Origin of the sequence: Lentzea kentuckyensis, from assembly GCF_002150765.1 — a bacterium.
Classification (GTDB): domain Bacteria; phylum Actinomycetota; class Actinomycetes; order Mycobacteriales; family Pseudonocardiaceae; genus Lentzea; species Lentzea kentuckyensis.
The window spans coordinates 56,294-111,251 of record NZ_MUYM01000004.1 but is presented as its reverse complement, the minus strand read 5'-3'; the positions used below and the strand labels follow the sequence as shown (position 1 = coordinate 111,251).

The following is a 54,958-nucleotide window of genomic DNA, read 5'->3' as shown; positions in this document are numbered from 1 at the left end:
TAGGTGACCGAGAAGCCGAGCATCTCGTAGAACGACGCGATCTCGTCGATGGAAGGACAGGGCAGGAGCGGAATGGTCAGTTCGTTCGCCACCGCTCGAAGCTAAGCCCGGTACCGCCGAAACGACACCGAGCTATTTGCTCAAGCGAACAGCAGGACAACCCCGCCCAGCAACAACAACGCCGACACAACGGCAATGGCGAGCACACGCCCACGCGACGCGCCAGCGTGCCTCAACGCCATGCCCAACGGACCAATCCCAGCCACGACAGCCCCTTTCGAAGGCATGGACACGACAGCGCGCACAGCACCGAACGCCACCCCTAACGGCGACATACCAAGCTCACGCGCCCCGGCAACATCCGCTTCCCACTGCTCGCGATAGCGGTCATCACCCACAACCGCAGCCGCGAACCGCACCAACAACAACGCGCCCCTCATTGCGCGGTCCTGGGCACGAACCGTGGCGCCGGAGCAGCCCGCGCCACGACCTTGCGAGCCTCAGCGGCCCCCTCGGCCGTCAGCCGGTACATCCGCCGCCGAGGCCCACGTCGTTCGGCGTCGTCATCCCACGTCGACGTGACCCAGCCGGCCCGCTCCAGCCGGTCCAGCAACGGATAGACGCTGCCCGACGGTCGCCCGGTGAGCTTGATGATCTCCAGCCCCCAGCGCGGCTCGTCGGCGCCGAGCAGTACCTCGAGCACGTCGACGGTGGCCTTGCCGATGCGTTGCAGTGGCTCCACGCCGCCAATACTACCTATGTAGATTAAGCCGTGGCAACGGCGACTTTCTCCGCCCCGATCCGCCGCATGCGTTCGGTACCCCACTCCCCCAGGGCGGCGAGCACGGCGTTGAGCGAGACACCGTGCTCCGTCAGCGAGTACTCGACCTTCGACGGCACCTCGGCGTACACCTCGCGGTGCACGAGGCCGTCCTCCTCCATCTCCCGCAGGTGCTGGATCAGCATCTTCTCGCTGACACCCGGCAGCCCGCGCCGGAGCTCGGCGAACCGGCGGGTGCCGTGGTGCCGCAACTCCCACAGGATCAACGACTTCCACTTGCCGGAGACGACGTCCATCGCGGCGTCGATGCCGCAGACGTAGGGACCACGTCGTGCTGTCATTCGAACCCCCAAGAGCTGCTTACCAAAAAGTGCGTACCCCACTAAATAGTCCGTACTGGTCAACGCTTTCAGCGCCGGAGAGGATTCCTCCGAACGACGAACACGAGGGGAAATCCGGAAAATGACAGCGAACGACAACGTCGGAGTGAGCGTCCTCGGACTGGGCGCGATGGGCAGCACCCTGGCCGCCGCCCTGATCAAGGCGGGACATCCGACGACGGTCTGGAACCGTTCACCGGGCAAGTCGGACGCCCTCGTCGCGTTGGGCGCCAACGCCGTCGACACGGCGGACAAAGCGATTCGCGCCGGCCAGGTGGTGATCGCCTGCCTGTTCGACGACGCTTCCGTGCACGCGGTGCTCGATCCACTCACCGACGAGCTCGCCGGACGAGCGTTGATCAACGTGACCACGACGACGCCAGCCCAGTCACGGGAGTCGGCCGTCTGGGCGGCAGAGGCCGGGATCGCCTATCTGGACGGCGGAATCATGGCCGTGCCGGACATGATCGGCCGGCCGGGGTCGTCGATCCTCTACAGCGGATCGGCCGAGGTGTTCCACGAGTACCAGCCGCTGCTCGACCTGTGGGGAACCAGCACCTACTTCGGTGAGGACGCCGGGCTGGCGTCCCTGTACGACCTCGCCCTGCTCTCGGGCATGTACGTCATGTTCGCCGGATTCATGCACGGCGCCGCCATGGTCGCGCCGGCCGGCATCACGGCTCGCGAGTTCGCCGCGGCGGCCGCACCCTGGCTGACCGCCATGACCGGCGGCTTCCACGGGTTCGCCGAGATCATCGACGGCGGGGACTACACCGTCGCGGGGCAGCAGAGCCTGGAGTTCTCCGACCTCACCGACATCCTGACCGCCAGCGCCGACCAGGGCATCGGCACCGAGATGGTCGCCGCGGTCCAGCGGCTCATCCAGCGTCAGATCGACGCGGGCCGCGGCGAGGAAGGCTTCGCGAGGATCATCGAGAGCATCAAGCAACCGGCCTAGTAACTGAGCCCGAGCCGTTCCAGCAGTTCATCGCGGAACTCCAGCGCCGACTCCCGCTCCTCCTCCGAGGCGTGCACCTCCCGCTCCAGCGCCCCTTCGAGGATCTTCAACGCCTGCCGCTCCGCCCCGTGCGACCCGGCCAGCGTCACCGCGCTGTCCAACGCGCGCGTCAGCCCGTTGCGAGAAGCGGTCTCCCGCTCGCGCACCGCCGGCACCACCCGGATCCAGTTCCCGCCGGGATCGACCATCAGGAACCCGTCACGGCGCGGCCGGGTCATCCGCGGAATCCCCGTGAGCAGCACCTGGCCGTACACCGCACGCATGCCGTGGGCGAAGGCGTCGTACAGCTCCCGCGGGTCGTCCACCTGCACCAGACACGAGCTGTACGACGCAGACGGGTCGTAGCCCGGTATGCCGAAGAAGTGGAGGTTGATCTCCTCGTGCCGCACCGACAGATAGGCGTTCGGCCGGTACTGCCGATACGTGACCGTGAACCCGAGCATCACGTAGAACTCGGCAACCTCGTCGATGGAGGCGCACGGCAACAGCGGGATGGTCACCTCGTTGGCCACGTCGCCAAACTAGCCCCAGAGATCAGCCGTCGACCAGCAATCCACGTAACGGTCCTTGCAACCTTCCGGACCGCCGTGACACTCCGGGCAACGACGTCACCCGTGAACGCCCCTCCACGGCGGGCCTCCACACGCCGTCCACCACCTCGTCGACAGGTCCCGACACATCGGCGCCGAGGTGCTCCGACCACAACCGCAGGCGGGTCGAACGAGCCACCGCCGGGTCGTCGGTCACCACGTTCACCTCGGTGTCGTTGAACAGCGAGTGCTCGTTGAGGTTCGCCGAGCCGACCGAAAGCCATTGATCGTCCACAATGGCCAGCTTGGCGTGTACGTAGACCGGAGCATCGCCGTGTGCGACAAGGGTTGCAGCGACCAGCCGCCGATCGTCGTCGGCGTCGAGCAACCGGCCGAGCTGGCCACGGGTGGTGTCGGCGCCGTTGCTGGGTTTCTGCGGCAGCACCAGGACCATCCGGAACTCCGGTGTCGGCGGCCGGCACAGCTTCTCGATCAGCACCTCGGTGATCTCCGGCGACCACAGGAACTGGTTCTCCAGGTAGATCAACGACTTGGCCGACCGCAGCGCCCGCAGGTACGAGTCGAGCAGGCTGAAGTCCCCGTGCGGCGCGAACCCGTAGGTGCGCTCCGGAATCGTGCGCACCACCTGCACGGACGACGGCCCGGCCTCTGGCGGCACCTCGGGCGCGGGCAGGGTCTCCCCCGCGATCTCCAGCCAGCGCGCGGCGAAGTGTCCCGCCACCTCGGCCACCACCGGCCCCTCCATCCGCGCCACGTGGTCGTGCCAGCCGAGGTCACGCGGCGGGTGCTCCGGCGAGTCGTGCCGGTCGCCCTCCACCGCGGTCATGTCGAGGCCGCCGACGAACGCCACGTCGTCGACGATCACGATCTTCTCGTGGTGGCAGTGCAGGGTTCGTTCCCGCGCGTCCAGCTCGCACCGGACGGCGCCGCAGTCCCAGAAAGCCTTCTGCGCCGCCAGAGCGCGCTTGCGGGTCGGCTCGAAGAACGGGATCGGCGGGCCCGCCCACAGCAGCACGCGCACCGGAACCCGTTCCGCGGCAGCCGAAAGCAGCTCGCGCAGCTGTGGTGCGCCGGGCTCGCGGGTCAGCCGGAAGTCCGGCGAAGCATGCCAGTTCGCGATGTGGACGTACTTCTTCGCGTTCTCGATCGCCTGCGCCACAACGGGAAACGCCGTGGCGCCGTCGACCAGGACCTCGATCTTGTTGCCGTGCTGGACGGTCCGGCGGGGCGTGAACCACCCCGTTGCCTCCCCGCCCAGCACCTCGCCCCACCCCAACCGCCGCAGCCGGCGGGTGTGGTGGGAGCACAGCACGTTCTCCAGCCCGTCACCGAGCCTCGCGTCGAGCACGTCGAGTAAGCCCACGAGCCGGAGATTTACCCGATTAGACCGATCTCAAACAGCAAGTACCGTCGTCGTGCCCGGCTCGACCTCGGTGAAACCCGCGTCCCGCACGGCCACGACGTCGCCGCGGTGGATCAGCGAGTCCCACTCGGCCACGGACGGTGTCCGCACGGCACACCGGTAGTCGAGCTCCTCCCACGCCTTCAGTTCGGACACCGACAGGTGCGGCGCCAGCAACATCGACGCGTGCCCCACCTGGGCCGCGAGCTTGCCAGCGGACATCTCGACCCGCGGGTTCACGTACAGCAGCCGCGCACCCTCAGGAACCGGCCCTGGTGCGTCCACCGGCAGGTCGGACCCGGAGATCTGCAACTTCGCGACCTCGCGGGGCGTCTCGGACACCAGCACGGGCAGCAACGACCGCACCGACGCGCCGTCCACGGTGATCGTCACGCCCGGCAGCTCCTGCACGGCGTCCCACTGCACACCACGGGCCCGCCGCGAGACCTTGCGGATCCGCCCGGCCACCCACGCGCGCACGGCCTCGTGCCACTCCCCGCCGACATCGGCGCGCGGGTCGAGGCACACCGCGACCGCCGAAGCGGCCGCGGCCTCCAGCAGCGCCGTCCGGGAAGGCGGATCCACACGTTCGATGCGCAACACCATCGGCATCGCGCGGACTTCGGACTCCTCGGCGTAGTTCCGCGAGGCGATCAGGTCGAGGATCATCACAGCCGGGTCAGCTCCAGGCCGTCCGCGGCGTCCGCGGCCTCCACCTCGGCCCGCGTGACGCCGAGGATGAACAGCACGGCGTCCAGGAACGGGTGCGACAACGCGGTGTCGGCCACCTCGCGCAACGCCGGCTTGGCGTTGAACGCGATGCCCAGACCGGCGGCGTTCAGCATGTCGATGTCGTTCGCGCCGTCACCGACCGCCACGCACTGCGCCAGCGACACGCCCGCCTCCTGCGCGAACCGGCGCAGCGCCACGGCCTTGCCCGGCCGGTCGACGATCTCGCCGACGACCTTTCCGGTCAGCTTGCCGTCGACGATCTCCAGCGTGTTCGCCGCGCAGAAGTCCAGCTCCAGCTCGTCGGCGAGACCCGTGATGACCGACGTGAACCCGCCGGAGACGACACCGCAGAAGAACCCGAGGCGCTTGAGCGTCCGGATCGTCGTGCGCGCGCCAGGCGTGAGTTCGAGCGTCGCGCCGACCTCGTCCAGCACCTTCGCATCGAGGCCCTCCAGCAACGCCACGCGGCGGCGCAGCGACTCGGCGAAGTCCAGCTCGCCCCTCATCGCGGCCTCGGTGATCTCGCGCACCTGCTCCTCGCACCCGACGTGCGCGGCCAGCATCTCGATCACCTCGCCCTGGATCAGCGTGGAGTCGACGTCGAACACCACCAGGCGCTTCGCCCGGCGGGTCAGGCCGGCCCGTTCGACCGCGATGTCCAGGCCCACCCGCACCGACACGTCGGCCAGCGCGGACCGCAGCTCCGCGTCGTTCTCCAAGGTGTCGTCCGCGACCGAAACCCGCAGCTCAAGGCCCGTGACAGGGTAGTCGGCGACACCGCGGATCGCGTCGATGTTCACGCCGAGCGACGCGAGCCGGCGCGCCACCTCGGTGAACGCCTTCGCCGTCACCGGGCGGCCCAGCACGATCAGCACGTGCGACGACTCCAGGCGCGCGGTGCGCTTCGAGTCGGCGCCGATCTCGATCTCCACGTGCATCGCGACGGTGGCCATCGCCTGCTCGACCGCCTCCTGCAGGCCCTCCGGGTCGTGGTCGGTCGAGACCAGCGCGCCGAGCACCAGCCGTCCCCTGATCACGACCTGCTCCACGTCGAGCACCTCGACACCGTGCCTCGTCAGCACGGCGAACAGCACCGAGGAGACGCCAGGCTTGTCGGGTCCGGTCACGGTGATGAGCACGGGCGTTTTCACGTCGTCGTCTCCTCGTAAGACGCAACGAGCCCCGACCGCGTGAAGCAGCCGGGGCTCGTCGTTGAACCTGTGAAGTGCAGGTTACTTGTCGTGGTCCGGGTCGTCCTTCTCGGACGCCGTACCGGACTTGATCGCGGCGGCCGCCAGCTCCGACGGAGCGGGCTTGGCGTCCTTGTGCGCGATCGTCTTGCCGGTGAAGGTCACGTGACCCTCGTTCCGGATGCGTTCGATCATGTGCGGGTAGTGCAGCTCGAACGCCGGGCGCTCCGAACGGATCCGGGGCAGCTCGGTGAAGTTGTGCCGCGGCGGCGGGGACGAGGTGGCCCACTCGAGCGAGTTGCCGTAGCCCCACGGGTCGTCCGCCGTCACGACCTCACCGAAGCGGTAGCTCCGGAAGACGTTCCAGATGAACGGCAGCGTCGACGCGCCCAGGATGTAGGCACCGATCGTCGAGATCATGTTGAGCGTCGTGAAGCCGTCGGACGCGAGGTAGTCGGCGTACCGGCGCGGCATGCCCTCGTTGCCCAGCCAGTGCTGGACGAGGAAGGTCGCGTGGAAGCCGAGGAACGTCGTCCAGAAGTGCAGCTTGCCGAGCGGCTCGTCCATGAAGCGACCGGTGATCTTCGGGAACCAGAAGTAGATACCCGCGAAGGTCGCGAACACGATCGTGCCGTAGAGCACGTAGTGGAAGTGCGCCACGACGAAGTACGTGTCGGACACGTGGAAGTCGATCGCGGGCGCGGCCAGCAGGATGCCGGACAGACCACCGAAGAGGAACGTGACGATGAAGCCGATCGAGAACAGCATCGGCGTCTCGAACGTCAGCTGGCCCTTCCACATCGTGCCGATCCAGTTGAAGAACTTCACACCGGTCGGGACCGCGATGAGGAACGTCATGAAGGCGAAGAACGGCAGCAGCACGGCGCCGGTCGCGTACATGTGGTGCGCCCACACGGCGACGGACAGGGCCGCGATGCCGAGCGTCGCGTAGACCAGGCCGTTGTAACCGAAGATCGGCTTGCGGCTGAACACCGGGAAGATCTCCGACACGATGCCGAAGAACGGCAAGGCGACGATGTAGACCTCGGGGTGTCCGAAGAACCAGAAGAGGTGCTGCCACAGGATCACGCCGCCGTTGGCGGGGTCGAACACGTGGGCACCGAGATGGCGGTCGGCCAGCAGGCCGAGCAGCGCCGCGGTGAGGATCGGGAACGCGAGCAGCACCAGCACCGACGTCACCAGGATGTTCCAGGTGAAGATCGGCATCCGGAACATCGTCATGCCGGGCGCGCGCAGGCAGACCACGGTGGTGATCATGTTCACCGCGCCGAGGATGGTGCCGAGACCACCGACCACCAGGCCGGAGATCCACAGGTCGGCACCCGCGCCGGGCGAGTGGATGGCGCTGGACAGCGGCGTGTAGGCGAACCAGCCGAAGTCGGCCGCGCCACCGGGGGTGACGAAGCCCGCCATCACGATCAGGCCACCGAAGAGGTAGAGCCAGTACGAGAAGGCGTTCAGCCGCGGGAACGCCACGTCGGGCGAGCCGATCTGCAGCGGGAGCACGAAGTTCGCGAAGCCGAAGACGATCGGGGTCGCGTACAGCAGCAGCATCACGGTGCCGTGCATCGTGAAGAGCTGGTTGAACTGCTCCTGGCTGAGGAACTGCATGCCGGGCCGGGCCAGCTCGGTCCGCATCAGCATGGCCATCGCTCCGCCGACCATGAAGAAGGCGAACGAGGTGACCAGGTACATGATGCCGATTTGCTTGTGGTCCGTGGTGCGGAACATCCGCAGCAGGAAGGACCCCTTGACCGCAGTGCGCGTCGGATAAGGACGCGTTGCGATCGGCTGCGGGGCTACGGCCGTCACGGTGCCTCCAGGCCTTGGTGGGACCAGTTCGTTCGGGAAACTCCCCGGGATATTAGACGGAGCCGATCAGCTCCATTCGGGTGGGCCATGGCCGGTGGCCAGCGGCGTAGCGCACGTCACACGTATCCTGCCGCCGTGCTCCGAATGTCCGCTGTCGCCGCAGTCCTGATGTTGGCCGCCTGTGGTTCGCCCGCCACGCACAACTCGGCGGACGTCGCGTTCGCCCAGGGCATGGTTCCGCACCACGAGCAGGCGCTGGAGATGAGCGACCTGGTCGCCTCGCGCACCGAGAACCCGCACGTGATCGACCTGGCCAAGCGCATCTCGGGCGCGCAGAAGCCGGAGATCGACCGCATGAACGGCTGGCTGCGCACGTGGAACGCCCCCGTGCAGGCCGCGTCGCACGCCTCGCACGACCACTCCGAGTCGCACGGCATGGTCGAACTGGGCAACCTCGCCGACCTCGACGGCACCGAGTTCGACCGCCAGTGGCTCTCGCTGATGATCCAGCACCACCGCGGCGCCGTGGAGATGGCGCAGAAGCACCTCTCCGCCGGCACGGACCCGGAGGCGCGCAAGCTCGCGCAGGACGTCGTCAGCCACCAGGAGAAGGAGATAACGGAAATGGAGTCGCTTCTCCCACAGGGCTGATGCCAGCCTTCTTGCCGTGAGCACCTCTGCAGCCGTACGCGTCGCAGTGTCGTTGGCCGCCTCACACGGCGTGGTCTGCACAGACCCGCTCGTGCTGAAGGACGGCAGCAACGTCATCGTGCACCTGCGCCCGGCCCCGGTAGTCGCCCGTATCGCGAGCCGCACGGCCCTGGTGCGCCCTCTCGTGGCCTCACACCTCGCCCGCGACCTCTCGGTGTCGGCGTTCCTTGCCTCACGCGGCGTGCCCGTCGTGACGCCCTCTACCGAGCTGCCCGCGGGCCCTCACACGGTGGACGGCTTCGTGCTCACGTTCAGCACGTACGTCCCACACGACCCGTCGGTGGAGCTCTCGCGTCCGGAGGTGTTGAAGCTCCTGCCCGACCTCCACGCCGAGCTGCGCCTCTACGACGGCGACCTGCCCGTGCGCGGCCCGTTGGACGACGTCGAGCACACGCTCGAATACCTGGACAGCCGCGGCGTGCCGAACCTGGAGCCGTTCCGCGAACGGCACGCCGAACTGCTGGCGGAGTGGGACGCGCACTACAACGACGTCCAACCGCTGCACGGCGACTCGCACTACGGCAACGTGCTGATGACCGCCACCGGCCCGGTCTGGAACGACTTCGAGGACACCTGGCGCGGCCCCGTGGCGTGGGATCTGGCCTGTCTCGCGGGTGCTCAAGGCAAAGAAGCCGCCCAGCGCGCCGTAGAAACCTACGGCGGCGGGGCGGCTCCTGAAGACGTGGAGTTCCACGTCGAAACCCGCGTCAACTTCGGCACGCTCTGGGGCGTGCTGATGGAGAACTCTTAAACGCGACGGCGGCGCAGCACCAGCAGCACGGCGGCACCAGCGGCCAGCAGCGCGGCACCGAGCCCGACCAGCCAGGCGGACCCGAAACCGGTCGAAGCCAGGTTCTCACCAGCGGCCGCAGCCGCGGCGGTGGTCGTCGTGGTAGCGGCGACCTGTGAGGACGTCGTCACCGTCTCGGTGGGGCTGGTCGTGGTCGTCGTCTCGGACGCCGACGTGGTGGTCGTAGTCGTGGTGGTGGTCGTGGTCGTCGTGTCCTTCTTGACGCCACAGCCGTACCAGTGGCTGATCTGCGCCTGCTGACCACCGTCGTTGAACGGGGCGCGCAGCTCGTTCCACGGCAGCGCGCCGAGGTCCTTGGCGAGGTAGACGTTGAAGTTGGGCCCACCCTTGACGACCACACCGGTGACCGTCAGGTCGGAGAGCACACCGGTGATGTTGAGGTGGATCTGGTTGTCCCCGCCGGTGTAGACGAACTGGCTCGGGTGAATCGTCTCCCCGGTCAGCCCGCCAACGGTGCAGGCGTCGGGGTGGTTGATGTCGACGTTCTTGGTGTACGGCGTCGCGCGCTTGTCGTCCGTGGTCGGCTCGTCGGCGAACGCGGTGCTCGACAGGGCGAGCGTGGCCACAGCGGCCACCGCGGCGGAAGCGAGCAGGCCGGCTCTTCTCAGGGGCGTCAGGCGCATCGTGTTACTCCGTTGGGTATCGGCGGGATGCCGAGATCTAAGACGATCGACGTCCCCCGAACGGGTTAGATGACGATCAACTGTGCCCTTGTGGCCTAGTTGTTATGCGTCCGTGAAGTCGCATCCCCAAACGACCAAACGCCGAAGGGGCCGGCCCGAAGGCCGACCCCCTCTTCACAAGCACGAACGAAGCTCAGTCGTTCTGCTCGACCTCAGCAGGCCTCAGGAACACGGTGCCACCACCGGTCGGCATGCGCCGGAACCAGTCGACGGAGTTGACCGGCTGACCGATCACCGGGCCGGCCCCGGTCGGAACATGAGGAAGCGAGACGCCTGCGCCCTGAGGCGTCTGCGGCCGGCGAAGTGGTTGGTTCGGGGTGGTCATCATTCCTTCTCGGACGTTAGTGCTCACAGAGCTGGCTCAATAAGGGAGCACGACTCCAGCGAACCAAGTGAGGTTCTCAGGCGCCGCAAGGCGAGATCCGAGGCAACCTGCCATTCTCCGGCCGCCCGCGATAGCAGGAAGTCCAACGATATTGGGTTCTTATCGTTGAGTTGGCCTACAACCCAGCTCGCATCGTCATCGAGCCAATAGATGACGACGGGGCTGGTCGCACGGCCCACAACCACGCGCCCAGTGCCCGCACGCCGGATGCGCACGTCTGAAGGCAAGCGGAAATGGCCGTCTTCGAGGATCTCAGTGCACAGGGTGACACAGTCCACATCGGCGCGCACACCCGGCTCACCAGTAGGTTCACCAGCGAGGTTGCGCAGTAGCCAGCGCGAATCAGCACGCAGGACATCTTCGTGCATGAGCAGCCAACCGCCGATCTCGTCCGCCCGTTCCCGCGCCTTCGGCAGCAGAGAAAAGGGCCCAAGTTGTTCGGCGCCAATTGACATGTTGAACTGCGCGAGGCAGCTGTAGGCATGCCATGCCGCGAAAGTCTGTTCCAGTGGCCATCGAGCGTGCGACCACGAGTTCTCGAAATAATCCGCGTGTTCGGCCCGTTCGTCAAGAAATTCTCGCGCGATAGCCAGGTCGAAGAACTTTTCATGCGCACCCTCGTGAACGAGCGCCTCTGCCACTTCAAGAGGCAGCGAGGGCTCGTCGATGAGCACGATGCCGGGCACATAGCGCGATGACGCCGACACGACGCCACCGGACGTCTCACCCTTGAGCACCGCCAGCATCGACACATGCGCAAGGAGATCCTCAGCCATGTCCGGTGCGATCTCACGGAACAGGCGAACGCCCTCGGCAACGATCGCGAGGACCGCTTCGAACCTCTCCCCGTCCGCTTCCGTCAGAGGCTGAGGACTCGTGCCAGGCGGAGCCACGATGCGCAGCGGCGCCTCGATCACACTGGCCGCAGCAGGGTCCGAGATCACGTCGATCCCGACGTCACGTACGCGAAGCGCGCCAGCTTCGGCCAGCCGCGCCAGATCCAAACCACCATGCCCCGCCAGCGCCCGGCCGATCTCATAGCGAACGATCGGGTGGTCGGCGAGGTTGTCGGACAACTCGGTGCCTGGCGCGAACAAGTCGACCGCGAGCCGATAGAGCGTGCGACGCTCGTCGACCAGCGCGGCCGCAGGAGCGATCGCAGCATGCAGTGCATGCGTGCTCACAACAGGCGAACCAACCACCGAAGACTCCGTACTCACGTCCCCCGACGCCAGGGAGTCACGGACTCCACCGGATCGGCAGCGCCCCTGATGGCGCGCTAGCGTACGGCACATCGTGACTTGCACAACACCAGGGATCCCCCACAATGCCGGGTGCCCCGGCCTGCGTCGTGCAACGCGGGCCGGGGCACCCGGATCTAGCTGGTTCTACTCATCAGCCGAGCATGATGCTGGTGACATTCACGAAGCCGACGACGGCAAGCGCGATGACTGAGACGGCGACCATCGTGAGCACGGTCCGCCATCCGATGGCGGTGACGGCAACTGCGACGGCTGCTGCGATTCCGAGTGCACTCCCTGCGGACATCTCGTTCCCTCCCGACTAGGCGAGTACGTGCTCCCAGGTGTGGGCGGTCCTGGGCGTCTCACCATGATGTAAGGGTCCCGTGTTGTAGGTTGTCTGTCAACGGTCGCCAGGTTGCCAGACAAGTTGCAACCAGACTGCGATAGGCCTAAGCTGAACCAATGCCTGTCGACGACTCCCATCTCGGCGAGAGCTGGTCGCTCTCGCCGGATTCGCGACGGCCTCTGCCGGAGCTCATCGAGCAGAAGCTGCGCGAGCAGATCATCGGCGGCACCCTCAAGGCCGGCGACCGCCTTCCCACGGAACCCGAACTGGCCCGCAAACTGGATGTCGCGAGGTCGTCGCTACGTACAGCTCTTCAGCGACTGCAGTTGCAGGGCATCGTCGAGGTGCGCCGCGGCCTGGGCTGGTACGTGCGCCGCACCGACCTGGCCGCCGTCGAGGAGCACCTGGAAGGCAGACTCGCCGCCCGCCAGTTCTCCGAGACCGACCTGCTGGAAGTGCGGATCGCGCTGGAGACCACGGCGACCAGCCTGGCCGCGGTCCGCGCCAACGACGGTGAGCTGGACGAACTGGCCAAGCTGAACCGCCGCTACCAGCGGGCACCGGTGGAGGACACGCAGGAGGTGATCGAGTCGGACGAGGAGTTCCACTCGGCGCTGATCCGCGCGTCGCACAATGCGTTGCTGGAGGAGATGTACCAGGCACTCGTGCCCGGTCTGCAGGACTGCAAGCGGCACGCGCACCCGTCCCGCGAGGTGCACAACCGCTCCGCGAACGAGCACGAACAGGTCATCTGGTTCCTGCGCAGGCACGACGAGGTGGGCGCCAAGAGCGCCATGACCACGCACCTACTTGGGCTCTACAACGACGTGGCCACTGACAACACGACTCCCAGAGCGACCCTCGGCACGTACGTGGGGGTGTCAGACAACCCGATCTGGGGCCAGTCGCGCTGATACGGCATGCACCGAAAGGGTCTGGCGCTGATCCGTCATCACTCCCACCATGTAGGGACGAGCGGCGGAGTGAGGGGGCGGGCGACGAGTGGTGGCGGCGCGCAGGCACAAACAAGCGCTCGCCATCGCGTTCGCGTTGCTCGCGCTCGCCGCTGCCGACCTGGCATTGGCGTTCCTCTGGCAACCCGGAACACGCAGTCTTCTGCACGACGTACTCGTCGTGTTCTGGCCGCTGCCCGCCCTGGCCGGCTTTCTGCTCGGCGCGTATGAGCTCTTCCTGCACCGCCGGCTGATCAGCGAGCTGAGCCAGATCTCCGGTCCGAGCATCGTCGAGCACCTGTTGCCGAGCGACGTGCTGAGGACCTTCCTGTCTTCGATCTACGGCTCGAACGAGGCGAACCAGGACGTCGTCTCCGGTGTTCTCGGGGGCAACGGGCTGCGCCCGCACGGCAAGGATCTGACGATCAGCACGAACACCACGGTGAAGCTGGAACTGCAGGGCATCAACGCCAAGACCTACCATCTGATCACGACGCAGAGCTACCACTTCCGGCACAACGTCCCCGTCGACCGGTTCGTCATCTTCGCCACCAGCAACGTGTTGCTGCGCGACACGATCAGCGCAGCCTGCCGCTACCCGCTGTTCGAGCTCTACTACATCACCGACCCGTCGTTGTTCCTCGATTCGGTCGACGACGTACTCCACTCGACGCAGATCGCGATCGACTACATCGACCACGATGGCAAGAGCCGTTCCGCCGCACCGAGCCAGATTCCTCCGCTGGAGGTCAAGTTCGACCAGTGGCCGAACTATCTGACCTTCTTCCGCGAAGCCATGGGCCCGTTGCCGAAACTGAGCCCCCACGACCATCTAGGTGATCTGCGCATCTTCGAATGCGATCTCAGCGGCATCGCCGAAGACCATCTCGTTCGCGCGATCCGCGGACTCACCGTCACGTCACGCATGTTGCAGCGCACCAACGAAGGCTTCTGCTACTGGCAGGCGCCTTATCCGTCCTATGTGGAACAGATCCGCTTCGACGCACGCCGCCTCTCGGTGGACGACCACTCCCCCGCGCACGAGTTCTCGATCATGCCGTTCCTGTTCCGCTCCAACACGGTGACCGGACAGTGGTTGAAGGCGGACGACCTGGACGACCTCACCGTTCGGTCGTGGTTGCTTCCGGGACATGGGGTGGCTCTGATGTGGCGGGAAGCGCGGCATTGACCGTGCCGCCGGTTGGCGCCCGTCGAAACCAGTCGACCTTGTGCACCGGCTCGCCCTGAGGACGGGGCCGTTCCGGAGATGCAGGAGCTCCAGGTACCGGCCATGTCCCCGTAGCTGAGACATCGCCTGACATCGGACGATCGGAGGTCATCGCATCTCCTCCCCTTTGCCAGTAGAGGTTACCCGGACACCGGGCCAACGGTCACGTCTCGCCTTCCGACGAACCTGATCTCGTAGCGGTAGCCAAGCTTGGTGTTCTTGGAGCGCCAATGAATTCCGTCTCGATGACGGCACGTGCTCGACTGCAGGATCGACTCCTGTGCGTCACCGTGTTCGCCCTTGTTCTGGCTCGCCTCCACCAGATGGGCAGCGCGGGGCGATGGGAAGATCTCAAGACCTTCACTGCCGGCCACGTACACGTCGATCTCATCGGTGATGTAGGAGATGTCGATCGAGTGCGACTCCTCGGTGAACAGTGCCGGCATGCTCCGGTGCAGATCGATCTCCAGCTTGATCTGGCGTTTCGACTTGCCCCTTTCCAGCGACACAGGGATGCGAACCACCCCTTCCTCTATCACCAGGTCCTTGAACAAGGTCCCCTCGACGAACGCCCGGCTCCGACGGATGTAGGACTGCTGCACGTCGTATTCTCTGCCATCGATCATCAACCGCCGCACACGCACGCTCTCCCACGGTGGCGCGTCGACCGGGGCGGAGGAGAAGATCGGAAACGCCAGCCACGCCACTGCGACATCTCGGTCAGCCTCGACCTCCAGTTCGACCATGTACACGCCACTGCCGTCCGAAGTGACCACCAACCTGTCGGTTCGCCTGCGCACGCGCAGTTGTCGCGACACGTGCACATCGACGTCACGCAGTGAACGCAACAAGTCGAGTCGCTGATGCAGCGTCGTGCTGACGATCCAAAGCAGCAGCAGAAATGTCGCCCCGCCGGTTGCATACATGACCCAGCTCAGAACGCCGAACAGTTGCTCCTTGGTCGCCTCGTTTCGCAAACTGACCAACGTGCCGGCAACCGTCAGCAGGACTGAGACGGCGCCCGAGACGAATGCCGCGACTCCGGGGGAGATTCCCTGCCTGGCCGGATCTGCCATCGTGCGTCCTCGGGCTCGATCAACAGGTCATCCAGACTAGGCAGGACGAGGTCGAGTTCGGCAGCGTCATCACCCGTTCGGCCTGGGCTACGCAAGCGAGCGCAAGAACTTGCGTACACTTGCGCCATGACGCAACGGAGGCTGGCCGAGGTCGCGGCCAAGGTCGGGGTCAGCGAGGCGACGGTCAGCCGGGTGCTGAACGGCAAGCCGGGCGTCTCGGACGCCACGCGTAGTGCCGTGCTCACCGCGCTTGACGTGCTCGGATACGAAAGGCCGACGCAGTTGCGGGGCGAACGGGCCAGGCTTGTCGGGCTGGTGCTGCCCGAGTTGCAGAACCCGATTTTCCCGGCGTTCGCGGATGTGGTCGGCAACGCGCTCGCGCAAAGGGGTTTCACGCCTGTCCTCTGCACGCGCACGGCCGGCGGAGTGACCGAGGCGGAGTACCTGGAACTCCTCCTTGAGCAGCATGTGTCAGGCATCGTGTTCGCCGGTGGGCTGTACGCGCAGAAGGACGCGAGCCACGGGCATTACCAGCAGATGATGTCCCGCAAACTTCCCGCCGTGCTGGTCAACGCCGCGATAGACGACCTGGCGTTCCCGCGCGTGTCGTGCGACGACGCGGTAGCGGTGGAGCAGGCGTACGGACACCTGACCTCGTTGGGGCACCGCAGGATCGGGGCCGTGCTTGGGCCGCCGGATCACGTGCCCAGCCAACGCAAACTCGAGGCGATCACGAAGTGTGGCGGGGCGGACGTCGAGCACGCCATGTTCAGCCTTGAGGGCGGGCAGGCCGCGGCTACCAAGCTCGTGCAGCGCGGCGTCACGGCGATCATCTGCGCCAGCGACCCGCTTGCACTTGGGGCGATCAGGGCCGTCAGAAGGGCTGGATTGGACGTGCCCAAGGACGTGTCGATCATCGGGTATGACGATTCGGCCTTCATGACCTGCACCGATCCGCCGCTGACCACGGTCAGGCAGCCCATTGAGGCGATGGGGCGGGCCGCTGTCGAACTGCTGGCCAACCAGATCTCCGGCAACGCGGTCGCGCCGGACGAGTTGCTGTTCGAGCCGGAGTTGGTGGTGCGGGCGTCCAGTGCGCCGGTGAGGTAAACCGCGCAGTCGTCTTCTTGCGAGTTTTCGTCTAGATATTGCGTTCAGATGTAACGACGACTTATGGTCGCCGTCACATCGACGCGCTCGCGAGAAGGGCGGCCCCACCATGAAGAAGTCCGCTGCCGTGCTGCTGGGCTGTGTCCTGGTCGCCGGTTGTGGGAGCGGTTCCACGACCGAGCCCGGCGGCAAGGTCACCATCGACATCAACGGCCAGCCGCCGCAGACCCAGGCGTTCGACCGCAAGGTCTTCGACGAGGACGTCGCGGAGTTCGAGAAGCAGAACCAGGACATCGACCTCGTGCCGCACGAGGGGTTCATGGACCCGAAGACGTTCAGCGCCAAGCTCGCCGGCGGGCAGCTGGAGGACGTCTTCTACGTCTACTTCACCGATCCCGCCGCGCTCATCGCCAGGAAACAGGCCGCCGACCTCACGGACTACGTGAAGGACGTCAAGTACTACGGCGACCTCAAGCAGGAGCTGAAGGACGTTTTCACGGTCGACGGCAGGGTGTACGGCCTGCCCACCGCCAACTACACGATGGGCCTGCTCTACAGCCGCACCAACTTCACCAAGGCCGGCCTGAACCCCGACCAGCCACCGAAAACGTGGGACGAGGTAAGGCAAGCCGCCAAGAAGCTCAAGGACGCCGGCGTCACGGGATTCGCCGAGTACAGCAAGAGCAACCAGGGCGGCTGGCACTTCACCACCTGGATGAAGTCCGTCGGCGGTGACATCGCGCGCAAGGACGGCGACACCTACAAGGCCGACTTCAACAACGACAAGGGCAAGGAAGTCCTGCGCCGCCTCAAGGAGATGCGCTGGGACGACAACTCCATGGGCGAGAAGCAGCTCCTGGAGATCGGCGACGTGCAGAACATGATGGGCGCCGGCCAGCTCGGCATGTACCTCGCCGCGCCCGACAACGTCGCCGCGATCGTCAACCAGTTCAAGGGCAAGTACGACGACTACGGACTCGCCGCGATCCCGGAGCAGAAAGGCACTCTGCTCGGCGGCGAGGGCTACATGATCAACCCCAAGGCCACGCCCGAGAAGATCAAGGCCGGCCTGAAGTGGATCCAGTGGAAGTACCTGAACCCTGACCGCCTCGAGGGCAACCTGCAGAAGTACAAGGATCGCGGCCAGCCCGTCGGCCTGCCGATCCCGCCGATCGCCGACATCTGGACCGGTGAGCCGCGCAAGAAGCAGGAAGAGCTCAAGGGCAAGTTCGCCACCATGCCGGTGCAGAACTTCCAGGCCTATGTGGACGGTTCGGAGAAGACCAAGGGCTCGCTCGAACCGCCGCAGGCACAGCAGGTCTACGCGATCCTCGACTCCGTTGTGCAAGCCACTCTCACGAACAAGGACGCTGACCACGCGGCACTGCTCAAGGACGCCGAGACGAAGGTCAACGCCGTCCTGGCCCAGGTGAAGTAAATGCGGCGCCACGTCACCGCGTACGGCTTTCTCAGTGCCGCGCTGGTCGTTTTCGCGGTGTTCTCCTGGTGGCCCGTCGTGCGCGGGGTGGTCCTGAGCTTTCAGCAGGTCAACTTCGTCACGAGCCCCGACTGGGTCGGCTGGGAGAACTTCGAACGGCTCTTCGCGGACCCGCTGTTCGGGGTGGCGTGGCGCAACACGTTCCACTTCACCGTGCTGGCGCTGGTCATCGGTTTCGGCGTCCCGTTTCTCACCGCCGTGGTGCTCAACGAACTGCGGCACGCCAAGGGGTACTTCCGGCTGCTCGTCTACCTGCCCGTGATGCTGCCACCGGTCGTCACGGCCCTGCTGTGGAAGTGGTTCTACGACCCGGGTCCAGGCCTGTTCAATTCAGTCCTCAGAGGACTGAACCTGCCCACGGGCCAGTGGCTCGACTCCAGCGACACCAGCATGATCAGCCTTGTCCTGGTGATCACGTGGGCGAACATGGGCTCGGCCACGCTGATCTACCTGGCCGCGCTGCAGACCATCCCCGGCGAGCTGTACGAGGCCGCGGACCTGGACGGCGCCGGCATCCTCAAGAAGGTCTGGCACGTCACGATCCCGCAGACCAAGTTCGTCATCCTCATGCTGCTGCTCCTGCAGGTGGTCGCGACCATGCAGATCTTCACCGAGCCGTTCGTCATGACCGGCGGCGGGCCGGAGGAGTCCACGGTCACCGTGCTGCTCCTGCTGTACCGCTACGCCTTCTACTACAACGACTTCGGCACCGCGAGCGCGCTGAGCCTGATCCTGTTCGCGGTGTTGGGCGTCTTCTCCTTCCTCTACCTGAAGATCACGAAGAAGGCCGACGGATGAGGACTCTCACCAGGGGAACCGGAAAAACCTACTGGATCGTCCTCACGATCACGCTGGTCCTGTTCACCGCCGCGTTCCTGCTCCCGCTGGTCTGGGTGCTGCTCGGCGCGTTCAAGCCGCCGGCCGAACTCGCGCGGCAACCACCGACGATCCTGCCGCGGACGTGGGAACCCGGTGCGTACGCCGACGCCTGGAACTACATGGACCTCGGCCGGTTCTTCCTCAACACGTTCGTCGTCGCGATCGGCGCGTGGGCCGTGCAGATGGCCGTGATCGTGCCCGCGGCCTACGCGCTCAGCAAGCTGAGGCCGTGGGGAGGCAACCTGGTCATGGGCCTGATGCTGGCCACGCTGATGCTGCCGTCGACGGCCGTGCTGGTGCCGGTCTACCTCACGCTCACCGACCTCGGCCTGCTCAACAACCCGGCGGGCATCTGGCTGCCGGCCGCGGCGAACGCGCTGAACGTCTACCTGCTCAAGCGGTTCTTCGACCAGATCCCCGAAGAACTGCTGGAAGCGGCCAGGATCGACGGCGCGAACACCTGGACGACACTGACCAGGATCGTCCTGCCGATCTCGCGGCCCATCCTCGCCGTCGTCTCGATCTTCGCGGTCGTCGCGGCCTGGAAGGACTTCATCTGGCCGCTGCTCGTGTTCCCCGACCCGGCGAAGCAGACGCTCAGCGTGGCGCTGCAGCGCTTCGCCCCGGACACCCCGATCAACCTCCTGCTCGCCGGCCTCGTGCTGGCGAGCCTGCCGATGGTGGCGCTGTTCCTGGCGTTCCAGCGGCACATCCTCGCGGGGCTCACCGCGGGCGGCGTAAAAGGCTGAAAGGACACCAGATGAGTTGGTGGCGCAACGCATCCATCTACCAGGTCTACCTGCGCAGCTTCGCGGACGGCAACGGTGACGGCGTCGGCGACCTGGCCGGCCTCCGCGCCAAGCTCCAGCACATCGCGAGCCTCGGCTTCGACGCGATCTGGCTCAACCCGTGGTACCCGAGCCCGCTCGCCGACGGCGGCTACGACGTGGCGGACTACCGCGACATCGAGCCGGTCTTCGGGTCGCTCGCCGACGCCGAGAAACTCATCGCGGACGCGCACGGGCTCGGCATCCGGATCATCATCGACCTCGTCCCGAACCACTGCAGCGACCAGCACCCGTGGTTCAGGGACGGCCTGTGGGATCGCTTCCACATCAGGGACTCTGAGGAGATCCCGAACGACTGGCAGTCGCGCTTCGGCGGCCCGGCGTGGAGCAGGCTCGCCGACGGCCGCTGGTACCTGCACCTCTACGCCGCCGAGCAGCCGGACTTCAACTGGGAGAACCCGGCCGTCGAGGCCGAGTTCGAGGACATCCTGCGGTTCTGGCTCGACCGCGGCGTCGACGGGTTCCGCATCGACGTGGCGGACGGCCTGGTCAAGGACTTCTCGAAGCCCGACGCGGACCTCCCGTACTCCGACCAGGACGGCGTGCACGAGATCTACCGCAAGTGGCGCAAGGTCGTGGACGAGTACGACGGCGAACGCATCCTCGTCGGCGAGATGTGGCTGCCGGACCCCGTCAGGTTCGCCAGGTACCTGCGCCAGGACGAGATGCACAGCGCGTTCAACTTCGACTTCCTCTGCTGCCCCTGGAACGCCCGGGAGCTGCGCAGCGTCGTCGACAGCACGCTGGCCGCACACGAACCCGTTGGCGCGCCGCCGACCTGGGTGCTGTCGAACCACGACGTCACCCGGCACGTGACCCGCTACGGCCGCGAGAAGACCGGATTCTCGTTCGCGGACCGGCAACACGGCGCCCCGACCGACTTCGAGCTGGGCACTCGCAGGGCCCGCGCGGCGATCATGCTCACCGCCGCGCTGCCCGGTGGCGTGTACGTCTACCAGGGCGAGGAGCTGGGGCTCTGGGAGGTCGAGGACCTGCCGGACGAGCTGCGCGAGGACCCGGTGTGGCACCGCTCGGGCTTCACCGACCGGGGCCGCGACGGCTGCCGCGTGCCACTCCCCTGGTCCGCCGAGGACGGTCCGAGCTGGTTGCCGCAGCCGGAAAGCTGGCAGCAGTTCTCGGTCGCGGCGCAGACCGGCGATGCTGAATCGATGCTCGAGCTGTACCGGCGGGTGTTCGCGCGGCGTCGCGCGATCGACGGTGAGCTGGAGTGGCTCGACCTCGGCCCGGACGTGCTGGCGTTCAAACGCGGCAGCCACACCTGCGTGGTCAACCTGTCGGACGGACCGATCGACCTGCCCGGCCTGCCGACGTTGACGAGCGTTCCGCTGGTGAACGGTCAACTGCCAGCCGACGCCGCTGCCTGGTTGGGCTAGAAACGGGCCATTCGGACTGTTCATTCGGGCACGCCCGAAAGCCGCGCCGCAGGTGGGCGCGGCTTTCGTCGTGTGAACCGGGCAAAAATCGGGCAGCATCTCGTTTAGTTGTGGTGGCGACCACAATGTGCCGAGGGTGTTTCATCTAGGCACGGCCCGAACGGGCAAACTTTGTAGCCGAGTGGGCAGGTGACATGCGAGCCGAGGAACGCAAGCGGCGCATCCTGGCCAGGGCCCGCGCCGACGGCCGGGTCGACGTGGTGGAGATGGCGCAGGAACTGCGCGTCGCCCCCGAAACGGTCAGGCGCGACCTGCGCGTGCTCGACGAGCACGGCCTGGTCCGCCGCACGCACGGCGGCGGTGTCCCGGTCGAGAGCGCCGGCTTCGAGACCGGTCTCCGGTTCCGGTCCGGGTCGCACGTGCCGGAGAAGCGGCGCATCGCGAAGGCCGCGGCCGAACGGATCGACGACGCCGAGACGGTGTTCATCGACGAGGGCTACACGCCGCAACTCGTCGCGGAGGCGCTGCCCACCTCCAACCCGCTCACGATCATCACCGCGTCGCTGCCGACCGCGGCGGCGATGTCCGAGCACCCGTCCTGCACGGTTCTGTTGCTGGGTGGGAGGGTCCGCGGGCACACACTGGCCACAGTGGACCACTGGACCACCCGGATGCTGGGCGAGATGGTGATCGACCTCGCCTACATCGGCGCGAACGGCATCTCCCGCGAGCACGGCCTGACGACGCCCGACCCGGCGGTCGGCGCGGTGAAGGCCAAGGCGCTCAGTTCGGCCCGGCGGAAGATCTTCGTCGGCACGCACACCAAGTTCGGCGTGTCCAGCTTCCACCGGTTCGCCGAGGTCGCCGACCTGGAGGCGATCGTCACCGATTCCGGCCTTTCCGCACATGAGGCCCATCGTTACGCCCTGCTCGGTCCCAAAGTGCTCAGAGCCTGAGCACTTTCCGGCCACCCCGAAAAAGCCCGCCCCCGAAAAAACCGGGCTGTCTTCAGCGCGCCCGGAACCTCCCCGGAAGGAAAGACGATGTTGTCGATCCGCACACCCCTTCGCACATTCGGGGCCGCCACCGCTGTGCTGCTTCTGGCTTCCGCCTGCGCGGGCGCTGGAGGTGGTGGGGGCAGCGGTTCGGACTCGGTGAACGTCCTGATGGTGAACAACCCGCAGATGCAGGACCTGCAGAAGCTCACCGCGGACAACTTCACCAAGGACACCGGCATCAAGGTGAACTTCACCGTGCTGCCCGAGAACGACGTCCGGGACAAGATCAGCCAGGACTTCTCCAGCCAGGCCGGGCAGTACGACGTGGCGACGATCTCCAACTACGAGACGCCGATGTACGCCAAGAACGGCTGGCTCGCGCCGATGGACGACTTCGTGGCCAAGGACAGCGCGTTCGACCAGGCCGACATCCTGCCGCCGATCAAGCAGTCGCTCACCGCCGCGGACGGCAAGGTGTACGCGCAGCCGTTCTACGGCGAGTCGTCGTTCCTCATGTACCGCAAGGACATCTTCGAGGCCAAGGGCGTCACGCTGCCGGAGAAGCCGACCTGGCAGCAGGTCGCGGAAGCGGCGCAGAAGGTCGCCACGCCCGAGGTGCGCGGCATCTGCCTGCGCGGCCAGCCGGGCTGGGGCCAGGTCATGGCGCCGCTGACGACGGTCGTGAACACCTTCGGCGGCACGTGGTTCACCAAGGACTGGAAGGCGCAGGTCAACGCGCCGGAGTTCAAGGAGGCCACCAAGTTCTACGTCGACCTCGTGCGCAACTACGGCGAGGCGGGCGCTCCGCAGGCCGGGTTCGCCGAGTGCCTGAACAACATGACGCAGGGCAAGGTCGCGATGTGGTACGACGCCACGGTCGCCGCCGGTCTGCTGGAGGCCAACGACTCGCCGGTCAAGGGCAAGCTCGGCTTCACCCAGGCGCCGGTCGTGAAGACCGACTCGTCCGGCTGGCTCTACACCTGGGCCTTCGGCATCCAGAAGGCTTCGAAGAAGCAGGACGCGGCCTGGAAGTTCATCTCGTGGGCGTCCGGCAAGGGCTACGAGGAGCTCGTCGGCAAGAACCTCGGCTGGTCGAAGCTGCCGGACGGCAAGCGGTCGTCGACCTACCAGCGCGCCGAGTACAAGCAGTCCTCCGGGACGTTCTCCGCGCAGGCCGAAGCCGCGATCAAGGGCGCGAAGCCGCTCGACCCCGGTGTGCAGCCGCGGCCGGCTCCCGGCATCCAGTTCGTCGGCATCCCCGAGTTCACCGACCTGGGCACGCAGGTGTCGCAGCAGATCAGCTCGGCGATCGCGGGCGCGGTGTCGGTGGACGACGCGCTGAACAACGGGCAGGGGCTCGCGGAGAAGGTCGCCGCGAAGTACAAGGGGCAGTGAGATGGCTGTCCTCGACACCTCGGTGAAGGGAGAGGAGCGGTCGGTGGTGGACCGGCCGCCTCCCGTCCCCCGCACCAGGTACCCGAAGTGGGCCAGGCGGGCGCCGTTGCTGCCCGCGCTCATCTTCCTGATCGTCGTGACGCAGCTGCCGTTCGTGGCGACGCTGGTCATCTCGTTCATGAAGTGGAACTCGCTCGACCCGACCAACCGCGGGTTCGCCGGGTTCGACAACTACGTCAACGTGTTCACCGACCCGGACCTGCGGTCGTCGATCGTGAACACCATCGTGCTGACGGCGTCCGTGGTGCTGATCAGCCTGGTGCTGGGTCTCGGGCTGGCGTTGTTGCTGGACAAGAAGTTCCGGGGCCGCGGGTTCGTCCGGACGATGCTGATCGCGCCGTTCCTGGTGGTTCCGGTGGCGGCGGCACTGATCTGGAAACACGTGCTCTACAACCCGGAGTACGGCCTGTTCAACGGCATCCTGAACTGGCTGGGCTTCTCGGCCCAGCCGGACTGGATCAGCTCGATGCCGATGAGCGCTGTCGTGTTGTCGCTGGTGTGGCAGTGGACGCCGTTCATGATGCTGATCCTGCTGGCGGGACTGCAGTCGAAGCCGGTCGAACCTGTTGAGGCAGCCCGGATCGACGGCGCGTCACCGTTCCAGATCTTCCGGTACCTGACGTTCCCGCACCTGCGGCAGTACCTGGAGCTCGGCGGGTTGCTCGGGTCGATCTACATCGTGCAGAACTTCGACGCGGTCTTCACGATCACGTCCGGTGGTCTGGGCACGGCGAACCTGCCGTACATGATCTACCAGACCTTCTACCAGGCCCACGAGTACGGCGAGGCGTCCGCGGCCGGCGTGATCGTGGTCGCCGGGTCGATCGCCATCGCGACGTTCGCGTTGCGCGTGGTGTCCTCGCTGTTCAGGGAGGAGGCGCGATGAAGCAGACGTTGGGTGGCCGCGTCATGGGTGTGCTGGCCTGGTTCTGCGGCCTCGTGTTCTTCGCGCCGGTGGCGTGGATGTTCCTGACTTCGCTGCACAGCGAGACGGACGCGGCCACCAACCCGCCTTCGCTGGCGGCACCGCTGACGCTGGACGGGTACGCGGAGTTCTTCGACGGGGGCGCGTGGCCGCCGTTGCTCAACTCGTTCAGCGCGTCCATCGGGTCGACGATCATCGTGCTGCTGCTGGCGATCCCGGCCGCGTACGCGTTGTCGATCAAGCCGGTCGAGAAGTGGACCGACGTCCTGTTCTTCTTCCTGTCCACCAAGATGATGCCGGTCGTCGCGGCGCTGCTGCCGATCTACCTGATCGCGCAGTTCGCCGGGATGCTCGACAACATCTCGTTCCTGACGCTGCTGTACTGCTCGATGAACCTGCCGATCGCGGTGTGGCTGATGCGGTCGTTCCTGTCGGAGGTGCCGCGCGAGATCCTCGAGGCGGCGTCGATCGACGGGGCCGGGCTGATCACGATCCTGCGCCGGGTGGTGGCGCCGATCGCGATGCCCGGGATCGCGGCGACGGCGTTGATCTGCTTCATCTTCAGCTGGAACGAGCTGTTGTTCGCGCGGGTGCTGACCGGTGTCGTCGCCGGTACCGCGCCCGTGTACCTGACCGGGTTCGTGACGTCACAGGGGCTGTTCCTGGCCAAGGTCTGCGCCGCGGCCGTCGTGGTTTCTCTGCCGGTGCTCATCGCCGGGTTCGCCGCCCAGGACAAGTTGGTCCAGGGCCTTTCGTTGGGAGCAGTCAAGTGAAAGCAGCAGTGATCACCGGCGTCGGGTCCGTCGAAGTGACCACTGTGGACGATCCCTCGTGCGGGCCGCGTCAGGTCGTCGTCGATGTGGCCGCGTGCGGGCTCTGCGGGACCGATCTGCACATCCTGCAGGGCGAGTTCGCGCCGACGCTGCCGGTCGTGCCGGGCCACGAGTTCGCCGGCACGATTGTGGAGATCGGGTCGCGGGTCACCGAGCTCGCCGTCGGCGACCGGGTCGCGGTGGACCCGTCGTTGTACTGCTACGAGTGCAGGATGTGCCGTGCGGGCAAGAACAACCTGTGCGAGCGCTGGGCCGCCATCGGGGTGACCACGTCCGGTGGCGCCGCCGAGTACGCGGTGGCGCCGGTGGCGAACTGCGTCAAGTTGCCGGACCACGTGCGGACCGAGGACGCGGCGTTGATCGAACCGCTGTCGTGCGCGGTGCGCGGGTACGACGTGCTGCGGGCGTCCATGGCCTCGCGGGTGCTGATCTACGGCTCCGGGACCATGGGGCTGATGATGTTGCAGCTCGGGAAGCTGACGGGCGCGTCGTCGATCGAGGTCGTGGATCTCAACGCGGAACGGCTGGAGACGGCTCGCAAACTGGGCGTCAGCGCGGTGGCGGGGTCGGCGGACGAGTTGGACCGGCCGGGGGGCTGGGACGTCGTCATCGACGCCACCGGCAACGAGAAGGCCATCCAGGACGGCATCGGCCGGGTCGCGAAGGGCGGGACGTTCCTCCAGTTCGGCGTGTCCGACTACTCGGCGCGCGTGACCATCGAGCCGTACCGGATCTACAACGAGGAGATCACCATCACCGGCTCGATGGCGGTGCTGCACTCGTTCGAACGGGCGGCGGATCTCTTCGCTACCGGAGTACTCGATCCCGAGATCTTCATCAGTGACAGGGTGCCGCTGGCCGACTACGCGGGGGCGTTGGACCAGTTCAAGGCGGGTAAGGGACGCAAGATCCAGGTCCTGCCGTGATCTCCGCTTGAACTGACCGAAAAGGATCGTGGGCACTCGTGTATCCAGACGAGTGCCTACGACTCCTTCCAGACATGTCGAAGTCCGGGCAGAAAGTGGTACCGCCGTACTTTTCGCACATGTCCGACGAAGAGCTCCTCGCCTGGTACGCGGAGCTTCAGGCGCGCGCGATGAACGCGCCGCCTGGGGACGTCGATTTCGACCACGCCCACGAACCCGCCAAGCCGATGACCGTTGAGGATTTGCGGCACCGGATCATGACGTTCCAGGGCTGGCCTGGAGGTATCTCCACGCTCGACGCCGGTTCGCCGTTTCACAACCTGTGGCACTGGCTCAGCGACTGACCCGAGGCGAGGTACTCCTCGCTCGGGTCATTGGCGCGTTGGTGGCCGCGTGTGTGCTCTACGCCGTCGTGCACACAGCGGTCACCGGCGCTGTCTCGCATCCGCGGAACTGGCTGGTCGCGTTCGCCTGCACCCTGCTCGGGGTGCGGGTGATCGGTCATGTCCGCAGGTCGGCCGTCGGGTGGTTGCTGCTGGCGATGGGCGTGTTCGGCGCGGTCGCCGTCGCGGTCGCGGGCCAGCCCGCCGACCACCCCGCGCGCTGGGTCGAGGCGTGGGTCTGGTGGCCCACCTACGCGTTGTTGCCCGCTGTGGCACTGGTTTTCCCCAACGGCACGCCGCTGAGCAACCGCTGGTGGATCGCCATCGGTGCGTCGTTGTTCAGCGCTGTCGCCGGCACGATCGGGATCGCCTGGGCGTCGTGGGGCAACCCGGCCGACTTCTGGCAGCTGCCCGGTGGCGGGCTCGCCAAGACGATCACGCTGGTCGCCGTGCTCGCGGCTGGGGTCGCGGTGATCGCGGCCGTCGTGTCGTTGTTCATCCGGTGGCGGCGCGCTGAAGGTGATGAACGCCGTCTGCTCGTGTGGGCGGTCGCGTTGTTGGCGTTGGCGGTCGTGGCGACCGTGGTGGAGACCACGGACGGGCACGTCGCGTGGATCATCGGTGTGCTGGCGTTTCCGGCTGCCGCGGTCATCGCGATCGTGCGGTACGGGTTGTACGACATCAGCCTGCTGATTCACCGGTCGTTGCTGTACGGGTCTCTTACTGTCGTGCTGCTGCTGGTCTACCTGGGCGTGATGGTCGGGGCGGGCGAGCTGTTCGCGAACGACGCCGAGGTGGTCGGCGTGGTCGCGGCGGGGCTCGCGTTCGCACCGATTCGCAGCTGGGTGCAGCGCAGGCTCGACCGGTGGCTGTTCGGCGAGCGCTCGGATCCTTATGGCGCTTTGTCGACATTGAGCGAGAAGCTCGAACGGTCGCAGGACGTGTTGCCGACGGTGGCTCAGACCGTGGCGGAGTCGTTGAAGCTGCCGTACGTGGCGATTCGCGGTGGATCGGTGCTGGCCGAGCACGGGCGCAGCCGCGGGTGGCCTTTGCTGCGTTTTCCCATGACATATCGAGGTTCTCTGGTCGGCGAACTCGTCGTCGAGCCGCGTGCACCCGATGAGCGGTTGAGCGACCGTGAGCTGAGTTTGCTCGTGGACCTCGCACGGTCGACCGCGCCGGCCGCGCAGTCGATCAAACTGACCGCCGATCTGCAGCTCGCGCGCGAACGGCTCGTGCGGGCGCGCGAAGAGGAACGGTTGCGGCTGCGGCGCGATCTGCACGACGGCGTCGGGCCGGCGTTGGTCGGGATTCGGTTGCAGCTCAGGGCATTGCGCCGGTCGCTCGGCGATGTGCTCGATCCGGTGCTGGGCGATGTCGACTCGACGGCCGGTGAGGTGCGCCGGCTCGTGGACGGGTTGCGGCCGCCGATCCTCGACCAGGGGCTGGCGTTGGCCGTACGCGACGAAGCGGCGCGCTTCAACGGTGAGCTGCGGGTTCAGGTGGAGGCCGAGCAGCTCGACGGGCTGTCGGCGGCGGTCGAGGTGGCGGCCTATCGGATCGTCGCGGAGGCGTTGACCAACACCGCGCGGCATTCCGGGGCGTCGACGTGCGTGATCAGCGTGCGGACCGATGGTGATCTGGTGGTGGAGATCGTCGACGACGGGCGCGGGGTCGCGGCGGACGCGCGGCCGGGAGTCGGGCTCGACTCGATGCGAGAACGCTGCGCCGAGCTGGGTGGATCGTGCACAGTAGGACCCGCGGAACCACACGGGACTCGGGTGGTGGCGCGGATTCCTCTGGAGGCCCAGTGACGCGGGTTGTGATCGCGGACGACCACCCGGTGTTCCGGCGCGGCCTGAAGGCGTTGCTGGACGGGGAGGACGGGCTCGAGGTCGTCGGCGAGGCGGCGGACGGGCTGTCGGCGGTGTCGGTCGTGCTGGACCTCGAACCGGACGTCGTCGTGATGGATCTGCACATGCCCGGCCTGGGTGGTGTCGAGGCCGCCAAACAGATCCTGGACGTGCTGCCGTCGTTGGGCGTGTTGGTGCTGACGATGCACGAGGACGACGAGCTGGTGTTCGCGGCGATGAAGGCCGGCGCTCGGGGTTACCTGGTCAAGACGACCGATGACGACGAGATCGTGCGTGCGGTGCAGGCGATCGGGGCCGGTGAGGCGATCTTCAGCGCCACCATCGCGCAACGGATGATGGGCTACTTCACCGCGATCTCGTCCACGAAGGCCGTGCTGTTCCCGCAGCTCACCGACCGGGAACGGGACGTGCTGGAGCTGATGGCGTCCGGGCTCGACAACACCTCGATCGCGCACCGGCTCTCGTTGTCCGGCAAGACCGTGCGCAACCGGGTGTCCGCGATCTTCACCAAGCTGCAGGTGGCCGACCGCGCGCAGGCCATCGTGCGCGCCCGTGAGGCGGGACTCGGAAGTCCCCGCTAAGTCGGGACACCGGTCACCTGACGGCGGGACTGCTCCCCCGATTCGATCGGCGTCATCCGCCGAAGGGGGCCAGATGGACATCACCTGGGACGTCGCACACGCGCGGCTCAGCCACGAACGAATGCTGCACATCGCACAGGCGCTCATCTCGATGCGCCCGGAGACCGTCACGCTGGGCGGAGGGGAACCTCTCACCGTGCCCGGCCTGTTCGAGATCGTCGAGGCGTTCCGCGCCGCCGGCATCGACGTCGTGCTCCGGACGTCCGGCAAGTCGCTGCACCCGTCGATGGTGCGGACCCTGCTGGCCTCCTGCGCACGCATCGAGGTGTGCGCGATGGCGTTCACGCACGCCATGCACGCGTTGCACCTGCTCGACATCGGTGCCGCCAAGCTCGACCGGGCCGCCGTGTTCGGGCTAGACGCCACCGGCATCCGGCGCGGGTTCGACCGGCTGGAGGACTTCTGCGCCACCACCGCGTTCGAGCTGCCGAACCTGTCGTTCATCGCGCTGGGCGACACGATCGGGTCGGACCACGCGCAGTACCTGCAGTCGCTCGCGCCTCAGACCGTGCGCGTGACGGTCGAGACCGCGAACACCTCGGTCGTCAGAGCGAGTTGATCAGCGCACGCCAGGCAGTCGTCGAGAACGCGAGTACGTCACCGCTCGCGTTCTTCGTGTCGCGAACCAACGCGTCCTGGGCCAATGACACCTCCACGCAGCTTTCTGCAGTACCGCCGTTGCTGTAACTGCTCTTACGCCAGGTCCGTTCCGCCGCCATGAGGATCCTCTCGAAGTCCGCTGACGTATTCCGCCAGCTTGCGCTTCGATTGTTCCGCATCCAGGGCGACAGCATCCAGTCGCTCAAAGAGCCTCTTGGCTCGCGCAACGGCCACGCTGTCCTGCGCCCACACCTGAGCTGTCTCGGACTCGCTGTACACCACCGGGGCTGCCTTGCCGAACTCGTACAGCGTGGCCGGAGAGCGGAAGGCGCAGACGTTCGCGGGTACGACCCGGAGGATGTGGGTGTTGAAAAGAAGGCGCAGGTACTGGTCTTCGCGAAGACGCGCATCACCCAGCGGCAGTCGCAAGGCCAACTCGTGCACGTAGAACACGCATTCCGGCCGGTTGGGCCGCCTCATGATCGTTTGTCGCTCCATGCGCACCTGGACGAGCCTCTCGATGTCCTCGGGCGCTTCGATGTGGGAGTCGACGAACAGCTGCCGCGCGTAGTCCTCCGTCTGCATCAGGCCGTGCATGATCAGGACGTCATAGGAGAAGATCTTCGTGGCCATTGCCTCTGCCATCGCGAGCGTCCGCACGTTGTCCGTCACCTGAGCGAAGTACAGGTCGAAGGCGTTGTAGTAGCGGTTGCGGAACTCGTTGGCGAAGTCGATGTCCTTGCCGCACGTCGCCAGGTACTGCACGAGATCGACCTCGCTCGCCCGCACCTTGCCCAGTTCGATGTCGGACACCTTGCTCGGGTCCCAGCCGAGCTGGACAGCCATCGCACGGCCGTGGAACGGGGTGCACGACTCCCTCAGGCGGCGCAGCTCATCGCCGAGATCCCGGCTGTACGGGGTGGAAATGATCGCTGTCATGCCCCTCGACGTTAGGGCTTGGATTCAATCCATGGCAGCGGCTCATTCGGGTGAAAACGGCCCCGAGCGCGGCGTCCAACTCGGGTGAGGACTGCTCAAGGGTGAAGTCCGCGTCCAGCATCAGGAGGTTGAGCGCGAGCGCGCTGGGTGACTCGGCGGTGGCGTGCACGCGGCAGCGGTGCTCGTCCACCAGTTCCACGGGCACGGTCGACGGCAGTTTCGCGGTGATCTGGGCGGCTGGAGCGTCGACCACGACGACGGCGCGGTGGCGGGCGAAGACGGAGTCGATGCCCTGCACCACGTCCGCCGCGGACGGGGCTTCGCGCGGCACGAACCTGGCGCCCTCCGGGCGTTTCACGCTCATCCGGTCGAGCCGGAACTGCCGCCAGTCGTCGCGGGCGGGGTCGAAGGCGATGAGGTACCACCGGCGTCCCACCTGCACGACGCGGTGCGGCTCCACCTCGCGGCGACTCGGCGTGCTGTCCCGGGTCACGTAGTCGAAGCGGACCCGGCGGTGGTCGCGGCACGCGCCGGTGAGGAAGATCAGCACTTCCGGGTCGACGCCGCCGGACGATCCGGTCGCCTCCGTGTAGTCGCGCATGGCCGAGACCCGTCCGCGCAGCCGGCGCGGAAGCACCTGTTCGAGCTTCACCAGGGCGGTGCCCGCCGCTTCGCCGAGGTCGGTGTTGCCGCTTCCGGTCGCGATCCGCAACGCGATGGCGATGGCCACCGCCTCGTCGTCGTCGAGTTGCAACGGAGGCAGCGCGGCGCCGGGACGAAGCCGGTAGCCACCGGCCACCCCGGGCACCGCTTCGACGGGATACCCCAGGTCACGCAGCTTCTGCACGTCGTAGCGCACGGTTCGAGGGCTGACCGCCAGCCGGTCGACCAGTTCCGCGCCGGTCCACGACGAGCGGGTCTGCAACAGCGTCAGCAGTGCCAGCAGGCGGGAGGACGGGTTCGTCATGGCTCCATGATGGACTCGAATTGCGGCAAGGATCTTGCCGCGATGTGGACCAACCTGGTGCTCATGAACACGAACAGCACCAAGACCGTCCTCGTCACCGGCGCCACCGGCACCGTCGGCCGCCACCTCGTCGACCAGCTGCTCGCCGGCGGGCACCGGGTGCGGGCACTGACCCGTTCTCCGGAGAGCGCGAACCTTCCCGAGAGCGTGGAGCTGATCGCGGGCGATCTGACCGCGCCGCCCGCGGAGGGGTTGTTCGAGGGCGTCGACAGCGCGTTCGTCTTCCCCGCGGCCGAGGTCGCCGGGTTCGTCAAGGCCGCGGCGGCCGCGGGAGTGCCGCACCTGGTGCTGCTCTCGTCGCTCGCCGCCGCGCTGGAGCACGAACGTGATCGCGGCTCGGCGAGCCAGGTGCACCACAGCGCGATCGAGGACGCCGTGCGCGACAGCGGGGCGGCCTGGACGATCCTGCGACCCGGCACGTTCGCCGGAAACCTGGTGCCGTGGGCTCAGCCGATCCGCTTCACCGGAGGGGTGAGCGGGCCCTACCCGACCTCCGCGCAGGCCCCGATCCACGAGGCCGACATCGCCGCCGTCGCCGCGGTCGCGCTGACCGAGCCCGGACACGCCGGCCAGCACTACGCCATGACCGGCCCGCAGGCGTTGACCAGGGTCGAGCAGCTCAACGCGATCGGCGCGGCCATCGGTCGTGACCTGCGCTTCACCGAGACGACGCCGGACGAGTTCCGCGCCGAGATGCGTTCGTACGGCGTCGGCGACGACATCATCTCGATGCTGCTCAACTACTGGTCGGACACCGTCGGCACCCCCGACGTCGTGCGGCCGACCGTGCAGCAGGTGACCGGTAAGCCCGCCCGCACGCTGGCGGAATGGGCGCGGGACAACGCCGCGGCCTTCACCGGGTGAGCTCCGCGGTCCTCTTCAGACTGATCACCGCGGCGGCTCCGACGGCCGCCGCGGTGATCGTGGCTGTCGCAGGCCAGCCGAGATGTTCGACCGCTGCCGCGCCGAAAGCCGTGCCGAGGCTGCCACCGACGAAGTAGACGATCATGTACGCGCTGTTGAAGCGGGCCGGTGCCGCGGGATCGATGGAGAGCACGGTGCTCTGGTTCGCGACCTGGGCGGCGAACAGACCGGCGTCGAAGACCACCAGGCACACGAGGGTGGCGGCGGTGCTGGTGAGCGTCCACCCGATGGCCACCGCCGCCACGCCGGCCATCGCCAGGCCCACCAGCACGACGCGACGGGCGCCTGCTCGGTCGGTCCAGACACCTGCGACCTGGGTCGCGAACACGCCCGAAACGCCAGCAAGCGCGTAGAGCCCGATCCGCTCAGCGGAGTACGAGTACGGCGGCTGGGAGAGGACGACCGCGAGCCCGGACCACATGGTGCAGAACGCGAAGAACCACAAAGCGCCGCGAGTCGCCGCGAGCCGGAGCACGGCGTGCCGGACGAACAGGCCGGGAATGGAACGCAGGGTCGTGCCGTACCGGTGTTCGGTGCCGCTGCGCGCCGACGGCACCAGCACCAGGCACCCCGCTGCGACGGCCGCACAGGCCGCGGCGAACACCAGAAGTGTTGCGCGCCAGCCGATCTCGTCGGCCAGCCAGCCGCCGGCGATCCGGCCGGCCAGGATTCCGGCCGAGATCCCGGCGGTCACGACGCCCAGGACCGTCGCGCGCCTGTTCGCCGGTGCGAGCCGGCCCGCCACCGAACTGAGGCCTGCGCCCACCGCCGAGCAGACCCCGGCGAAACCGGTCAGTGCTCCCAGCATCACCACACCGCCGGCGGCGCTACCAGCCGCCAGCACCACCGCCAGCACGCCGAACTGCGCCGCGAGAACCCGCGCCGGCGCGAACCGGTCGACCAGCGGGACCAGCAGGCCGAGTCCCACCAGGTACCCGGCCGGGCCGAACGCCAGCGCGACGCCGACAGCGGTGATCCGCGAGCCCAGCGACTCCGCGACGTCCGCTATCGCCGGCTGCAACGGGTACAGCGTGGACGTCCCCAGGGCCGCGGCGAGTGCCATGAAGAACACGACCGGACCACGCAGCCCGGCTGCGGCCGGCGCCTTCTCGGCTTGATCAGCATTCACGTCGACCAGTGTCTGGAGACACCGGTCCGCATCGCTGGCGGGATTCGGACCTCACCGGCCGTCGCTGGAAATGCTCCCCCGGTTCGCGAAGACATCCTCGATCGGCTGTCGCGCGCCCAGAGCGAGCCGCAGCAGCACACGTGCCTTGCGCGGGCACAACCATCCGGCCATCACCACGCCGCGCTGGATCAGGTCCGATTCGGACCCGGTGAAGCCGTAGGTGTTCCGGAACGTGGTGCCCGCGCCGGTCCGTGTCGCCACCACGACCGGGAACCGCGCGCGCGAGATCGCCTCGGCCATGCCGGCCGAGACATGTCCGGCGCCCGTTGCCGCGACGACGACTCCGCCCACGTTGAGCCAGTCGAGGAGTGCGCCGTCGTCGTCCAGCGTCGACTCGATCAGTGGAACCGTTGGCACGTCTTGGGGTCGTGGCAATGCGGGCAACTGGTGCGCGGGGTGGAAGTACTGCGGTGCGCCCTCGATCTGGAGGCCGAGCGGGCCGGGGAACGACTCGAAGGCGTTCAGCAGGCTGCTGTGCGTCTTGCGGACCCAGCGGGCGGCGTGGATCTCGTCGTTCAACACGAGCAACGCGCCGCGGCCGCGCGAGTTCGGTGCTGCGGCAACGGCGACGGCGGCGGCGAGGTTGGCCGGGCCGTCGGCGCCGGGGAGTCCTGGGTGTCGCATCGCGCCGGTGACGACGACCGGTTCCTCGTGCGGCCACAGGCAGTCGAAGAGGTACGCGGTCTCTTCGAGGGTGTCGGTGCCCTGGATGATCACGACGCCCCGCGCGCCCTGGGAGACCTGTTTGTCGGCCCAGTCGAAGGCGTCCAGCAGGGTGGTGAACGTGAGCGAGGCGCCCGGAATCGTTGCCAGGGTCGCGATCTCGCCCACTTCGAGTCCCTGGACGAGGTCTTTCGCACCCAGGGTCGGTGACACCGCACCGGCGCCCGTCATCGTGATCGTGCCGCCGAGCGATGCCACCGCCACCTGTGAGCTCATACCCTCACCTTAGGGGTCACCCGTCGCTGCCATGAACGGCGCTTTTGTGGACCCCAGGTCCACAAAAGCGCCGTTCATGGCAGCTGGTTGGCGGAGGGCGGGGGTTACTGGCGCCAGTAGGTGATGTTGCGGAAGCGGGGCTCCGCGCTTTCGACGTGTCGCTCATGGTGTCGATCTCGCTACCGTGGGTACTTCGGTTGCGCTCGAAACGGGGTGGCGATGGACGGTGCGGTCCGGGGTTCGCTGCTGGCGATGTTGTCGGCCGAGGATGCCGCTTTGGTGCTCGCCAGCGGTGTGCGGCGGGCGTTCGGGGTCGACGCGGCGCTGGTGCGGGAGGGGGATTCGCCGGACTACGTCCACATCGTCGTCGCGGGCTGGGTCCGGGTGACGACGGCGGGCGCGGACGGGAACGAGGTGCTGATCGCCTTGCGCGGGCCCGGAGACGTCGTAGGGGAATCGGCTGTGTTGCTCGGCGAGGCGCGCGGGGCGAACGTGCGGGCGATCGGCCGGGTGGCCGTCGTGCAGGTGTCTGGTGGGACGTTTCTCGAGCTGGTCGCCACGAAGCCTGGTGTCGGGCTGGCGCTGGCGCGCGGAATGGCTGTGCGACTGCGCGAGGCCGACAGGGTGCGGGTGGACATGGCGACGCTCGACGTCACCCGGCGGATCGCCGGTTATCTGTTACGCCTCCTGCAATCGCACGGAGACAGGTCGGGGGATGGGATCGGTATCGATCTCCCGCTGACCCAGCAGGACGTCGCCAACCATCTCGGTGCCTCACTGCGGCAGGTCTCACGGTCATTGGCCGTGCTGCGCGAACGAGGTGCGGTGGCCACCGGCCGCATGCGTCTGACGGTCGCCGAACCTGGCCTGCTCATGGCGTTGGCGGGCGGAACTACCGAGATTTAGCCGTTGTGAGCCATATGTCGTAGAACGCCGCCGCGCACACGGCGACGCTGGTCCAGGAGCGATCACCGGCCCGGTCGGACGAGGAAGGCCAGCATGGGGGAACGACCGAAGTTCACCGCGTCGGTATCCATCGGCGGCAACGCGCACGGACCGGTGGCCGCGGGCCGCGACATCACCATCGGGTCGACCAGCTCCCACCAGGAGTCGCCGGCCGGCGACCTGTCCGCCGTGCATCGGATCATCGTGACCGCCGACGTCCAGGGGTCCGGCCGCCACGACAACACCGGGCAGCGTCACCTGCGGCGCGTGCTGGCGGAAGCCATGTCGGCGGGAGCTTCCGCACTCGGCCGCGAGGTCGACATGTTCGACCGGGGCGACGGCATGCTCCTGGTGCTGCCCGAGCCGGTCACCATGGTCGACACGCTCGACACCTTCGTCGAGGCCGTCGTGCACATGGTGCGTGAGCACAACCGGATCTCCGGCACGGACTATCGGATCGACCTACGGATCGCGGTGCACGCGGGCTTTGTCGACCGGATCGGCGCGCAGTGGTCGGGTGCGCCGTTGGTGCACGCGGCCCGGCTGACCGACGCGGCGCCCGCCAAACACGCTCTCGCGGCGTCGGCCGCGTGCGCTGCGCTGGTTCTCTCCGATGTCGCCATGCAGGTGGTCGACCAGGGTTACAGCCGCGTCGGACCAGCCGATTACCGGCAAATCCCGTTGAGCGTCAAGGAAACCACGGGCAGGGGTTGGCTTCGTCTGTTGTAGCGGCCATGTCTTGGTCACAGAGATCGGGGGGCACGTGAACGAGACCGGGAACTTCGACATCCACATCCAGGGACACGCCTACTCCAGCGTTGTCGCCGGGCACCACAACCTCGTCATCGACGCCCGCCACGGGTCGGTGACGCTGGAAGCCGCGCAAGAACGGCCCCAGCCGGTACGGCGGGAGTCCGTGTCGGTGCTGCCCAGGCAGTCCCGTGCCCCGATCGGCCGAGACACCGAGATCGCGGCCCTGGCCGCCGACATCGCCGCGGGCGGGCTGGTCCAGTTGTGCGGGCGTGGAGGCGTCGGCAAGAGCACCCTGCTGCGTCATCTCGCTCGTACCGTTCCGGGCGGGCCCGACGGGACGGTGTTCGTCAGCCGTGCGCACCACGAAGCCGGCGACCTCGCCCAGGAGATCTTCGAAGCCTGTTACGAGACTTGGGGATACGCGCCGTCGACCGCCGACCTGCGCGGATTCATGACCGGCGTGCGGGTCACCGTGTATCTCGACGACGCCGATCTGGAGGCTGATCAACTCCGCCGGCTCGCGGACCTGATCCCGGACGCGACCTTCGTCCTGGCCAGCCGGGAGGCGACCCTGCTCGGGGACTCGGCGGTGCACGACCTGCGCGGGCTCGGCCAGGACGCGGCGGCCCTGCTGATGTCCGAGGCGCTCGGCCGTTCGCTGACGGACACCGACCAGGCCGCCGTGGCCGCGCTGTGGCAGGCGTCGGACGGAAACCCGCTTCTTCTCGTGAGGGCCGCCGGGCTGGCCCGATCCGCGAGTCCGGGGCCTGGCGGTGCGGAGATCCCGCAACCCGGTGCCGTGCCCCACCTGATCCCGTCGCTGCTCACTGGCCTCGACAACCGGACCAAGACGGTGCTGGCCCTGCTCGCGGTACTGGGAGACGCCGAACTCGCCCCCGACCACATCCGTGACCTGACCGGAGAATCCGGCACCGACGAAGCCTGCGTGCGGCTCACCGGCCTGGGCCTGGCGGTGCAGGGCGAGGACGGCTACCACTGCGCCCCCGGTGTCATCCCGGCGATGCGCGACCACGGCACCTCCGTGGTCCGCATCGACTGGCTGTGCCAGTACTTCACGTCGTGGGCGTCGGACCCGGCAACCGACCCCGCGCGCGTCGCCCGGCACAGTCGTGTGTTCGAACGGCTGGCGGGACTGGCCACCACGACAGGTCAACCGGATCTCGCGGTCGCACTGGGCCGGGCCGTCTCCCCCGCGCTGTCCCGCTCGCTGCGGTTCGACTCGTGGGGCCGGATCCTCGGCCGTGGCTGGACAGCCGCTCGCCGATCCGGCGACCGGGAAGCCGAGGCCTACTTCGCCCGCGAGGAGTCCTTCCGGGCCAAGGTGATCGGAAGGCGCGTCATCGCCGCCGCCCTGGCCGCCTACGCCATCGCGCTCGCGAAATCCGCGGCGCACACGGGCAGCACGGCGCTACCGCCGGACTCCTCCGAGGCGCTCGGGGAACCTGGCCTCGGCACCGCACCGGAGCCGCCGGGAGATCCCGGTCAGATCGACGACCACATGAGCGCGCTCGACGACATCCCCGGCCTGAGCACCAACGACTTCCCGGAGCCGTCCTACCTGGACGTCTCCTTCCAGCCCGACGCGATCAGTCAGGCACCAGTCCCCGACTCCGGCCCCCACGACGTGGACGTGAGTGCGATCGACCCGAGCGCAGGCACCTCAGGCCTGTCTGGCACGTCATCGGCCGCGCAGGCCACGGCCTCCACCGCCAGTGGAACAGCCGCCACGGTCGGGGCCACCGCCGCCGCCGGCACGGCAGCCGCCGGGGCCGGCCTGCTGCCGCTCCTCCTGCTTGTCGTGATCGCGGCGATCGTCACGGTCGTGGTGAACCAGAAGGACGAGACCGGCATCGTCGGCACGTGGAACGCCGACGACGGCAATACTTACGTGGTGCGGAAGTCCGGGACGGGCTCCTACTCGACACCCAGTGAATGCGGTGCCGACGTCCGGTTGACCGGCACCGACACCTACGCGTCCGGCACCTTCCCGATCCGCGAGGAGGGGTACTCGTGTGGCGCCGTCATCGGCCAGGGCAGGCTCAGCCTCAAGGCGTCCGCCGACGGCAAGACCCTCACCTGGACGCCGACCACCCTGTCCTCGCCGGAGGGCTCCAAGTGCACCGCCGGTTGCCGCACGCTTCACATGCGCAGGGCGAGCTAGGGGCACCGCGACCTTTCACACCCCTGCGCTGATCTCGTCGTAGGTCGGGAACTTCGTGGCGATGTCGCTGCCGGTGAAGTTGCCGATCCAGCCGTCGTCGTCGTGGAAGAAGCGGATCGACACGTAGTCCGGCGTGGTGCCCATGTCGAACCAGTGCGTGGTGTTCGCCGGCACGCTCAGCAGGTCGCCGGCGGTGCAGAACACCGCGTACACCCTGTCACCGATGTGCAGGTAGAAAACGCCTGAACCACGGGCGAAGTAGCGGTCCTCGTCGTCGTCGTGGGTGTGCTCGGCGAGGAACTTGTCGCGGAACTCGACGGCCTTCGCGCGGTACTCGTCGGTGTCCGCCGGGGTCATCTCCATCGCGTCGACATAGGTGTAGCCCTCCGTCTCGCTGACGCGGGCGACGTCGGATTCGTAGACCTGCAAGGCGTTCTCGGCGGTGACACCGTCCACAACGGACCACCGGTGGAACCGCACGCCGTGCTCCTTGAGCTCGGTGGCGATCTCCTCGGGGTCGGTCGTGCGGACGAGGACCTCGTCGGGGCCGGAGTCCGGCCACACCGTCAGCAGCGTCATGAGTGCCTCCCCGTAAAGATGTCTCGCGTCTCCACCTTGAAGCGCAGCAACCACTCCAGGCATTCCAGGCGGTGCCGGGCCTGCACGAGGTCGTCGCCCCACACGTACACGCCGTGCCGTGCGACGAGCAGCGCCGGCACCTTCGGGTCGAAGCCCTTCTCGAAGGCGTCGCCCAGTTCGAGCATGTCCTGCGAGTTCCGGACGACCGGGATCACGACCTCCTCGTGGTCGTGGCGGCCGAAACCCTTGAGCATCTCCAGGTCCTTGAGCACCACGCCGTCCGGCCAGTGCTCGGCCGCGACGACCGTTGCCAGCGCGTGGACGTGCACGACCGCTCCCGCGCCGGCCACGCGCGCGATCCTGGCGTGCAGACCGGCTTCGGCGGACGGAATCTTGTCGCTGTCCACGGCGTTGCCGTCGGCGTCGACGACCACGCTGTCCTCAGCGGTGATCTCGCCCTTGTCGACGCCGCTGACCGTGACCGCGAGGCGCAGCGGATCCCGTTGCAGGACAACGGAGAGGTTGCCGCTCGTGCCGCGCATCCAGCCCATCTGCGCGAACCGGACGCACTCGCGGGCGAGCTCTGCCGTCACGAGAGTTCCCAGACCGTCGGGTGGGGCGTGAAGTCGGCGTTGCCGTACGGCTCACCGGCGCGCGCGACGCCGACGGTCTTCCAGCCCGCTTCCTGCGCGGCGTGCAGCTCGGCCGGGACATCGCTGTAGAAGGTGATGTCGTCGGACCGCAGCGTCTCCGCGATCTTGTGGTACGACGCGGCTTCGCGCTTCGGGCCGGCGTTGACCGTGTCGAAGTGGTGCTCCAGCAACGGGGTCAGGTCGCCGTCGGTGGTGTGCTGGAAGAACGCGATCTGGCCCGCGACCGAGCCGCTCGAGAAGATCGCGAGCTTCACGCCGTCGTCGTGCCACTTGCGGATCGCGGGGACGACGTCCGGGAAGAACTCCGCGACGAGATCGCCCTGCGCGTAGCCCTGCTGCCAGATGAGGCCCTGCAACGTCTTGAGGGGCGTGACCTTCTGGTCGACGTCCATCCAGTCGTGCAGCGCCTTGACAACGTCGTCGTGGCCGCTCAGTTCCTTGATCTGCCGCACGGCGTCGGCGACGACCGGGTCGTCACCGTGCTGCTCGATCCACGGGCCGAGCCGGGGGCGGGCGTAGTCGTACAGGACGACCAGCACCTGGTCCGTCGCGCTCAGCGTGCCCTCGATGTCGAGCACGACCCACTTGCTCACCGCTGTTCTCCCTCGTAGTACTTGTCCAGCTCCCCGGCGCCGTAGACACCCCGGTCCGTCACCACGTCCGTCACGAATCGCGGCGGCGTCACGTCGAACGCCGGGTACAGCCCCTTCACCCTCGGCGTGGCGCTCGGTCTGCCCAGCACCTGCAGCACTTCGGCGCCGTCGCGGTACTCGATCTCCACGTGCTCCGTGGTCGGCGCCTGCAGATCGGGTGCCTGCACCTGGGCGTGGAACGGTACGCCGAACGCGTGCGCGGCCACGGCCAACCCCAGTGTGCCGACCTTGTTGACGACGTGCCCGTCCATGGTGACCCGATCGGCCGCCGTGACCAATGCGTCGATCTCGCCGCTTTGCAGGACGGCGGCGCCCATGCCGTCCGTGATGAGCGTCGTGTCGACGCCCATCTCGATCAACGTCTCCGCGGTGAGCCGGGCTCCCTGCAGGTAGGGCCTGGTCTCGGTGCAGAAGAAGCGCAGTGTCTTGCCCTGCTTCTGGGCCGCCAGGACCGTTTCCGTCAGGTAGAGGTCGGCCCAGCAGTGGGTCAGGACCGTGGCGTTGTCCGGCAGCAGGTTCGCCGTGTGCTCGCCGAGCGCCTGGCTCTTGGCGCGGTACCGGCGGTCGCCCTCTTCGGCTCCCGCGAGTGCCTTGCTGATGTCCTGGGCCTCGTCGACCGCGTCCAGGACGATCTTGGTCGCCTTGCGCAGGGCGTTGTTGGTGCGCCGGGTGTTCTCGAGCAGGCTCGCGGTACGGGCGAGCTCTTCGCGGGCGCGCTCGAACGGTTGGTGCTCAAGGGTTCGCGCTTTGAGCACCATGCCGTAGAGGACCGCGAAGTACGGGCCGGAGGACTGGGTGACCATGTCCTCGACGGCCTGCGCGACGTCCTCGGCCGTCCGGCACAGCACCCAGTCGCGTTCGAACGGGAACTGGCGGCGATCGAGGATCAACACGCCCTCGTCGGTGAGCCGCACCGAGTCGGCGAGCACCGGCTGCATCAGCTGTACCCGGTGTAGGCGGGGCGCGCGCCGGTCAGGAAGTGCTCGCCGACCTCGCGGGCCTTGTAGACGACCGGGTCGTGCAGCGTGAGCGTGCGGGCGTTGCGCCAGAAGCGGTCCACGCCGTACTTGGCGGCCGTTCCGCGCGCGCCGACCTGCTCGAAGATGCGGCTGGTGACCTCGTTGACGAGCTTGGTGCTGACGACCTTGGCCGCGGAGATGGTGACGGCGACCTCGCCGCGCCTGGCCGGGGTGAGGTGCCTGCCGAGTTCACTCGCTTCGTGGAGCTGCCGCGCCGCTTCGTCGGTGAGCAACCCGGCTGCCCTGGTCTGCGCGACCATCTCGCCGTACGCGGCGACGATGTACGGGTCCTCGATGGCCTGCTCGACACCGCTGACGAACCACGGGCGGGTCTTCGTGCGGGTGTAGTCGGCTGCCTCGTGCAGCGCGCCTTCCGCGAGGGCGACGTAGAGCTGGGCCAGCACGAGCTGGAAACCGATCGCGGCGAGGCTGAGCCGCGGGTCCTCGTTCGCCGGCTGGACGCCGAGGATCTCGGTCACCTCGACGTTCTCGAACTGCACGCCACCGGACGCGGTGAGGCGCTGCCCGATGTTGTCCCAGTCGTCCAGGTAGGTGATTCCCGTCGCTTTGCCGTCGAGCAGGAAGGTGAGCTTCTCGCCGTTGTCGGTACGAGTGGCGCTGACCACGATCCGGTCGGCCTGGGAGGCGCCGGTGGCGAAGGTCTTGCGTCCGTTGAGGACGAACCCGGTGTCGGTCGGCGACAGTTCGAGGGCCGCGTCGAGCGGGTTGCTGACGCCGGCCCAGAACTGGTCGGGGGCCTGGCGGAACGGGACGTCGAAGAGCCCGCTGCGCCAGATCTGCAGGTAGTGGTACCCGAGGAGGTGCCCGACGTTGGCGTCGGCGGCCCCGACGATCCGCGTGACCTTCTGCTGCACGTCCCAGTCGCTGACGTTCAGCAGGCCGCTCTGACGGAGCAGTTCCACCTCTTTGGCGGGTGGCTGGTTGGCCCGGTCCCGGTCCGCCGCGTCGGACCTGAGCGTCGCCGCCACTTCGTGCGCGACGTCCAGCCAGTTCGTCATCCCTGCTCCTCTCGGTGGTACCCGGTCCAACTTACTTCTTCACACCACCGGGCTAACCACGATGTGAGAGAGGTCGTCCACTGGCAGACTGCCCGCGCACCCCCGCGCGACGGGGGCTGAAACTTAGGGAGCAATTCGTATGGCGCAGGGCACCGTGAAGTGGTTCAACGGCGAGAAGGGCTTCGGATTCATCGCGCAGGACGGCGGCGGTCCGGACGTGTTCGTCCACTACTCGCAGATCGAGGGCAACGGCTTCAAGTCGCTGGAAGAGCAGCAGCGCGTGGAGTTCGAGATCGGCCAGGGTCAGAAGGGACCACAGGCGCAGGCTGTCCGCGCCCTCTGATTTTCTCTCGTCGAACGGCCCGCTCGGTCTTACCGGGTGGGCCGTTTCCGCGCCCGGACGGACCTGGTGGCGACCACGGGCGTCTGCAAGTACTACCAACTCTTGATCGAATCGCCTCCAACTACACCCAACTCGCCCGGTCTCCATGCTGGGCGCGTGGCAAGCACGAGGCAGTTGGTAGTAGCAAAGCGCTCGATGATCTTGGGTTGGTAGTACTTGCAGACGCCATCAGCAGCGGGCGCGATGAGAAAACCAGCGGCCGGGAAGCAAGACCGCGCCAGGAAACGAAGCGGGCGCCGCAGTCCGTGGACCGCGGCGCCCGCACTCGACGCCGCGGGAACGGACGTCTGAAGCGAGTGGCAACCGAGGGAGTCGAACCCTGCGCGGCTTGTGAAGGCGGCGCTCAGAACCGGCCCGAGCCCTTCGGCTGGGCGACGGCTGCCGTGGAGTTGTCCTGCACTTCAAGAGGCTCTTCGAGCACTGGAGATACCCACTGTGTTAAACGTCCAAACGGTCGAGGCCGTTTCATGTTTCACTCGGGTGGGTGACTCTGGTCACCGTGCGATACCTCCCTGCTGTCGCAGCCCTGCTGCTACTTCCCCTGGTGCCCACCGCCGCGCACGCGGCTCCGTCGGGCACGTACTACATCACCAGCGTCCGGACCGGCCTCAACGTCGCGCAGAGCGGCGGTGGACTCGCCCTGAACCGCCCGAAGGGCAACGAAGACCACCAGCAATGGCGACTGAGCGACGGGAGGTTCGAGAACACCGACTCGCCGGGTCAGTGCATCACCCGTCAGCTCACCATGGGTTCGTGTGCACAGGGGGATACGGTTCACGAGCCGCGTCAGTTCGGTGATCAATGGGAATTCTTCAGCCTCAACGGCGAGTCCCGCTGGTACCTGACGCCCGTGCAGGCCCGGACCGAGCCGATGCCGGCTGATCCGAGGCTCGACCAGATGACGTTCCTGACGGCCCACAACGCGTACGCGAACGGGGTCGACGGCGGGTTCGCGCCGCCGTTCGTCAACCTCGCCAAGAACCAGACGCGCGGCATCGTTCAGCAGCTGAACGACGGCGTGCGGGGCTTCATGCTGGACATCCACCAGACCCCGGACGGCGCGATCCTCTGCCACAACAGCTGCACGCTGGTGAGCAAGCCGGTGGCGCTCAACGTCGACATCCAGCGGATCGTGGACTTCCTGCGCGCCAACCGCAGCGAGATCATCACGGTCTTCCTGGAGGACTACGTGTCGGCGGACGTCCTGCGCGCCGAACTCCGCAGGGTGCAGGGGCTGAGCGATGTCCTGTACCGGGCTGACGGCGTGCCGCAGAACGGGTGGCCCACGCGCAGCCAGATGCAGGCCGCGAACAAGCGGTTGATCATCTTCACCGATCACGGCAAGGACGGGCGCGAGGACAGCGGCGTGCTCTACCAGCGGGACTGGACCGTCGAGAACTACTGGTCGATGGGCTCGGGCCTGGGCACCTCGGACTGGTCCTGCTACAGCCGATGGGATGAAAAACCACTCACGGCGACGGGCGCGTTCCAGCCGTTGTTCGTCATGAACCACTTCCGCGATGTTCCGTTCACGAGCACCGCCACCACGGACAACGGCAAGCTCGGGAACCGGGCCCAGCAGTTCTGCCAGCCGGCGGCCAGGAAGAAGCCGAACTTCCTGGCGGTCGACCTCTACCACCTGGGCAACGCGGCTCAGGCGGTGCAGCAGCTCAACGCATACGTATATGGGCCGTAGCCCAAATCGTGGGAGTTGTACGCTCCGCGCATGGCCTCGATCCTGTTCACGCGCGGAGCGCCCTCTCTCGACATCATCGACCAGGAAGGCCTGCGCGAAGCGGCGCAGAAAGCCTTCACGGACGACCCCGGCGGCACCTTCGCGTACGGCACGAGCGTGGGCTACGTGCCGTTGCGCGCATGGCTCGCGGAGCAGCACGGAGTCGAGCCGGAGCAGGTGCTCGTCACCAACGGCTCGATGCAGGCCGACGCGTTCCTGTTCGAGCTGCTCGTCGGCAAGGGCGACGACGTCGTGGTCGAGGCTCCGACCTACGACCGCACGCTGCTGAACCTGCGCCAGCGCGGCGCCAAGGTGCACGCCATCGAGCTGGAGACCGACGGCATCAACGTCGACGCGCTCGAGAAGCTGCTGGAGAGCGGTGTGCGGCCGAAGCTCGCGCACATCATCCCCAACTTCCACAACCCGGCCGGCTACACGCTGTCCGAGGCGAAGCGCGCGCGGCTGCTGGAGCTCTCGGCGAAGTACGACTTCGTGCTGTTCGAGGACGACCCGTACGTCAAGGTGCGGTTCGAGGGCGAACCGCTGCCGACGATGCTGTCGCAGGACAAGAACGACAAGGTCGTCTACGCGTCGTCGTTCTCGAAGACCATGGCGCCCGGCATCCGCTGCGGTTACCTGGTGGGCCCGAAGGCGACCATCAAGGCCATCCAGGACATCGCCACCACCACGTACATCTCGCCGAACATGGTGGCGCAGTCGATCGTGAACTCGTACTGCCGTTCCGGCCGTCTCGAGGAGTCGGTCGCGAACGTCCGCACCGCGCTGCGCGCCCGCAAGGACGCCCTGGTCGCCGCGCTCCAGCGTGAGCTGCCGGAAGCCGTCTTCACCGCGCCGCAGGGCGGCTACTTCATGTGGGTCGAGCTGCCGGGCGTGTCGATCGAGAAGCTGTTCGGGGTCGCCAAGGAGCACGGCGTCGAGTTCGTGAAGGGCTCGGACTTCCTGCTGGAGGGCGGCGACAACGCCATGCGCCTCGCGTTCTCGGGCGTCACGCCGGAGCAGATCGACGAGGGCATCACCCGCCTCGCCGCGGCCGTTCGCTCGCTTTCCTGATCCAGGCCTCCAGGGGTTCCGGCAGCGGACGTCGCTGCCGGAACACCTGCTGCCTCGGAACCACGGCGCGTTGGAACGGTCATGAAGCTGGCCAACCTCATCACCGACCCGAACACCCTCGACAGCCTCAGCCACGACGAGGCGGAGTGGGCGCCTGCGGGCACGCCGTTCGCCGCGTTCCGCCCGGAGTCCACTGAGGACGTTCAGCAGGCCGTGAAAGCCTGCGCGGAGCACAACATCCCGATCGTGCCGAGGGGCGCGGGCACCGGACTGTCCGGCGGCGCCAACGCGGTCGACGGTTGTCTCGTCCTCGACCTCAGCAGGATGAACCGCATCATCGAGATCGACCAGGACAACCTCCTCGCCGTCGTGCAGCCGGGCGTGGTGAACGACGACCTGAAGAAAGCCGTCGCGGCACAAGGACTCTGGTATCCGCCGGACCCGGCCAGCTCGCCGTGGTCGACGATCGGCGGCAACGTCGCCACCAACGCGGGCGGCCTGTGCTGCCTCAAGTACGGCGTGACGCGCGACTACGTGCTCGGCCTGGAGGCCGTGATGGGCGGCCCCGTCGAGTACGGCACCGCGGTCAGGCTCGGCCGGCGCACCAACAAGGGCGTCGCCGGCTACGACCTGACCAGCCTGCTCGTCGGCTCCGAGGGCACGCTCGGCGTCGTCACCGAGATCACCCTGCGGCTGCGCCCCGCTCCACGCCCGGCCGGCACCGTCGTCGGCGCCTTCGCCACCCTCGTCGACGCGGGCGAGGCCGTCGCGCTGTGCACCCGCCGAGGTCTTCAGCCGGCTGCGCTGGAGCTGATCGATCGGGCCTGCCTGCAGGCCGTCGAAGACTGGAAGCACCTCGGCATCGAGCCGGACACCGAAGCGATGCTGCTGGCCCGCGCCGAGACCGGCGAAGACGCAGACGGGCTCACCGCGGCGTTCACCGACGCGGGCGCCGTCTGGACCGAGCGTTCCACCGACTCGACCGAGGCCGAAGCCCTGTTCGCCGCTCGCCGCCTCACCTACCCTGCGCTCGAACGGCTCGGCCCGCTGCTCACCGAGGACGTCTGCGTGCCGCGGTCGAAGGTGCCGGTGATGCTCGCCCGCATCGAGGCGATCGGCGCCAGGCACGGCGTCCGGATCGCCACGATCGCCCACGCCGGCGACGGCAACCTGCACCCGTTGCTGATCACCCCGCCCGGCGACGACAACGCGCGGATCGCCGCGCAGGCAGCGTTCGAGGACATCATCGACCAGGCGTTGGCGCTGGGCGGCACCGTCACCGGCGAACACGGCGTGGGCCTGCTCAAACGCGACGGCATGATCCGCGAACTCGGCCCCGACGTGTGCGCCGTGCAGCAGGCCGTCAAGAACACGCTCGACCCGCTGAACCTCTTCAACCCGGGCAAGGCCTGAGAGTCCGACCGCGGTCAGGCGATGTGCGCGGCCGTGACCGGCGCTTCCACCGTCCACCCGATCTTCTCGTAAAGCGCGAGGCCGTCCTCGGTCGCGACCAGCACGGCGCGCACCGCACCACGATCCGCGGCGACGCGCGACAGCTCAGCCATGACGACCTTGCCGAGACCGCGCCTCCGGTGCGCTGGGTCGGTCTCCACCATGTCGATGACGGCCGCACGGCCGTGCACCGCGACCCGTCCCTTCGCCGCACACTCGCCGTCGGCGGCGCGGACGACGACATCGTGCACGTCACCGGTGCTGTACAGGTCCACGGTGTAGGGGTCCGGAGCGGCGACGGGCGGCTGGTCCTCCAACTGGGTGCTCATCAGGTACTCGGGCGCGCGAATCGTCCAGCCGGCGCCCAGCCCGGACCGCACCCGCGCGGGCGAGCCGCACACCTTCAGCCAGGTGCCGGGTTCGGTGAGTCCGGCGGCGCGCGGGCGAACCGAACCAGGATTCCGCAGGACGTAGCGCACCTGGTGGCCGGGCAGCCCGACGTCGATGCGGTAGCCGTCGGGCTCCGTGACGGGATCGGGGGTGCCGCGGGACAACGCCCAGCCCCACACCCAGTCTTCGACGGCCTGCCCCCAGGAATCGATCACCCGCCGATCCTGTCACCTCGCCCACACCGGTTGGCGCGCAGTGCGCCCGCGAGTTACCGTGTACACAAATGATTAGTACACCAAGTATTCCGGAGAACCCGCTCGAGCTGGAACGGCAGGTCTGCTTCGCCCTCGCCGTGGCCTCCCGGACGGTGATCGCGGTGTACCGCCCGATCCTCGAGCCGCTCAACCTCACCCACCCGCAGTACCTGGTGATGCTGGCCCTCTGGGAACGGTCCCCGCGCACCGTCAAGGACCTGAGCAACGCGCTGCAGCTCGACCCCGGCACGCTCAGCCCGCTGCTCAAGCGGCTGGAGGCCATCGGGTACGTCACGCGGCAGCGGGACAAAACCGACGAGCGCGCGCTGGCCCTCACGCTGACCGCGGAAGGCCAGGAGCTCCGCAAAGAAGCACTCAAGATCCCCTTCAAGGTCGTGGAGCAGCTGGACATGTCGTTCGAGGAGCTCGCGCAGCTGAACGAGGTGCTGCACAAGGTGATCGCCAAGGCGACGAGATGAACCCCGCGCTGAAGGTCTGGTACTACGCGGGCGGACGGCTGCCGCAGAAGTACCGCGAGTTCGTCTTCGAGGACGTGACCGGTCCGAAGTGGTTGGTGCGCTTCACGATCCGGAGCCTGGTGCAGGTCACGCCGCTGGTCACGGTCATCGCTCTCGCGCTCGTGTACGGACTTGGCTCGGCGTGGCCACTGGCAATCGCGTGCGGAGCGCTCGGTTTCGTTGTAGGACTGTACTTCGCGTTGTCCTACGCACCTGAAAGTGTGGATTACCGGCTCACGAAGTACGGGTACCCACGAGGGTCGGCGACCGAGGGGCGCCGAGAACGAAACGCCGCGCAGGACCGCGAACGACAAGCGAAGTACGACGCGGTCTGGCGGCAATCCGAAGGGTAGGACCGGAATGGCCTTGTTGAGCGATCAGTTCGAGTTCACGAGGCCGCAGGTGCTCACGCTGACAGCGGGGTTGTTGCAGCTCGCGTTCGGATGGTTCGACGTGTTCGGGCTGGACCCGAACTACCACGTGATCCAGGTCGGGGTCGGGGCGCTGGGCGTCGCGATGGCGTGGCGGCACGACCTCGCGCGGATGTACGGGATTCTGTTGCTGCTGTCGTTCGGAACGCTGGCTTTTTCGCTCAACGACGTGACCACCGAAAGCTTTCTCGAGGTGCGGACGGCGTTGATCGGGCTCGTGATCACGCTGGCCAGGCCGGCAAAGCGCGCTCCGAACTGACGTCGCGGCCCACCGAGCGCAGGGCCGTCAGGGTCGCGTAGCCGTCGGCCAGCAAGGCCGCGTCGGTGCCCGGTACGAGCGATTCCTCCGAGTACACGTGGACGAGTTCGACCTCGCCGTCGTCCAGTTCGTCCACGCGGCTCTGCACCGTGCCGAACCTCGCCAGCTCGGCCCAGCGAAGTCCTTGCACGTCAACGATGTTGGGCACGTTCAGCGAGACGACCGAGGCCGCGGGCATCTCCAGCAACACCGGCAGCACCGCGCGCACGGCCTCGCCCGCCTTGTCCCACAACGGTTCGGGCCCGTCCAATCCGACGTCGAGCGACACCGCCATCGCCGTGACGTCGTTGAGGTGGGCGGTCAGCGCGGCGCCGACCGTGCCCGAGTGCAGGATCGCCCGGCCGACGTTCGCGCCCAGGTTCACGCCGGACAGGACGAGGTCCGGTTTGCCGCCGAACCCGCCACGGCACGCGATCAGCGAGATCAGGCCTGGGTGTGCGGCCACCGCGTAGGCCTCGACGTCCACACCCGGCAGCGTGCGGCGCGAGCTGGCCACGCGGCCGGTGTCGCTGACGGCCACGACCGACGCCGAGGTGCCGCTGGCCTGCGCCGACGGCGCCGCGACGACCACGTCGAGCCCGCAGTCCAGCGCCGCGGTGGCCAGGGTCGCGAGGCCGGGAGAGTCGATTCCGTCGTCGTTGGTGATCAGCGCGCGCATCCGCTCATTCCTCGATCGGCTCCAGTTCCACGCGTTTGCCCAGCTCGCGCACCGCTTCTCCCCCTCCGCTGCCGAGGCCGTGCCGCGTCACGTTGACCGCACCGGCGGCCGCGCCGAGCTTCACCGCGTCCTCCAACGACATACCCAGCGCGAGTCCCGCCGAAATCCCCGCGGTCATGGAGTCGCCGGCGCCGCGCGTGTCGACGGGTTGCAACTGAGGCATTCGCACGAAGTACAACTGGTCGTTGAGCAGCGCCAACGCCGGTTCGTCAGCGCGAGAGACGACGACACCGTGCACGCCTGAAGAAGCGATGTCACGGGCCTTGTGCACGAGCTTGGGCACGTCTTCCTCGCCCAGTTCCTCGTGCGAGACCTTCACGACGTGCGGGCCGCCGCGCACCGCTTCGGCGAGCCGGTCGCCGGACAGGTCGACGATCACGCGGCAGTCGTTGCTGGTCAGGTCGGCGGTCAGGCGGTAGTACGTCTCGTGGGGCAGCACCCGGTCGTCGGACGGACCGCTCAACACGGCCGTGCCCGCGCGTATGCCTTCGATCAGCGTTGCCTCGTACAGGTCGTCGAGCTCGTGCCGGGACAACGCGTCCGGCGGCATCTCCACCATCTCGGAACGGTGGCCGTCACGGCGATCGTGCACGTACGCACTGTTGCGCGCGGCGACGTCATGCGCGCGCACGTCGACATGTTCGCCTTCCAGCAACGTGCGCAGCACACGGCCTGTTTCGCCACCGAACGTCGCACACACCACGGCTTCGACGCCCAGCGCGGCGATCATTCTCGACTGCCAGAAGCCCTGGCCGCCCGCGTGCAGGTGCACGTCGGGCTCGCCGTCGAGGTCCTCGACGGTGACGGTGAGCTGAGGAGAAGGTGCAAATACGGCAACTCGGGCATCCACGACATCCTGGTACCCGGTGCGGGCGAACGATATTCGCCCGCACCGAATCACGCCCCGGCCTCAGCAGACTCCGCCGTCGCGCCAGACGCCCCACTGGCCGGTGGTGCCGGGCTCCTCGCCCTGCGTCCACCACTGCGCGGTCCACTTGTGGCCGTTGTGCGAGACCACGTTGCCGCCGGTGTAGACCTTCGCGCGCTCCCACGCCGGCTGCGAGCACGGGCCGGGCGGCGGGCCGCCGGTGTCCCACGGGACCTGGGTCGACCTGTAGAAGTTGATGCCCATGGTCGTCCAGCGCGGGCCCTGGTTGCCCAGACGCACCTTGAACTGGTCCCAGTTGTGCGTCGACCACGGCGACCAGGCGAGCTCCGCGATCGCCCCGAGCCGCGGGAACGCCATGAACTCGATGTCGCGCCCGGTCACGATCGTCTCGGTCCACAGTGGAGCTTCGACGCCGCGGACCGCGGACTCCGGGACACCGCTCAGGTGCGTGCCGGGGTTCCACTCGTAGGCGGTCTGGACCTCGATGTAGCCCGCCCACGACAGGCCGAGCGGCGTGCTGGAGTTGTACTTCATGTCCAGGTACGCCTTGTTCGCGGGCGACATGATGACCTTGTTGCCGCGCGCCGCCGCTGCCTGCACCGTCGCGTTGGACGTCGTGGTGCCCCAGTACTGCGGGATGGCGGTGGTGTCGGTCGTGGTCTTCACGAACTCGTGCCAGCCGAGCACGGTCTTGCCGTATTTCCGCACGATCGGCAGGGCGCGGTTCATGAACGTCTGGTAGTCGGCGTCGGAGGTCGCGTGCGCCTCGTCGCCGCCGATGTGGAAGTACGGGCCGGGCGTGAGCGCCGCGATCTCGCGCACCACGTCATCGATGAACTGGTAGGTGATGTCCTTGTTCACGCACAGCGAGGAGTAGCCGACCTCTATGTCCGTGCGCAGCGGCGGGGCCTGGTTGGTGCAGTTGAGCTCGGCGTACGAGGCCTGCGCGGCGTTGGTGTGGCCGGGCATGTCGATCTCGGGGATCACCGTGATCCCGCGCGCCGCCGCGTACTGCACGATCTCGCTGTACTGCGCCTTGGTGTAGTAACCGCCGGGGCCGCCGCCGACCTGCGTGCTGCCGCCGTAGGTCGCGAGCCGCGGCCAGCTGTCGATCACGATCCGCCAGCCCTGGTCGTCGCTCAGGTGCAGGTGGAAGTAGTTGATCTTGTAGAGCGCCAGCTGGTCGAGATAGCGCTTGACCGTGGCGACCGGGTGGAAGTGGCGGGCCACGTCGAGCATCGCGCCACGGTGGGAGAACCGCGGGTGGTCGATGATCAGCGCACCCGGCACGCTCCACGGACCGGGTTGCGTGGTCGGGCTCTCCACGGCGGCGGGCAGCAGCTGCCGGAGCGTCTGCGCGCCGGCGAACAAGCCCTCCGAAGTGTTGGCGCGCACCACGATGGCGTTCGCCGCGACGTCGAGCTGGTAACCCTGCTGGCCGACCTGGCCAGGTGCCCCCGACAGCAGCAGCGAGATGCCGTCAGCGGGTGTGCCGACCGCGTCGGACACCGGCAGGGCGTACCCGGTCGACGGCCGCAGCACGCCCGCCAGGAAGGTGCCGACGTCCCGTGCGGCCGGGGCGGTGTAGATCTTGGTGGCGGCCGTCAGGTTGTGCGTGACGCCTGCCCTGGCCTGGACCGAGACAGGTATCGGGACGAGACTCCGCAACGGTTCCGCGGCCTGCGACTGCGCGCTCACGGAGAGCGCCGCGGTCACGGTGACGACCACGGCGAGAACCCGAGTTCTCACGACTCCTCCTCATGAGTCGAGGGGCGGCGACCCGAGGACCAGCGTGACCATCCTTCCCATCGGCCGTCAATGGTCTGAGCCAATTCGAACGTGGCTCTCCGTGCGGCGCGGCGCAGTGTCCGCAGCAGCACGGGTCCCGTCAGCACCACCAGAACCGCGGTGGTGACGGCTCGCCCGACGTCCCAGCCGAGCGAGGTGGCGAGCGTGAAAGCCGCCAGCCGCACCAGGTTCGTGCCCGCGGACGCGTCCGGGTCGAAGCTCACCGAGGTGCCCTCGCCGACCGCGAACGGCCAGAACGACAGGTTCAGCAGGAACCCGAACAGCAGTGAACTGATCACGCCGTACCCCGCCAGCAGCGCGATCTCCGCCCGGCCGCGCCACTGCGGGAGCAGGCCGGCACCGAGAGCGACCCAGGCCGCGCCGAGCATCTGGTACGGCAGCCACGGGCCGACGCCGCCGGTCAGCAGGGCCGAGGCGAACAACGTGGTGTTGCCCAGCACGAAACCGAAGCCGGGGCCGAACACCCGGCCGCCCAGCACCATCAGGAAGAAGACCGTCTCGATGCCCGCCGTGCCCGCGCCGAGCGGCCGGATCGCGGCGCCGAGCGCGGACAGCACCCCGAGCATGGCGATCGCCTTGGAGTCCATGCCCTTGTCGCTCAACTCGGCGAGGACGACCGCCAGCACCAACGGCAGCAGCAGCGCGAACGTCCACGGCGCGTCACCGCCGTGCGCGATGTCGCTGGACGGCGCGACGAACAGCGGCCAGGTGAACGCGGCCAGGCCGATCACCCCGGACACCACCAGGGCGATCGCCGACCGGCGTGGAATCGCGATCACAGCGCTGCCTCGACGTCGGCGACCGTCAGCCACGGCCCGAGGATCTTGCTGACCTGCGGGGCGAAGATCGGTGACGAGGTGACCACCTCGCGCGCCGGGCCGTCCGCGACCACCTCGCCCTCGGCCATCACGATCACCCGCGTCGCGTACTCGGCGACGAACTCGACGTCGTGCGTGGCCAGCACGATCGCACTGCCCGACTTCTTGAGCACCTCGGCGAGCGCTGCCTTCGCCGGGTGGTCGAGGCCGCGCGTCGGTTCGTCGAGCAGCAGCACGCCCGGGGCCCCGGTCAGCATCACGGCCAGCACGAGCGCGAGCCGTTGGCCCTCCGACAGGTCGCGCGGGTGCGCGTCCTGCGGCACGGAAGCCAGGCCGTCCAGCAACCTCCGGCAGGTACCGGCCGGTCGACCGGTCTCGGTGTCGGCCAGCGCGCACTCCTGCGCGACCGACTCCAGGTAGAGCAGGTCGGACGGCTGCTGAGGCACCAACGCGACGGTTGTGCGGCGTACGGCGGGCTTCGACGTCTTCGGGTCGGTGCCACCGACGGACACGGTGCCGGACGCGCGCTTGCCACTGCCCTGCACCGCCCACAGCAGCGACGACTTGCCGGAACCGTTGCGGCCCATGAGCGCGACGCGTTCCCCGGCACCGACGGCCAGCGAAACCCCTTGCACGGCCCGGACATCGCCGTACTTCACGACGACGTCCCGCGCTTCGAGCACGGTCGCGGTCGGTTCGCGGGTCTCGGTCGTGGGTTGCGGGAGTCGTGCGCGCAGGGGTGCCGCGACCCGCCGCGCGTCTCGCACGCTCACCGGTACGGGCGACCACCCGGCGACCCGCGCGAGTCTGACCACGGGTGGCGCGACCGGTGCGGCGGCCAGGATCTCACCGACGTCGCCGATCTCGCCCTGCGGCAGCAGGAGGGCCCGGTCCGCGTACTGGGCGACGCGTTCCAGGCGGTGCTCGGCGATCACGACCGTCATGCCGAGGTCGTGCACAAGCCGTTGCACGGCGGCCAGAACGTCTTCGGCGGCGCCGGGGTCGAGCGCGGAGGTCGGTTCGTCCAGGACGAGGATCCTCGGGTGGGCGGTGAGTGCCGCGCCGATCGCGACCCGTTGCTGCTGGCCGCCGCTCAGAGTCGCGAGTGGACGGTCTCGTAACGAGGCAAGGCCCAGCAGGTCAAGGGTTTCCTCGACGCGCTTGCGCATGACGTCGCCGGGCAGGCCGAGCGACTCCATCGAGTAGGCGAGCTCGTCCTCGACGTTGTCCGCGACGAAGCCCGCCATCGGGTCCTGGCCGACGAACCCGACCACGTCCGCCAGTTCGCGCGGCGGGTGCTTCGCGGTGTCACGGCCGTCCACCAGCACCCGTCCGGCCAGCGTGCCCCCGCTGAAGTGCGGGACCAGGCCGTTGATCGCGCGCAGGAACGTCGACTTGCCGGAGCCGGTGCGGCCGACGACCAGGCACAGCTCGCCCTCGGGGATCTCCACCGAGATGCCCGACAGCACCGGCTGCTCGGCGTAGGTGATCGTGACGTTCTCGAACTCGATCATGCTTCCCTCGCGATCACCATCGGTGCCAACGCCACCAACACGGCCAACGCCGGCAGCAGCGGCAGTTCCGGCGCGGTCAGCGGCACCGTCGACGGCGACAACGCCGGATCCGCCGAGAACACCAGCAC

At 67.8% G+C, this 54,958-nt stretch carries 61 protein-coding genes (2 of these 61 cut by a window edge); 30 read left to right on the top strand and 31 right to left on the bottom strand.

What is annotated here, in order from left to right; translation table 11 throughout:
- From B0F77_RS03020 to B0F77_RS03005, 4 genes are all read right to left on the bottom strand, one after another.
- A protein-coding gene (locus B0F77_RS03020) for a VOC family protein (protein ID WP_086661198.1) crosses the window boundary here: on the bottom strand, positions 1-92 show its 5' portion. The gene continues 487 nt to the left of window position 1, outside the view; only the first 92 of its 579 coding nucleotides appear in the window; its start codon is at positions 90-92; its stop codon lies beyond the left edge, outside the window.
- 48 nt (positions 93-140) lie between these two features.
- Positions 141-266: a hypothetical protein gene (locus B0F77_RS50480; RefSeq protein WP_281252466.1), complete on the bottom strand. Its 126-nt coding sequence runs from the start codon at positions 264-266 to the stop codon at positions 141-143.
- A 170-nt stretch (positions 267-436) separates the two neighbouring features.
- Positions 437-742 carry a helix-turn-helix transcriptional regulator gene (locus B0F77_RS03010; protein ID WP_086661196.1) on the bottom strand — a complete coding sequence of 102 codons (306 nt, stop codon included), beginning with the start codon at positions 740-742 and terminating at the stop codon, positions 437-439.
- 23 nt (positions 743-765) lie between these two features.
- Positions 766-1,122 carry a winged helix-turn-helix transcriptional regulator gene (locus tag B0F77_RS03005; RefSeq protein WP_086661195.1) on the bottom strand — a complete coding sequence of 119 codons (357 nt, stop codon included), beginning with the start codon at positions 1,120-1,122 and terminating at the stop codon, positions 766-768.
- Positions 1,123-1,243: 121 nt separating this feature from the next.
- Here B0F77_RS03005 and B0F77_RS03000 point away from each other — a divergent pair, with 121 nt between their 5' ends.
- Positions 1,244-2,119, top strand: a complete 876-nt coding sequence (locus B0F77_RS03000; RefSeq protein WP_086661194.1) for an NAD(P)-dependent oxidoreductase — start codon at positions 1,244-1,246, stop codon at positions 2,117-2,119.
- On the opposite strand, the gene B0F77_RS02995 is transcribed toward B0F77_RS03000, so the two are convergent.
- From B0F77_RS02995 to ctaD, 5 genes are all read right to left on the bottom strand, one after another.
- Positions 2,116-2,691, bottom strand: coding sequence for a VOC family protein (locus B0F77_RS02995; RefSeq protein ID WP_086661193.1), 576 nt, complete (start codon positions 2,689-2,691; stop codon positions 2,116-2,118). The two genes, B0F77_RS03000 and B0F77_RS02995, sit on opposite strands and share 4 nt — an antisense overlap.
- 22 nt (positions 2,692-2,713) lie before the next feature.
- Positions 2,714-4,093, bottom strand: a complete 1,380-nt coding sequence (locus B0F77_RS02990) for a phospholipase D-like domain-containing protein (protein WP_086661192.1) — start codon at positions 4,091-4,093, stop codon at positions 2,714-2,716.
- 30 nt (positions 4,094-4,123) lie between these two features.
- Positions 4,124-4,801, bottom strand: coding sequence for a peptidyl-tRNA hydrolase (locus tag B0F77_RS02985; protein ID WP_086661273.1), 678 nt, complete (start codon positions 4,799-4,801; stop codon positions 4,124-4,126).
- The gene (serB, locus tag B0F77_RS02980) at positions 4,801-6,015 is read right to left on the bottom strand and encodes a phosphoserine phosphatase SerB (RefSeq protein WP_086661191.1); all 1,215 of its coding nucleotides are present in this window, start codon (positions 6,013-6,015) and stop codon (positions 4,801-4,803) included. The genes B0F77_RS02985 and serB overlap by 1 nt, the downstream gene beginning before the upstream one ends.
- An 81-nt stretch (positions 6,016-6,096) precedes the next feature.
- Positions 6,097-7,887: an aa3-type cytochrome oxidase subunit I gene (gene ctaD, locus B0F77_RS02975; protein WP_086661190.1), complete on the bottom strand. Its 1,791-nt coding sequence runs from the start codon at positions 7,885-7,887 to the stop codon at positions 6,097-6,099.
- A gap of 144 nt (positions 7,888-8,031) precedes the next feature.
- On the opposite strand from ctaD, the gene B0F77_RS02970 reads away from it, so the two are divergent.
- Positions 8,032-8,538 (top strand): DUF305 domain-containing protein, encoded by a 507-nt coding sequence (locus B0F77_RS02970; protein WP_245847803.1) that lies wholly within the window; start codon positions 8,032-8,034, stop codon positions 8,536-8,538.
- Positions 8,539-8,554: 16 nt separating this feature from the next.
- Positions 8,555-9,349 carry a phosphotransferase family protein gene (locus tag B0F77_RS02965; RefSeq protein ID WP_086661188.1) on the top strand — a complete coding sequence of 265 codons (795 nt, stop codon included), beginning with the start codon at positions 8,555-8,557 and terminating at the stop codon, positions 9,347-9,349.
- On the opposite strand, the gene B0F77_RS48890 is transcribed toward B0F77_RS02965, so the two are convergent.
- From B0F77_RS48890 to B0F77_RS48615, 4 genes are all read right to left on the bottom strand, one after another.
- Positions 9,346-10,032 carry an LPXTG cell wall anchor domain-containing protein gene (locus tag B0F77_RS48890; RefSeq protein ID WP_086661187.1) on the bottom strand — a complete coding sequence of 229 codons (687 nt, stop codon included), beginning with the start codon at positions 10,030-10,032 and terminating at the stop codon, positions 9,346-9,348. The two genes, B0F77_RS02965 and B0F77_RS48890, sit on opposite strands and share 4 nt — an antisense overlap.
- Positions 10,033-10,225: 193 nt before the next feature.
- Positions 10,226-10,417: a hypothetical protein gene (locus tag B0F77_RS46905; RefSeq protein ID WP_143466540.1), complete on the bottom strand. Its 192-nt coding sequence runs from the start codon at positions 10,415-10,417 to the stop codon at positions 10,226-10,228.
- A 23-nt stretch (positions 10,418-10,440) separates the two neighbouring features.
- Positions 10,441-11,661, bottom strand: a complete 1,221-nt coding sequence (locus B0F77_RS02955; RefSeq protein ID WP_158102576.1) for an aKG-HExxH-type peptide beta-hydroxylase — start codon at positions 11,659-11,661, stop codon at positions 10,441-10,443.
- Positions 11,662-11,872: 211 nt separating this feature from the next.
- Positions 11,873-12,025, bottom strand: coding sequence for a hypothetical protein (locus tag B0F77_RS48615; protein ID WP_169730876.1), 153 nt, complete (start codon positions 12,023-12,025; stop codon positions 11,873-11,875).
- Between the two features lie 158 nt (positions 12,026-12,183).
- Here B0F77_RS48615 and B0F77_RS02950 point away from each other — a divergent pair, with 158 nt between their 5' ends.
- Positions 12,184-12,981: a FadR/GntR family transcriptional regulator gene (locus B0F77_RS02950; RefSeq protein ID WP_086661185.1), complete on the top strand. Its 798-nt coding sequence runs from the start codon at positions 12,184-12,186 to the stop codon at positions 12,979-12,981.
- Between the two features lie 91 nt (positions 12,982-13,072).
- Complete coding sequence (locus B0F77_RS02945) at positions 13,073-14,209, top strand: hypothetical protein (protein ID WP_245847789.1); 1,137 nt, start codon at positions 13,073-13,075, stop codon at positions 14,207-14,209.
- Between the two features lie 179 nt (positions 14,210-14,388).
- On the opposite strand, the gene B0F77_RS02940 is transcribed toward B0F77_RS02945, so the two are convergent.
- Positions 14,389-15,324 carry a hypothetical protein gene (locus B0F77_RS02940; protein ID WP_086661184.1) on the bottom strand — a complete coding sequence of 312 codons (936 nt, stop codon included), beginning with the start codon at positions 15,322-15,324 and terminating at the stop codon, positions 14,389-14,391.
- 126 nt (positions 15,325-15,450) lie between these two features.
- On the opposite strand from B0F77_RS02940, the gene B0F77_RS02935 reads away from it, so the two are divergent.
- The 14 genes from B0F77_RS02935 to B0F77_RS02875 all read left to right on the top strand — a co-directional run bounded on the left by B0F77_RS02935 (position 15,451) and on the right by B0F77_RS02875 (position 29,647).
- Entirely contained in the window at positions 15,451-16,434 is a 984-nt protein-coding gene (locus B0F77_RS02935) for a LacI family DNA-binding transcriptional regulator (RefSeq protein WP_086661183.1), read from the top strand.
- Positions 16,435-16,543: 109 nt separating this feature from the next.
- A complete protein-coding gene (locus tag B0F77_RS48610; protein ID WP_169730875.1) occupies positions 16,544-17,872 on the top strand; it encodes an ABC transporter substrate-binding protein in 1,329 nt (442 codons plus the stop codon).
- Positions 17,873-18,730 carry a carbohydrate ABC transporter permease gene (locus tag B0F77_RS48605; RefSeq protein WP_169730874.1) on the top strand — a complete coding sequence of 286 codons (858 nt, stop codon included), beginning with the start codon at positions 17,873-17,875 and terminating at the stop codon, positions 18,728-18,730. It abuts the gene before it with no gap.
- Positions 18,727-19,560: a carbohydrate ABC transporter permease gene (locus tag B0F77_RS02925; protein ID WP_086661182.1), complete on the top strand. Its 834-nt coding sequence runs from the start codon at positions 18,727-18,729 to the stop codon at positions 19,558-19,560. Before B0F77_RS48605 ends, B0F77_RS02925 begins: the two co-directional genes overlap by 4 nt.
- Positions 19,561-19,571: 11 nt before the next feature.
- Complete coding sequence (locus B0F77_RS02920; RefSeq protein WP_086661181.1) at positions 19,572-21,053, top strand: glycoside hydrolase family 13 protein; 1,482 nt, start codon at positions 19,572-19,574, stop codon at positions 21,051-21,053.
- Between the two features lie 194 nt (positions 21,054-21,247).
- Positions 21,248-22,009 carry a DeoR/GlpR family DNA-binding transcription regulator gene (locus tag B0F77_RS02915; RefSeq protein WP_086661180.1) on the top strand — a complete coding sequence of 254 codons (762 nt, stop codon included), beginning with the start codon at positions 21,248-21,250 and terminating at the stop codon, positions 22,007-22,009.
- Between the two features lie 87 nt (positions 22,010-22,096).
- Positions 22,097-23,446, top strand: a complete 1,350-nt coding sequence (locus B0F77_RS02910) for an ABC transporter substrate-binding protein (RefSeq protein WP_086661179.1) — start codon at positions 22,097-22,099, stop codon at positions 23,444-23,446.
- Position 23,447: 1 nt separating this feature from the next.
- On the top strand, positions 23,448-24,392 hold the full coding sequence (locus B0F77_RS02905; RefSeq protein WP_086661178.1) for a carbohydrate ABC transporter permease: 945 nt from the start codon (positions 23,448-23,450) through the stop codon (positions 24,390-24,392).
- Entirely contained in the window at positions 24,389-25,204 is an 816-nt protein-coding gene (locus B0F77_RS02900; RefSeq protein WP_086661177.1) for a carbohydrate ABC transporter permease, read from the top strand. The genes B0F77_RS02905 and B0F77_RS02900 overlap by 4 nt, the downstream gene beginning before the upstream one ends.
- Complete coding sequence (locus B0F77_RS02895) at positions 25,201-26,190, top strand: zinc-dependent alcohol dehydrogenase family protein (protein ID WP_086661176.1); 990 nt, start codon at positions 25,201-25,203, stop codon at positions 26,188-26,190. Before B0F77_RS02900 ends, B0F77_RS02895 begins: the two co-directional genes overlap by 4 nt.
- 119 nt (positions 26,191-26,309) lie before the next feature.
- Complete coding sequence (locus B0F77_RS02890; protein WP_143466539.1) at positions 26,310-26,534, top strand: hypothetical protein; 225 nt, start codon at positions 26,310-26,312, stop codon at positions 26,532-26,534.
- 41 nt (positions 26,535-26,575) lie between these two features.
- Complete coding sequence (locus B0F77_RS49615; RefSeq protein ID WP_086661174.1) at positions 26,576-28,387, top strand: sensor histidine kinase; 1,812 nt, start codon at positions 26,576-26,578, stop codon at positions 28,385-28,387.
- Positions 28,384-29,028: a response regulator transcription factor gene (locus B0F77_RS02880; protein ID WP_086661173.1), complete on the top strand. Its 645-nt coding sequence runs from the start codon at positions 28,384-28,386 to the stop codon at positions 29,026-29,028. The genes B0F77_RS49615 and B0F77_RS02880 overlap by 4 nt, the downstream gene beginning before the upstream one ends.
- Before the next feature lie 73 nt (positions 29,029-29,101).
- Positions 29,102-29,647, top strand: a complete 546-nt coding sequence (locus B0F77_RS02875; protein ID WP_086661172.1) for a radical SAM family protein — start codon at positions 29,102-29,104, stop codon at positions 29,645-29,647.
- Here the strand turns inward: B0F77_RS02875 and B0F77_RS02870 are convergent.
- Genes B0F77_RS02870 through B0F77_RS02860 form a run of 3 tightly spaced genes read right to left on the bottom strand, consistent with a single transcriptional unit; the run spans position 29,634 to position 31,594 of the window.
- Positions 29,634-29,807 carry a DUF397 domain-containing protein gene (locus tag B0F77_RS02870; protein WP_086661171.1) on the bottom strand — a complete coding sequence of 58 codons (174 nt, stop codon included), beginning with the start codon at positions 29,805-29,807 and terminating at the stop codon, positions 29,634-29,636. The two genes, B0F77_RS02875 and B0F77_RS02870, sit on opposite strands and share 14 nt — an antisense overlap.
- Positions 29,782-30,627, bottom strand: a complete 846-nt coding sequence (locus B0F77_RS02865) for a helix-turn-helix domain-containing protein (RefSeq protein WP_143466538.1) — start codon at positions 30,625-30,627, stop codon at positions 29,782-29,784. The genes B0F77_RS02870 and B0F77_RS02865 overlap by 26 nt, the downstream gene beginning before the upstream one ends.
- A complete protein-coding gene (locus B0F77_RS02860; RefSeq protein WP_086661169.1) occupies positions 30,581-31,594 on the bottom strand; it encodes a helix-turn-helix transcriptional regulator in 1,014 nt (337 codons plus the stop codon). The genes B0F77_RS02865 and B0F77_RS02860 overlap by 47 nt, the downstream gene beginning before the upstream one ends.
- 6 nt (positions 31,595-31,600) lie before the next feature.
- Between B0F77_RS02860 and B0F77_RS02855 the strand changes: the two genes are divergently transcribed.
- Positions 31,601-32,518 carry an NAD(P)H-binding protein gene (locus B0F77_RS02855; RefSeq protein WP_245847788.1) on the top strand — a complete coding sequence of 306 codons (918 nt, stop codon included), beginning with the start codon at positions 31,601-31,603 and terminating at the stop codon, positions 32,516-32,518.
- Here B0F77_RS02855 and B0F77_RS02850 read toward each other — a convergent pair.
- A complete protein-coding gene (locus B0F77_RS02850) occupies positions 32,508-33,707 on the bottom strand; it encodes an MFS transporter (protein WP_245847787.1) in 1,200 nt (399 codons plus the stop codon). The genes B0F77_RS02855 and B0F77_RS02850 overlap by 11 nt on opposite strands.
- 51 nt (positions 33,708-33,758) lie before the next feature.
- Positions 33,759-34,706, bottom strand: coding sequence for an asparaginase (locus B0F77_RS02845; RefSeq protein WP_086661168.1), 948 nt, complete (start codon positions 34,704-34,706; stop codon positions 33,759-33,761).
- Between the two features lie 219 nt (positions 34,707-34,925).
- Here B0F77_RS02845 and B0F77_RS02840 point away from each other — a divergent pair, with 219 nt between their 5' ends.
- The 3 genes from B0F77_RS02840 (at position 34,926) to B0F77_RS02830 (ending at position 38,586) form a co-directional block, all read left to right on the top strand.
- Positions 34,926-35,612: a Crp/Fnr family transcriptional regulator gene (locus tag B0F77_RS02840; protein ID WP_158102575.1), complete on the top strand. Its 687-nt coding sequence runs from the start codon at positions 34,926-34,928 to the stop codon at positions 35,610-35,612.
- A gap of 93 nt (positions 35,613-35,705) precedes the next feature.
- Positions 35,706-36,380 carry a hypothetical protein gene (locus B0F77_RS02835; RefSeq protein WP_086661166.1) on the top strand — a complete coding sequence of 225 codons (675 nt, stop codon included), beginning with the start codon at positions 35,706-35,708 and terminating at the stop codon, positions 36,378-36,380.
- 34 nt (positions 36,381-36,414) lie between these two features.
- Positions 36,415-38,586, top strand: coding sequence for an ATP-binding protein (locus B0F77_RS02830; protein WP_143466536.1), 2,172 nt, complete (start codon positions 36,415-36,417; stop codon positions 38,584-38,586).
- A gap of 15 nt (positions 38,587-38,601) precedes the next feature.
- Here B0F77_RS02830 and B0F77_RS02825 read toward each other — a convergent pair whose 3' ends face one another.
- From B0F77_RS02825 to B0F77_RS02805, 5 genes are read right to left on the bottom strand one after another with little or no spacing between them, the layout of a single operon-like run.
- The gene (locus B0F77_RS02825; protein ID WP_086661164.1) at positions 38,602-39,165 is read right to left on the bottom strand and encodes a 1,2-dihydroxy-3-keto-5-methylthiopentene dioxygenase; all 564 of its coding nucleotides are present in this window, start codon (positions 39,163-39,165) and stop codon (positions 38,602-38,604) included.
- Positions 39,162-39,758 carry a methylthioribulose 1-phosphate dehydratase gene (gene mtnB, locus B0F77_RS02820; protein WP_281252465.1) on the bottom strand — a complete coding sequence of 199 codons (597 nt, stop codon included), beginning with the start codon at positions 39,756-39,758 and terminating at the stop codon, positions 39,162-39,164. Before mtnB ends, B0F77_RS02825 begins: the two co-directional genes overlap by 4 nt.
- The gene (gene mtnC, locus B0F77_RS02815; protein ID WP_086661162.1) at positions 39,755-40,411 is read right to left on the bottom strand and encodes an acireductone synthase; all 657 of its coding nucleotides are present in this window, start codon (positions 40,409-40,411) and stop codon (positions 39,755-39,757) included. Before mtnC ends, mtnB begins: the two co-directional genes overlap by 4 nt.
- A complete protein-coding gene (locus B0F77_RS02810; protein ID WP_086661161.1) occupies positions 40,408-41,409 on the bottom strand; it encodes a s-methyl-5-thioribose-1-phosphate isomerase in 1,002 nt (333 codons plus the stop codon). The genes mtnC and B0F77_RS02810 overlap by 4 nt, the downstream gene beginning before the upstream one ends.
- A complete protein-coding gene (locus B0F77_RS02805; RefSeq protein WP_086661160.1) occupies positions 41,409-42,509 on the bottom strand; it encodes an acyl-CoA dehydrogenase family protein in 1,101 nt (366 codons plus the stop codon). The genes B0F77_RS02810 and B0F77_RS02805 overlap by 1 nt, the downstream gene beginning before the upstream one ends.
- Before the next feature lie 139 nt (positions 42,510-42,648).
- On the opposite strand from B0F77_RS02805, the gene B0F77_RS02800 reads away from it, so the two are divergent.
- From B0F77_RS02800 to B0F77_RS02785, 4 genes are all read left to right on the top strand, one after another.
- On the top strand, positions 42,649-42,852 hold the full coding sequence (locus tag B0F77_RS02800; protein WP_086661159.1) for a cold-shock protein: 204 nt from the start codon (positions 42,649-42,651) through the stop codon (positions 42,850-42,852).
- 559 nt (positions 42,853-43,411) lie between these two features.
- Positions 43,412-44,608, top strand: a complete 1,197-nt coding sequence (locus B0F77_RS02795; protein ID WP_211293639.1) for a PI-PLC domain-containing protein — start codon at positions 43,412-43,414, stop codon at positions 44,606-44,608.
- 30 nt (positions 44,609-44,638) lie between these two features.
- Entirely contained in the window at positions 44,639-45,718 is a 1,080-nt protein-coding gene (locus tag B0F77_RS02790) for an aminotransferase-like domain-containing protein (protein ID WP_211293638.1), read from the top strand.
- A gap of 81 nt (positions 45,719-45,799) precedes the next feature.
- Positions 45,800-47,131, top strand: coding sequence for an FAD-binding oxidoreductase (locus B0F77_RS02785; RefSeq protein WP_086661156.1), 1,332 nt, complete (start codon positions 45,800-45,802; stop codon positions 47,129-47,131).
- A 14-nt stretch (positions 47,132-47,145) separates the two neighbouring features.
- On the opposite strand, the gene B0F77_RS02780 is transcribed toward B0F77_RS02785, so the two are convergent.
- A complete protein-coding gene (locus B0F77_RS02780) occupies positions 47,146-47,775 on the bottom strand; it encodes a GNAT family N-acetyltransferase (RefSeq protein WP_245847786.1) in 630 nt (209 codons plus the stop codon).
- A gap of 68 nt (positions 47,776-47,843) precedes the next feature.
- Between B0F77_RS02780 and B0F77_RS02775 the strand changes: the two genes are divergently transcribed.
- From B0F77_RS02775 to B0F77_RS02765, 3 genes are read left to right on the top strand one after another with little or no spacing between them, the layout of a single operon-like run.
- Positions 47,844-48,293, top strand: coding sequence for a MarR family winged helix-turn-helix transcriptional regulator (locus B0F77_RS02775; RefSeq protein WP_086661155.1), 450 nt, complete (start codon positions 47,844-47,846; stop codon positions 48,291-48,293).
- Positions 48,290-48,685, top strand: a complete 396-nt coding sequence (locus B0F77_RS02770) for a DUF5313 family protein (protein ID WP_086661154.1) — start codon at positions 48,290-48,292, stop codon at positions 48,683-48,685. Before B0F77_RS02775 ends, B0F77_RS02770 begins: the two co-directional genes overlap by 4 nt.
- A gap of 16 nt (positions 48,686-48,701) precedes the next feature.
- On the top strand, positions 48,702-49,022 hold the full coding sequence (locus B0F77_RS02765) for a hypothetical protein (protein ID WP_143466535.1): 321 nt from the start codon (positions 48,702-48,704) through the stop codon (positions 49,020-49,022).
- Here the strand turns inward: B0F77_RS02765 and surE are convergent.
- The 6 genes in view from surE to B0F77_RS50475 are tightly spaced (at most 60 nt apart) and all read right to left on the bottom strand, a layout consistent with a single transcriptional unit that may run on beyond the window.
- Positions 48,985-49,740, bottom strand: a complete 756-nt coding sequence (gene surE / locus B0F77_RS02760; RefSeq protein WP_086661152.1) for a 5'/3'-nucleotidase SurE — start codon at positions 49,738-49,740, stop codon at positions 48,985-48,987. The two genes, B0F77_RS02765 and surE, sit on opposite strands and share 38 nt — an antisense overlap.
- A 4-nt stretch (positions 49,741-49,744) precedes the next feature.
- On the bottom strand, positions 49,745-50,650 hold the full coding sequence (locus B0F77_RS02755; protein ID WP_086661151.1) for a 1-phosphofructokinase family hexose kinase: 906 nt from the start codon (positions 50,648-50,650) through the stop codon (positions 49,745-49,747).
- 60 nt (positions 50,651-50,710) lie between these two features.
- The gene (locus B0F77_RS02750; RefSeq protein ID WP_086661150.1) at positions 50,711-52,438 is read right to left on the bottom strand and encodes a family 20 glycosylhydrolase; all 1,728 of its coding nucleotides are present in this window, start codon (positions 52,436-52,438) and stop codon (positions 50,711-50,713) included.
- Complete coding sequence (locus B0F77_RS02745) at positions 52,435-53,277, bottom strand: ECF transporter S component (protein WP_086661149.1); 843 nt, start codon at positions 53,275-53,277, stop codon at positions 52,435-52,437. The genes B0F77_RS02750 and B0F77_RS02745 overlap by 4 nt, the downstream gene beginning before the upstream one ends.
- Entirely contained in the window at positions 53,274-54,830 is a 1,557-nt protein-coding gene (locus B0F77_RS02740) for an ABC transporter ATP-binding protein (RefSeq protein WP_086661148.1), read from the bottom strand. Before B0F77_RS02740 ends, B0F77_RS02745 begins: the two co-directional genes overlap by 4 nt.
- Positions 54,827-54,958: the end of a CbiQ family ECF transporter T component gene (locus B0F77_RS50475; protein WP_281252464.1), read on the bottom strand. Its footprint extends 900 nt past the window's final position; the window shows 132 of its 1,032 coding nt (coding positions 901-1,032); its start codon lies beyond the right edge, outside the window — the gene reads right to left on this strand; its stop codon occupies positions 54,827-54,829. Before B0F77_RS50475 ends, B0F77_RS02740 begins: the two co-directional genes overlap by 4 nt.

Bases quoted from the DNA above. Each gene is read 5' to 3' on its own strand.
- B0F77_RS03000 (WP_086661194.1), top strand. From the start codon at position 1,244: ATGACAGCGAACGACAACGTCGGAGTGAGCGTCCTCGGACTGGGCGCG.
- B0F77_RS02835 (WP_086661166.1), top strand. From the start codon at position 35,706: ATGGGGGAACGACCGAAGTTCACCGCGTCGGTATCCATCGGCGGCAAC.
- B0F77_RS02860 (WP_086661169.1), bottom strand. From the start codon at position 31,594: ATGACGAACCCGTCCTCCCGCCTGCTGGCACTGCTGACGCTGTTGCAG.
- B0F77_RS48615 (WP_169730876.1), bottom strand. From the start codon at position 12,025: ATGTCCGCAGGGAGTGCACTCGGAATCGCAGCAGCCGTCGCAGTTGCC.
- B0F77_RS02910 (WP_086661179.1), top strand. From the start codon at position 22,097: ATGTTGTCGATCCGCACACCCCTTCGCACATTCGGGGCCGCCACCGCT.
- B0F77_RS02740 (WP_086661148.1), bottom strand. From the start codon at position 54,830: ATGATCGAGTTCGAGAACGTCACGATCACCTACGCCGAGCAGCCGGTG.
- B0F77_RS02855 (WP_245847788.1), top strand. From the start codon at position 31,601: ATGATGGACTCGAATTGCGGCAAGGATCTTGCCGCGATGTGGACCAAC.
- B0F77_RS03005 (WP_086661195.1), bottom strand. From the start codon at position 1,122: ATGACAGCACGACGTGGTCCCTACGTCTGCGGCATCGACGCCGCGATG.
- B0F77_RS02890 (WP_143466539.1), top strand. From the start codon at position 26,310: ATGTCCGACGAAGAGCTCCTCGCCTGGTACGCGGAGCTTCAGGCGCGC.
- B0F77_RS02950 (WP_086661185.1), top strand. From the start codon at position 12,184: ATGCCTGTCGACGACTCCCATCTCGGCGAGAGCTGGTCGCTCTCGCCG.
- B0F77_RS02775 (WP_086661155.1), top strand. From the start codon at position 47,844: ATGATTAGTACACCAAGTATTCCGGAGAACCCGCTCGAGCTGGAACGG.
- B0F77_RS02940 (WP_086661184.1), bottom strand. From the start codon at position 15,324: ATGGCAGATCCGGCCAGGCAGGGAATCTCCCCCGGAGTCGCGGCATTC.
- B0F77_RS02770 (WP_086661154.1), top strand. From the start codon at position 48,290: ATGAACCCCGCGCTGAAGGTCTGGTACTACGCGGGCGGACGGCTGCCG.
- surE (WP_086661152.1), bottom strand. From the start codon at position 49,740: ATGCGCGCGCTGATCACCAACGACGACGGAATCGACTCTCCCGGCCTC.
- B0F77_RS02845 (WP_086661168.1), bottom strand. From the start codon at position 34,706: ATGAGCTCACAGGTGGCGGTGGCATCGCTCGGCGGCACGATCACGATG.
- B0F77_RS02935 (WP_086661183.1), top strand. From the start codon at position 15,451: ATGACGCAACGGAGGCTGGCCGAGGTCGCGGCCAAGGTCGGGGTCAGC.
- B0F77_RS02970 (WP_245847803.1), top strand. From the start codon at position 8,032: ATGTCCGCTGTCGCCGCAGTCCTGATGTTGGCCGCCTGTGGTTCGCCC.
- B0F77_RS02800 (WP_086661159.1), top strand. From the start codon at position 42,649: ATGGCGCAGGGCACCGTGAAGTGGTTCAACGGCGAGAAGGGCTTCGGA.
- B0F77_RS02985 (WP_086661273.1), bottom strand. From the start codon at position 4,801: ATGATCCTCGACCTGATCGCCTCGCGGAACTACGCCGAGGAGTCCGAA.
- B0F77_RS48890 (WP_086661187.1), bottom strand. From the start codon at position 10,032: ATGCGCCTGACGCCCCTGAGAAGAGCCGGCCTGCTCGCTTCCGCCGCG.
- B0F77_RS48605 (WP_169730874.1), top strand. From the start codon at position 17,873: ATGCGGCGCCACGTCACCGCGTACGGCTTTCTCAGTGCCGCGCTGGTC.
- B0F77_RS02840 (WP_158102575.1), top strand. From the start codon at position 34,926: ATGGACGGTGCGGTCCGGGGTTCGCTGCTGGCGATGTTGTCGGCCGAG.
- B0F77_RS02785 (WP_086661156.1), top strand. From the start codon at position 45,800: ATGAAGCTGGCCAACCTCATCACCGACCCGAACACCCTCGACAGCCTC.
- B0F77_RS02810 (WP_086661161.1), bottom strand. From the start codon at position 41,409: ATGCAGCCGGTGCTCGCCGACTCGGTGCGGCTCACCGACGAGGGCGTG.
- B0F77_RS02865 (WP_143466538.1), bottom strand. From the start codon at position 30,627: ATGACAGCGATCATTTCCACCCCGTACAGCCGGGATCTCGGCGATGAG.
- B0F77_RS02875 (WP_086661172.1), top strand. From the start codon at position 29,102: ATGGACATCACCTGGGACGTCGCACACGCGCGGCTCAGCCACGAACGA.
- B0F77_RS02900 (WP_086661177.1), top strand. From the start codon at position 24,389: ATGAAGCAGACGTTGGGTGGCCGCGTCATGGGTGTGCTGGCCTGGTTC.
- B0F77_RS02920 (WP_086661181.1), top strand. From the start codon at position 19,572: ATGAGTTGGTGGCGCAACGCATCCATCTACCAGGTCTACCTGCGCAGC.
- B0F77_RS02790 (WP_211293638.1), top strand. From the start codon at position 44,639: ATGGCCTCGATCCTGTTCACGCGCGGAGCGCCCTCTCTCGACATCATC.
- B0F77_RS02825 (WP_086661164.1), bottom strand. From the start codon at position 39,165: ATGACGCTGCTGACGGTGTGGCCGGACTCCGGCCCCGACGAGGTCCTC.
- B0F77_RS02905 (WP_086661178.1), top strand. From the start codon at position 23,448: ATGGCTGTCCTCGACACCTCGGTGAAGGGAGAGGAGCGGTCGGTGGTG.
- B0F77_RS46905 (WP_143466540.1), bottom strand. From the start codon at position 10,417: ATGACCACCCCGAACCAACCACTTCGCCGGCCGCAGACGCCTCAGGGC.
- B0F77_RS02925 (WP_086661182.1), top strand. From the start codon at position 18,727: ATGAGGACTCTCACCAGGGGAACCGGAAAAACCTACTGGATCGTCCTC.
- B0F77_RS02805 (WP_086661160.1), bottom strand. From the start codon at position 42,509: ATGACGAACTGGCTGGACGTCGCGCACGAAGTGGCGGCGACGCTCAGG.
- B0F77_RS02915 (WP_086661180.1), top strand. From the start codon at position 21,248: ATGCGAGCCGAGGAACGCAAGCGGCGCATCCTGGCCAGGGCCCGCGCC.
- B0F77_RS02870 (WP_086661171.1), bottom strand. From the start codon at position 29,807: ATGGCGGCGGAACGGACCTGGCGTAAGAGCAGTTACAGCAACGGCGGT.
- B0F77_RS48610 (WP_169730875.1), top strand. From the start codon at position 16,544: ATGAAGAAGTCCGCTGCCGTGCTGCTGGGCTGTGTCCTGGTCGCCGGT.